Source organism: Legionella erythra (assembly GCF_001467615.1).
Classification (GTDB): domain Bacteria; phylum Pseudomonadota; class Gammaproteobacteria; order Legionellales; family Legionellaceae; genus Legionella_C; species Legionella_C erythra.
The window spans coordinates 423,909-481,579 of the sequence record NZ_LNYA01000034.1 but is presented as its reverse complement, the minus strand read 5'-3'; the positions used below and the strand labels follow the sequence as shown (position 1 = coordinate 481,579).

Below are 57,671 nucleotides of genomic sequence, written 5' to 3'. Positions count from 1 at the left end.
TTGTGCTTGATTTTCATGGTGATATCAAGGCTTCTCAAACCGAGTCACTGCGCGAGGTTGTCAATGCGATATTAAGTGTTGCCGGTGAAGACGATGAAGTACTCGTTCGTCTTGAAAGCCCCGGCGGCGTCGTCAATGGCTACGGGCTTGCGGCGTCACAATTGCAACGCATTCGTGATAAAAACATCAACCTGACAGTCGCCATCGATAAAATTGCAGCCAGCGGCGGGTATTTAATGGCCTGTGTCGCCCACCGCATCATTGCAGCGCCTTTCGCCATCATTGGCTCCATTGGCGTCGTTGGCCAATTACCCAATTTTAACCGCTGGTTGAAAAAGCATAATATTGATTTTGAAATGATAACCGCGGGCGAATATAAGCGCACCTTGACGATGTTTGGCGAAAACACGGAGAAAGGCCGGCAGAAATTTCAGGAGGATCTGGAGGAAATTCATCAAGCCTTCCGTCATTATGTCCTGCAGAACCGTCAGCAACTCGACATTGATAAAGTCGCAACTGGAGAACACTGGCTCGCGAAAGATGCTTTTGACCTGCGTCTGGTCGATAGCCTTAAAACCAGTGATGAATATTTGATGGATAAAATGACCGATTACAAGGTCTTTAAACTGGTTTCGCATCAGAAGCCATCGTTGGCCGATCGGATTTTACGTCCTGCCGCCCAACTATTTCACCCCTTTGCATGAGAAACAAACCGGTCTTTTCAAATGGGTATATAATTAACTAATAACAGGCATGCACGGAGCAGATTATGAGCGATTTCAAATCAAAATTACCTGATTTTAAAGAAATGACGTCAATTGCTTCCAAATTATTTAAAGATGTGAAACAAAGCGTCAGCGAAATTATTGACGATTACAAGAAAAAACGTGAAGAAGGCGAGCCAGAAGACCAACAGTCCAAACCGGCCGCCGACAATGGGATCGTGGTGGGTAAAGCGAAAACAGCTGAATCCGTCACGGACGAACCAGCCACACCACCCCCTGCGCCCAAAAAGCCTAAGGCACCGGTGCAAGCTGCTGACTCCGTCGAACCACCCAAGGGGGAATGACTAAGCGATGCAGCCATGCTCCTCCCTGAGGAGCAATCAGGATGACGAAGCCCGTTCGGGTCGAATTAACCCGTATTTGCGCATTTTTTCTACCAAGGTCGTTCGACGCATGTTCAAATAACTGGCGGCGTGAGCGACCACCCAGTCGGATTCATCCAGAGCCTGGCTGATAATGGCCAATTCTGTTTTCACCAAATGTTCTTTTAAATCAATGCCGTCGTTGCCTGATTGGTCAGGCGACGCTATTCCCAGCAGGGTTTCACGCTCGGTTCCAAGGATACCGTGTTCGGTCTGTTCATCCATTCTGAAACGACGCGGCAAGTCGTCACGATCCACGATGCCGTTGGGATACAGAATGGTCAGACGCTCCACCAGATTGGCGAGTTCACGGACATTACCCGGCCAGTGGTAGTGGCTTAGCGTATCCAGCGCTGCCGGTAAAAGACGCACACCAGGACGATTTTCCCCTTCTACACGTGAAATCAATTCATTGAGCAACAATGGAATGTCCTCTTTTCGGGCACGTAAGGGCGGCATATCAATGGGGAATACGTTCAGGCGGTAATAGAGATCTTCACGGAATTTCCCTTCATGAATGGCCGTATCGAGGTTACGGTGAGTAGCTGCGATGATTCTGACATTGACATCAATACTGCGGTTGCTGCCAACCCGCTCAAAGCAGCGTTCCTGCAGAACCCTCAATAATTTCACCTGCATGGCCAGGGGCATGTCGCCTATTTCATCGAGAAATAACGTACCGCCATTGGCCAACTCAAAGCGCCCTTGTCTGGACGTGATTGCGCCGGTAAAGGCCCCTTTTTCATGGCCAAACAGTTCACTTTCCAGTAATTCGCTGGGGATTGCGCCACAATTAATGGGAATAAATGGCTTCCCAGCCCGGGATGATAAAGCATGAATGTTTCGCGCAACCACTTCTTTCCCCGTGCCAGACTCACCCAGTACAAGAACGCTGGCCTCGGTGCCAGCAACCTGTTCAATAAGTTTTCGTACCTGCCGGATTGATTCGCTGTTACCGACAAGACTTCGAAACAAAGGTGAATGCGTACTTTTAGACAAAGAATCCTCAGTGGCCCGATCACGAATAATTTGACACTTGTGCAAGGCTTCAAGCATCTGCGCATACGTGAATGGGAAATGCAGCATCGCAGTAATGTTTCTTGGCAGGGGCTCCCCGGTTTCTTGCGGATAATCAATGAGAATCAAAGGAAGATGAGGACAAGCTTTGGTTAGATCCTGAACAATGGCGAGACAAGTGCTAACGGTATTGCCCGCGGCAATAATAACAGCTAATACATTATCCAATGCCAGGGTTTTGGCATCATGATATCCTGCCACCACGACCTTCTTACCAATAAACTCAACAATAACACTGAGTTTATTGCGGCGTTCCGGGTGATCATCAATGACCAGGACAGTCTCATTTTCACTCATACACTTATCCTTAAGTCTAAGCTGTTATAGTTGAGTATCGGTTAGCAAGCCTCAGCCTGTCAAATAAATGACGAATATTTTTCATTGTGTCATAAATTAAACAAAACACCCTCTTTACCGCGAACACGTTATTTCATGAAAGGCATTGCATTGCGGGCCAAAGCATAATTTTTGATTGCCGAGCGCCTTTGTCGCAGGCACACAGCGCTCGATGGTAAATTTTTTCGTCTGTAAAAATCCCATACGTCGGCAAAACGATTGCGCGACGCGGCGGCCACAGCCTTTTTCACCATCATAACACCAGTCAATGCGGAAATTATCGTAACGGGGATAAACAAAACGCCTCATGGAGTAATGGTAAAATTTGGGTGGCTTTTTCGAGACGGTTCCCACACAACGGATAGTCTTAAAGCCGTTGCATTGCCATCCCTGACAACGGCCGCGACTGTCGATGTATTTGGTGACGCCAAGATTATTGGCCTTTATCGCCTGATTGGCGCGAAGATAACCCATGGTTTTGCAATAACGGTTCGCTACCGCCATGCCGCATTGGCTGCCATCCATGGTGCAGTAATCCAGACGGGCACCACGGTAATCCGGATGCCAAAAATTGCGATAATACAATTGATCGTTACCATTGGCCGACAATGCACCGGCAAACGACAGTAAAAACGCAAAAAGAATCATTTTTCGGCAAAAATTGCTCATAATCCCAATCCCTTAACAAGATAGGATCATGTTAGCCTATGCTTTCCCGCAAAAAAAGAAAAATTTCCACTCGCAGTCAAGGTCCGTGCTTTATGGTAAACTAAATGGAGAACAGAAGGTAAACCGCATGACTCACCAGCCAGCCATTGAACTTGAGGCCCTGCTCGTCAGAGCAGAGGATAATCTTCGTGCATCGCTTGGCATGCTGCAGCAGTTACCGTATGAAGACATCGCGTTACTCTCTGAGGAGCCTCTTGAGCACCGGGGACGCCTGCTCGAATTAACCTTACAATATCGTCTCGACCTGCAAAATGCCCTGTCCAGACTCATGGGCTTTGAGCCCGTTTTATTGCAGTTACTCGGTTTAGGCCCCCACTATTCTGAAAAAATTAATCTCGAACGCCTGACCTTGGCTTTAGGGCATGAGGACTTAAACCAACTGCTTTATTTACTCAGCGAGTTACTGCATTCCCTGCTTCGTATCGCCAGCCGCTATCAACAGCAGGAGAAGAATTATCGTGATGCCCACTCGCCTAAAAAAACCCATTACAAGTCATTTTACCTGGGATTACAAAAAGCCTGCGAACTGCAAAAATCAATGTTGTTGATGGTTGACGCCTTTGAGCAAACCCTTAAAAAACTGGTCAAACATGCGGCGATAGGACCCGTTCTCGATCATATAGCCGCATTACGGGGTCCCATTTCACAATTCCATCAAGCCCTGTTAAACGGTCTGGATTATTCATCAGCGCTTTATAAAAAAATTTACCCACATCTAAAACTTGAAGACGAATTGGGTAGTGTATTGATTCAGGCAGAACGTTTTTTCAAGCCGACATCCTATTCAGCGAACCTAAATAAACGGGGTGCCCCTTCTGCACACCGGCTTGAACAGCGCGCAGCCGCCAAACGGTTGGGGAATTTTTTTAACCACTAGTACACAGCAGACGTCAATAATTCATCCATACTCTGTTTTCACCTAATAGGTCTCTTAAGGATTTCAACAACTCATCATGGGGCGTTGCCTGCCACTGCGGGGCCAGACTTAAGGTCGCTGTTGCCTTATCATTTTGGTAGTGAATCTGAACAGCGCAATGCCCCTGATGAGCCCTAAGCAGGGATTGCAGGGAGGGAACAAGCGGCTTATCCTTCGGGGTAATGGACAGGATAAGGCTTCGTGCAAAGCGGGTGCGCGCCTCATCAATCGATAAAACCTGGCTTGCGGTCATTTTCACCCCGCCGCTGTAGTCATCATGGCTGATTTCTCCCTCAACCACCACAATCTGTCCAGTTTGCACATCGTTGGGCAATGCCTCATACACCTCAGAAAAGACAACAACATCCAGTTTTTTCAAGGCATCTTCCAACGCAAGAATTGTCAGTTTTTTGCCACGTTTGGTTAAAATCCGGCGAATACCGGTTACCAAGCCGCTGATCCAGGCTTTTTTACTGGTGGACGGGTTTAACTGCACGATGGGCGTGACCACGCCTTTAAACTCACGGGCATATTGATCCACCGGGTGGCCGGTCAGATAAAAGCCCAGGGTTTCCTTTTCCCCTTCAAGCCGGGTCAGTTCCGGCCAGGGATTGAACTGGACGTAATCCTCTTCCACATCATCATTATCCAGCAACGAAAATAAATCGGTTTGCCCGCTGTTTAAATTATGCTGTTTCTTTTCTGCGATTTTCAGGGCTTTTTCAAGTGAGGCAAACAGCACAGCGCGTTCCACCCCAAAATCATCGAGTGCACCGCTTTTAATCAGGGCTTCGAGCACCCGCCGGTTAACTTTGCGCAAATCGAGGCGTTGGCAGAAATTAAACAAACCGGTATAAGGACCACCCTGCTTTCGTTCTTCGACGATGACCGTGATGGCCGATTCCCCTACCCCTTTGATCGCCCCCAGACCAAAAAGAATGCATTGATCATCGGTCACGGTAAAGGGATAACTGGATCGGTTAATTGAGGGCGGCAATACCTTAAGATGCATCTCGGCGCATTCATCGATAAAAGTAACCACCTTGTCGGTGTTGTCCATGTCTGAAGACATGACAGCGGCCATAAACGCGGCGGGATAATGCGCTTTCAGCCAGGCCGTTTGATAAGCGACCAATGCATAGGCTGCCGAGTGGGATTTGTTAAACCCGTAGCCGGCAAATTTTTCCATTAAGTCAAAAATATGGGCGGCTGTGTCTTCTGGAACCCCGCGTCCTGTTGCACCCTCAATGAAAATGGCGCGCTGCTTGGCCATTTCTTCCGGCTTTTTCTTCCCCATGGCCCGACGCAGGAGATCGGCGCCGCCCAGTGTATAATTGGCTAATACCTGAGCAATCTGCATGACCTGTTCCTGATAGAGAATGACCCCATAAGTGGGTTTCAGGATGGCTTCCAGATCGGGGTGCGGGTATTCGACTTTGGCACGGCCATGCTTACGATCGATAAAGTCATCCACCATTCCCGATTGCAAGGGACCCGGGCGAAATAACGCCACCAACGCGATGATGTCTTCAAAACAATCCGGTTGCAGCCGATGAATCAACTCTTTCATGCCGCGGGATTCCAGCTGGAATACGGCGGTTGTCTGGCAGGCCTTCAGTAAATCAAAAGTTTTAGCATCATCTGTGGGGATTAGGGCAATATCAACCGGGGTTTTACTCTCACGCTGATATTGGCTATTGACTGTCTCCAGAGCCCAATCAATGATGGTCAGGGTACGAAGGCCAAGAAAGTCAAACTTGACCAAACCCACAGCTTCCACGTCATCCTTATCAAACTGACTGACAATTTGGCTCGAACCTTGTTCACAATAGATCGCAGTAAAATCTGTCAGCTGCGAGGGCGCGATAACCACCCCACCGGCGTGTTTACCTGCATTGCGGGTAATGCCTTCCAGTTTTAAAGCCAAATCAATCAGTTCCCTGACATCTTCCTCATCCTCGTAACGGCGGCGAAGCTCTTCCTCGTCTTCAAGTGCTTTACTCAGGGTGATGCCGATTTCAAACGGAATCAATTTGGCGATTTTATCGACAAAACCATAGGGATGTCCCAATACCCGGCCCACATCCCTGACCACGGCTTTGGCGGCCATGGTTCCAAACGTAATAATCTGTGAAACACTTTGTCGGCCGTATTTCTGAGCGACGTATTCAATGACCCGATCACGGCCTTCCATGCAGAAATCAATATCAAAATCAGGCATGGATACACGTTCGGGATTTAAAAAACGCTCAAACAACAACTCATACAGCAAGGGATCCAAATCGGTAATTTTCAACGCATAAGCAACGAGAGACCCCGCTCCGGAGCCGCGACCGGGGCCCACCGGTACCCCGTTTTGCTTGGCCCACTGAATAAAGTCAGCCACAATGAGAAAATAACCGGGGAAACCCATGCGGTTAATCACGTCCAATTCCACTTCAAGGCGTTTATCATAAGGCGGGCGCGAGGCGGACACGACTTCCGGGGGTTCATCCCTGAAAATTTGCAATAAACGCTCTTCCAATCCCTGGCGCGACAATTGCGACAGGTAATCTTCAATGGTCATACCGGTTGGAATTGGAAAAGAAGGCAGGTAATTATGCCCAAGCTCCAGTTTGACCGTGCAGCGTTGGCTAATAAGCACCGTGTTTTCGACAGCTTGCGGCAGGTCTTTAAAAAGCGCTGCCATTTCATCTGCTGAACGCAGGTATTGGTCCGCATGGTATTCCTGACGGCGTCTGGGATCCGCTAAAGTAAACCCATCATGAATACACACCCGGGCTTCATGGGCTTCAAAATCATCCTGGTTTAAAAAACGGACATCATTCGTGGCAACCAATGGCAAATTAAATTGTTCAGCCAATTTGACTAAACGTTCATTGTACAAAGCTTCATCCGGCCGGCCCGTTCGCTGGATTTCAAGATAAAACCGGTTGGGAAACCATTGTGCGTAGTCTCTGGCCAGTGAAACCGCTGTCTCGTCATCGCCAAGCAACAGGGCTTTCCCTATGGCGCCGGCGCGACCACCAGACAGGGCTATCAATCCATCGGCATACTCGTTTAACCAGTTAATCTGCACACGCGGTTGCCCCTGATACTGCCCCTCCTGATAAGCCTTGGACACTAGACAGGTTAGGTTGCGGTAACCCGTTTCATTCTGACAAAGGAGAACCAGGGAGAATAATTGCTCGGGATTTTCCGGATCATGACAAGGCAAGTCGCTGCCAATGATAGGTTTTACTCCCTGACTGATGGCCGTGGTAAACACTTTTACCGCCGCAAACAAATTGCAGTAATCAGTAACCGCCACGGCGTTCATACCGCGCTCAACCACAGCTTTCATTAACGGTTTGATACGGACCAGGCCATCGATCATGGAAAATTCAGTATGGACGCGCAGATGAACGAATCGCGATTGCATGCTTGTTTTTCTTTTTAAACGGAATCAGGGAACTCTACCGAACTCATGCAGGTAGAGCAAGTCTTCGTCTCTTGGGCGTCACTTCGAAATCGCCTCTAATCATTAGAGACGATTCATTTGCCGTTTGCGATAGAGATTCATCATAAAAAGAATCAGGCCTGCAATCATCATCCAGGACAGCAGCGCGATGGGTAAACCATGCCCCATGAACAGGCTGGCTAATAGACCGCCAATAAGCAATCCACGTAAAAAACCGCGCTGTTTATTGACTATTGCTTTGCTCTTCAAATCCTGCGTGCTTTTTTTAGTAAACAGGGAAGAAAACGATGTTTTAGACCGCCCCATGCCCATAAAGCGTCCGCCAAAGCGTTTAGCCGCAGCATCATTGACAGCCACTCCAAACGACAACATCACCACCAGTATAGCCGTAAACCATTTATTCATTGAAAAGCCTCATATCATGTTAGCAGGCCATTCTATCACATCCTGCCCCAGGCATGACAATGCCATAAAAAAGCACTTTTTTAACAATTTTTGTTAGGAAACACCTCTATATTTACATAATTTTAATGCTTTGCTTAAGGATAAATTAAGACTTCAGCACTACCATGGTGTTTATCGGAAATAAAAAATCAACATCAATAGGCCAACGGATTGCCATAACCAGAGGGCTTATTATGAGTGCTAATCCAAATGATGTGAGTAGCCAGATTAAAAAAGACAGCGGCACCAAGGAAAAATCCCCGTTCAGACTCTTGCCAGCCACGCCACAGGAACTGTTGCGTAATCCGTATGTCGAAGGGGTGATCCGGGTTTTTGGCACCAGTGTTGCCGTCGCCACCATTCTACACCCCATGGATGTGCTAATGACCCGTTTTCGCTCACAAGGCTATGCACCCATGATGGCTAACCACCAGTTTTTTACGAAATTATTTACAGGCTACTTAACGACACAAAAACAGGCAGCGCTTAAAAACATGGTGATTGCCAACAAGGAAAAAGTGAATGAGCATGTCGGGGACATGATGGGTGAACATGAGAACACAGCCTTTAAAAAATACGGCGAGATGTTGGCCACTACCATCATCGTGGGCGGAATTGACACGATTCTGACCCAATATTATGCCAATAAACGCATACTTGATGCCCTGGGCGACAAGATTGAGCTTTCGTTGCGTCAAAAGATGAAATTTGCCAAAGAAGGCATGCTAACGCGGGGAGGACGCAATTTTACAACTACCTTAGCCTGCATCGCGGCTACAACGACACTCAGCGAATTCATTGATCCTTTTATTCCCAAAAACGACCATGTATTCGCCCATACTGCAGCGACCTCCCTGATTTCTGGATTTGCCATTTCGCCATTTGCCAGTGTTTTAGACAATGTCTATCAGGAAAAAATTCGCCAGATCAACAAAGGCACATTGAAAACACCGCCTCTAACGGACATGTTCATCAGTTTGTGGCAGCAAGGCGGCGTCAAACGATTGGTTCGGGGTGCCGGATTGGGGGGCTTATATAACGTCGTCGCCTTTGGTGTAATTAATGGCATAGCGGAGGTCATGAATACTCACCTCTTCCCGCGCCAGAATACAGGCCCTGTCAGTCAACAGGGTCCCTTTTTCGCACCGGACAGGAAGAAAGAACCCAAAGCCATCATGGCTGCAGAAGAAACAGTCGATGCACCGCTGACGCCCCCCACCTCCGGAAAGCCATAACAAGCCCATGCCGGATGAGGCTTAGCGGGGTCGAGAAAGATTCTCTTCTTGAGCAGGGGCGTTATCGCGCCCCGGTGCTTTAGACTGGCCGGTTGAACGACTGGCTACATAACCCAGAATCAGACTTTGCGCACCCAAATTGAGCAGGGCCATGGCCGTTTCAGGCTTTGGTTTAAAAAAACGCAGCATCATGCACCTTTAAGACAATCAAACCAGCGATTATACCCTGTTCCGCTTTTTGGTACATACACCTATCAAAGGTGAGCCTGATGCGGGTCAAATGCATCCCTCACCGCATCGGCAAACAGATTACTTGACAATACCAGAGTGAACATGAAAACAAAGGCAGCGAGCATCGGCCACCACACCACCGGTTCACGGGCCAACTCAAGGCGTGCACCATTAATCATATTTCCCCAGCTAATCGTCATCGGCGACACGCCGACGCCAACATAAGACAAGACGGCTTCTGCCAGCACCAGAAAACTGAAATCGAGCACCAGCGTAATCACCACGATGTGCATGACATTGGGCAGCAGGTGCTTCTGAAGTATACGGAAAGAACTGCTCCCCAACGCCCGGGCGGCCATCACATAATCTATTTCCCGCAATTTCAGGGCTTCGGCCCGTAACAAGCGGCAAAGGCTGGTCCAACTGGTCACCCCAAGGATAAGACACAGCGCAAATAAACGGGCATCGGCACTTTCATGCAGCGTCGCAAACCGTTCGGGATGATTAGCAATGTAGGTTTGCATCGACAGCACGGAGGCGGTAATCAGCAATACGCCGGGGATGGAGCTTAGAGTTGTGTAGATGTACTGAATCACATCATCGATAATCCCGCCAAAATAACCGGCAGCAATGCCTAACAACAGGGCCAGGGGCAACATGAACAAGGTGGTGAGTATGCCAATGACCAAGCCGGTACGTATGCTTTTAATGGTGTAATAAAAAATATCCTGTCCAATTTTGCCCGTACCAAACAAGTGCAGATGCCGCGAAATCCAGTAGCAGGCAAAAGTCACCAAAAGGCATAAAAACAAAACCAGCAGGGGTAAAGCATGGCGCCGTTGAGGCAGCCAGGGCCGTTTGAACCTAAGCCCCGCGATAAAAACAAGCCAGACCAAAACTGTGGCAAGCATGGCCGTGCCTACAGCTTTAAGCAGCACCGTACTTAAGAATCGCTCTTTTTCTTTCTGGTTATGAATGGTTGATGCAGGGTATTGCAAGCGTGGGTAAATCTGTTGGGCTTTACCATCAACCAGCACCGTTTCCGTGCTGTATAAATTTAAGGCGAGCGGTGCGGAATAGGTTTTTTCATAGGTTTGCCCAAGGGGGGCCAATATCCGTTCCAAAAGCGTACTGGCTTTACCGTTTTCACTCAAACCCTGACCGGCGTTATCCCGCAGGTGGATTGAATCGAGTATGCCTATCACTAAAAAAAAGCTTAAAACAATACCCGCACTGACAGATAAAGGTTTCCTGAATAATTGTTTAAAGGCACGGCGGTTGTGCTCCCGGCGCAAGCTGTATAAGGTAAGCAGTGCCCCAATTATCAGCACGCCAAGAAAACATTGATCAGTCCATAATAATGTTATCATCAACCCAACCTCACACGTGGATCAACCAGGGTGTAGGACATATCCGTCAGAATAAGACCAATGATGTATAAAATCGATCCTAAAAATACCATGGCCCTGACAATGGCAAAATCCTGCTGCTGGATTGCGTCAATGATATAACTGCCCAATCCCGGCACGCCAAAAAACGATTCAAGAACAAGGCTTCCCATAAACAGAGAAGGAATAATAACCACTACCCCGGTAAGAATCGGCAGCATGGCGTTTTTTAACACATGGCGGAACAACACTCTGATTTCCGACAGGCCTTTTGCCCGTGCGGTTTTAACATAGTCGCGATTCATTTCTTCCAAAAACAGGGTGCGATACCACCGCGCACCGGCGCCAAGCCCTCCAATGACAGCCACAATCACAGGCAAGGCAATGAATTTAATGCTTTCAACACCGCCATCATAACCTGAGATAGGCACCCATTTTAACAGTTTGCCAAAAAGATATTGGCCGCCGATGATATAAAAAAGACTGGAAATGGACATGAGAATAATACAAAGCACCACGCCGCTGATGTCAAGGTAGGTGGAGCGGAAAAATGCCATGGCCATGGCAAAAACAATGTCGACCAGCATCCCGATTAACAACACCGGCAAGGCAATGGCAAGGCTTGGCCACATGCGGTGGGAAATATCGTAACTGATATCCCTGCCCTCATCGGAAACGCCAAAATCAAAGGAAAAAAGACGCAAGGATTTTTCAAAAAACAAAGTATCCGTAAACTGGCTAAAGCCCTGTTTCTGATCATTATAAAAAAGGGGCAAATCATAACCATGCTGGACTTTCCATTGCTGGATGGCTTCCTGCTTGATGTGTTTCTGGCCGAGGTGCATGCGCGCCATGTCGTCCGGTGAATTGACCATAAAAAACAGGGCGAAGGTAATAAGGTTAATTCCAAGTAAAATGGGGATTGTATAGACAAGACGCCTGAATAAGTAAGCAATCATGCCTGCATTCTCCTCGCCATTTGCTGCTCTTTTTTCTGATAAGCGAAGAGCAGGGGCAAAAAGACCAACACAAAAAAGACCAGGAATACGCCCAAGGGCCAGAACACAGGCTGATTCCACTCCCGTCGATAGTTGTTGCGTTCAGCAACATTCACAGCCAGATACTTCAACAAATCCACATTGAATGCACCAGGCTTGGTGGGGGATATCCACTGATGCGACAGGGTCATGGTCTCACTGTTAATGCCAAAAGCCCAGGGCGCGTCATGCCGGACAATGTTCACCATGCGATCGATGATTTTCATGCGCTCCTCATCACTGGGGCGGTTTTTCATCTCGTCAAACAAACGATCATATTCTTTATCTTCATAGTTTGACGCGTTTTCCCCCCCGTATTTTACTTTGCCGTTACGGCCATACAGCATAAATAAAAAATTTTCAGGGTCCGGATAATCGGCATTCCACCCCCAACTAAAAATCTGGGCATTGCCATCACGCATTTTTTCCTGAAACCGATTGTATTGGGTCCCGCGAATGTTTAAATCAATGCCGATTTTAGCGAATTGTTTAATCATCCAGTCAAGTACAGCCTTATCATCAGGCCCGCCAGCGACTGGCACGTCGTAATGCAAAATTAAATGCCGCCCGGTTTCAGGATTAATCCCGTCGGGATAACCAGCCTGACGCATCAGTGCCCGGGCTTCTTCAAGGGTGCGGCGTTGCGGTGATTTTCCGTCCCAGGTGTACACATAGGGGTTAATGCCTTCCTTGCCCTGACGGTAGCCAAAAATACCCGGGGGGATGGGGCCTTGCGCGGCCTGACCGCGACCATTAAAAAAAATGGCGATATTCTCATCAAAATTAACCGCGATGGAAATCGCCAGCCGCAATTTCCGCGCCCGTTCGCTTGACCCGCCAACCACCGGATCACGCATGTTAAAACCCAGGTAATAAATGGTAGGATCGATGGTCTGGGTAAGCCGAATCTGTTTGGCTTTCATGCTGTCAGTCAGCGACGGCTCGCCGGTGTCACCTATCTGAATGGCCTGATCAAAACTATCTGCAGAAATACCGGATAAATCATAATAGCCTTGCAAAAATTTGTTCCAACGCGGGATGGTTTCTTTTTCAAGAGTATAAATGGCCTTGTCGATCAGCGGCAGGGGTTGACCTGCATGGGCCAAATACCCCGCTTTTTTATCATCATCGGTTCCCTCGCTGTTAAATATTTCCTGCGCATAGTTCGGGTTTTTCTGCAGCACCATTTGCCGATTGGGATTATTTTCGACCAGCATGAATGGCCCCGTACCGATGGGATACCAATCAAAAGTAAGGTTTTTATCATCCATATTGGCTTGACTGTAAAATTGATCCGCCTCCCAGGGGATAGGCGAAAAAAAGGGCATGGCCAACCAGAATAAAAATTGCGGGTATTGCCCCTTTAAAGTTATTTCGAAAGTGTAATCATCGATTTTTTTGACGCCTTCCAGCGGGTAGTTCCGCAAATCAAGAAAAACCCCACGCTTAACCGGAGGCAATGAGGCGGCAAACGCTTTAAACCCGACAATGTGCTCACTCATCAATCCGTAAATGGATGAACTCACTGCAGGCGATGCCAGCCGTTTGATTTCATAAATATAATCATCGGCCACCAATTCCCGCGTTCCAGTTTCAGGGAAATCCGACAGCTTGCTGATGTCGTTGTCGTCAAGAAAATCAGCGGGCAACTCAAGGTACATATACTGACCGTTTTTATCTTTGGCCAGAGCCGGATGCGGTTGATAGAAAATACCGTGCTTGATCTCAATGGTGTACACGCTGTAAGCCGCATCCGCGGCCTCACTCGGCGGTAATGGGTTATGGTTTTTATCGAGGTAGCGGACTATCGGCATGGAGGCCGCGCTTCGCGGGATTAATTCATAAGGGCGTTTCAGGTAGTCGTATTTAAGCGGCGGCTCATAAATCTGCCCGATAAACTGGTATTCATTACTGGAATAGGAACGCGCGGGATCAAGGGTTTTAGGCTGCTCTTCAAACGAAGAATAATAAATTTTTTCCTGGGACTCACTTTCCGGATAAGGGTCATTCAAGACAAGACACCAGACAGGCGGCGTCAACAACAGGAAGATACATGACAAAAGAAGGCGCCGGCTTTTGTATCGTATGTCCAAGTGATTGAATCCTTTCCCTAAAATGACCATGGTCCGGTTACTATGATGGGAGCACCTGCTGCGTTAGTCAAGACAGCAGGTTAAGAAATTCCTGCTCATTCAAGACAGTTACCCCAAGATCCATGGCTTTATCGAGTTTGGACCCCGCCTCAGCCCCGGCAATGACATAATCCGTTTTCGCCGACACGCTGCCTGCCACTTTGGCGCCCAAAGACTGAAGCCTGGCTTTGGCGTCTTCGCGGCCCATGCTGCTTAACGTGCCGGTTAAGACCATGGTTTTACCAAAGAAGGGGTGCGTACTGTCCACCGTTTTGGGGCTGGCAATTGGCCAGTGGATGCCTGCCGTCAACAGTTTGTTAATAACCAGGACATTATGCTCCTGGGCAAAAAACTGCACAACATGGTGGGCGACAACAGGACCAATGTCTTTAAGCGCGAGCAATTGATCCATTGTCGCGGCTTTGAGGTTGTCAATCGTCTGAAATTCATCGGCTAAAACCTGGGCACTGACTTCACCAATTTCACGAATCCCTAAGGCATAAAGGAAACGACGAAACGTGGTGGTTTTACTCTTCTCCAATGATTGTAATAAATTTTCTGCTGATTTAAGCCCCATGCGCGGCAAGGCCGCAACCTGCATGACATCAAGGCTGTAAAGATCGCCCACATCATGAATCAATTTTTCTTCCACCAATTGATCAATGATGACGCGGCCAAGCCCATCAATGCCCATGGCACGCCGTGATGCGAAATGCCAGATCATGCGTTTTAGCTGCGCGGCGCAAAACAAACCACCCGTGCAACGGGCAACAGCCTCCCCCTCCTCCCGGACCACATCCGCTCCGCAAACCGGGCAATGAGGCGGCAATTCAATGGGTTTGATATCCTGAGGACGCTTTTCCATAACCACCGAGACCACCTCCGGAATCACGTCACCGGCGCGACGGATGATGACCGTATCGCCAAGATGAATATCCTTACGCGTGATTTCGTCCATGTTGTGCAGGGTGGCATTGCTGACCGTCACCCCTGAAACCATCACAGGCTTCAGGCGAGCCACCGGGGTCAGGGCCCCGGTTCGCCCAACCTGAAAATCAACCGCAATGATTTGGGTCATTTCTTCCTGCGCGGGGTATTTGTGGGCGCAGGCAAAGCGTGGGGCACGCGCCACAAAGCCCAGTTTTTTCTGCAAGGGAATACTATCCAGTTTATACACCACGCCATCGATCTCATATGGTAATGAATCACGGCGCTTCGCCATGGCATGGTAATAATCCAGACAACCCTCAATACCCTTGAGCCGTTGACTCTCGGCTGACACACGAAAACCCATGGTTTTAAGCCATTGCAATTGCTCGAAATGCGTGTCGGGTAATGACGCGCCCTCGCATTCGCCGATGCCATAGCAATAAATGTCCAGCGGACGGCTTGCGGTAATGGCCGCGTTAAGCTGACGCAGGCTGCCAGCGGCAGCATTACGCGGATTGGCAAAGGTTTTTTCTCCCAACTGTTTCGCTTTTTCGTTCATCGCTTCAAAGCCGGCTTTCGGCATGAAGACTTCCCCGCGTATTTCCACGAGCGCAGGCGGATTGGCGCTATGCAATTTCAAAGGCACCGCCGCAATGGTTTTAATGTTATTGGTGATGTTTTCACCCACCGCGCCATCACCACGGGTTGCGGCAGACACCAGCAGGCCGTTCTCGTAAGTCAGGTTGACCGCCAGGCCATCGAGCTTCAACTCCCCAGTAAAGATAAGGCTCGCCGGATCACAGGCGAGGCGGTCGGCGACCCGTTTGAAAAAAGCATGCAACTCCTCATCCGTAAACACGTTGCCTAAGGATAACATCGGCACGCGATGAGCAACCGGTTCAAAAGCAACAGCGGCATGACCGCCTACCCGCTGCGTGGGTGAATCCGGTGTAACCAGTTGAGGATATTCTTTCTCCAACTGCTGTAAATTTTTAAAACAACGGTCGTATTCACTGTCCGGGACCAATGGATTATCAAGCACATAATAGTGATAATCATACTGTCTGATTTTCTCACGAAGCGCATCAAGGGTTTGAACAATCTCGTCCTGAGTTTTTAGCGTCTCTGTCATTGGATCAATTCATCGAAAATAAAAACCAAAGTCTAGCATAATTATTAGTAAGGCACAGTCAAGCGCCTAGGATTAAAGACCTTAATCCTAACGGAAAAATACGCACATTACGCAAGGGTTCATGCGACTTTTTTTCTTGCCGTCAAACTCCTGAATATGGTATAGATACCGCTTGGCTTTTAAACAGGGCTTTTAAGAAATGGACTTACTACGATTTTTTTTCTGTTTGTTGTTCTTTGCTTTTTCAAGTGTCGTCTTTTCCGCCTCGTCTTCTGATAATCCGGGTATTGCTTTTGTTCATGGAACCAATGATCATCGCACCGATGCCGATGGCGGTTATTGGAAAAAGGACTTCATCGCCTACATGGCCGGATCATTACCGAATCCTGACAATTACTGGGTTGTGGCCTGCGATTACAGCCAGTACATGTGGCACGAGGATGCCGCTGGATGTACAGCTGATCAGCTCCTGGCTTTCATTAAAACCAAAAAAATCAGCAAACTGACAGTCTATACCCACTCCAACGGCGCTAACGTATTGCGCTGGATACTGTCCAATCCCACCTATGATAAACGGTATTACAAACTAAGCCGCCGCATTTCAGACGTCATTGCCATTGCGCCCTCCAGTGGCGGTACACCCTTGGCCGATGAGGTGATGGATGGCAATATTTTTGAATCCTCGCTGGGGTGGCTGCTCGGCTATCGTAATGATTCCGTCCGGCAACAACGGGTGGGGGATATGGCGCTCTTCAATGATGAATTGTTGCTGGGTACGCCGGGACGGTTGTCTCTGCCTGTTTCGTTCCGAACCGTGATTGGTACGGACGTGACGGCCTCACCCTTCTCTTCTGCCAGTTATTGTAATGGCTATTTCCTTAATGCGGGATTAAAAATCACCAAAATTTATCTGGATAAATGTTCAGATGGTTTTTTAAACTGCGTGTCTCAAAAACTGGCCGGCGACCTCTGGTTTGTTGACATCAATAAAACCCAGGACAGCATCCCCTTAAGCCATAATCAAAGTCGCCATTCCTGCTTTGGTCTTGAGCATGTATTACGCGATGATCTCTTGTCACAAGGAGTTAGAAAGTGAGAGCAACCTCTTTATTGATGATGTCTGCCTTATGGGCAGGACAAAGCCTGGCATTCACGTTACCCCAGGAAGCCGTGCATCCCTATGAGTGCGCTCAGTGTGAGTCGCTGTCTCATGATGTCTTAAGCAGCGATTGGCCAACCCGTCACTTACCCCTGGGCCATGAAACCATGCATGCCCAGAAGAGTAATAAATACAGCATCAAAACCACCCTGCATCAATTGAGTCGCGGTGTAGCGCTGCAAACACTGGCCCCGGGAGCAATCATTCGCGTCAGTCCCGCCGCACCTGATGCCCGGCTTAACCTGAATTTTAATTTAGAGACGCCCACTCATCAGGTGTTCGGCCTGAAAGACGCTTCGGCCTTGTTCGCCAAAGACGACGGCCTGAATGATTCCGCCTTTGCCGGTGAAAGCATCATGGCCATGCAATTAAAACCCGAACTCGGTTCCGGTCGATTCATTCTGACCAGCGACCTTGTCAAAGGGCATGAACAGGACGCCTACATCATTCACGTCTTTGATCAGGGCTCAAACGCTTACCTGACGGTCTCCACGGATAAAGCCCGCTATCACTATGGCGATGAGTTGGTTGCCACTTTCAGTCTGCGGGATGATGCCGTCGGTTACCCCATTGATGTTATTACCGCCAATCTGGTCACTCCCGATGGCAATCAGCGGGCCCTGTCGCTGGAAAAAGTATCCTGGGACGTTTATCAGGCCAAAGTGATGCTGCGCTCTGAAAAAGGATTCCATGGCGAAAACTGGTACATCGAAGCGCAAGTGGACACCGATGTGGGCGGCCGCAATGTCAAGCGTCAGGCACACACCGCCTTTTCCTATACCATTCCTTCCGCGGCAGTCAGAAGCATCAAACGAAACAATCCGGCTGAACCGTTTAACTTTACAGCTCAGGTCGAAGTCGCGACCGGCAGCCGCTATGCGCTACAGGCGGTTTTGTTCGCCACGGATGATCAGGGCAAGGTCGTTCCTGTAGACACAGTGCAATCCGCCGCCTGGTTTGCCACAGGCCTTAATGAATTAAATTTTAGCTTTAATCCTGAGGAGAGTACTCAATACAAGGCGCCCTATTTCTTAGGTGCCCTGCAATTGACCGATTATGGGCAATTAAAAGCCGTGTATGAATACAGCCAGTTAATCCCGCTTCAACAAATAGGACAGGAATGAGTTTTTTCCAACAGTTCACTGTTCTGCAGGGTGTGGCCATTGCCGCAGCCCTGCACTTTCTTTTAATCCTCTGGCTGTTTAAAAAAATAGCCGGGCTCAGGCACCAGCATCAATACACTCTGGAAAAAAACCAGCAACTGATGATTGATGCCTTGCACAAGCTGCATCTGTCCCTTAATGAACAATTACACGCCAGCCAGACCCCTCTCGCTGAACGAATAACACAAGGCCAATTAAACAGCCAGCGCCTCATCAGTGAAACAGTACAACGCCACATGACAGACGTGCGCGAGCAGATAGGTCACAGCTTTAAACAGCATGCCGGTTCTCTGACCTCGCATCTGCAAACACTGACTGAAGAAATACGCAATCACCTGCATAGCTTAACCCAACAGGTTCACCATAAACTGACAGAAGGCTTTGAAAAAACCTCAACCACGTTTACTGATGTTGTTCGGCGTCTGACCATCATCGACGAAGCACAGAAAAAAATCACTGAATTGTCTTCCCATGTTGTTAGTTTGCAGGATGTTCTGGTGGATAAGCGGGCACGCGGCGCGTTTGGCGAAGTGCAATTAGCCACCTTGATAGCCAATATGATCCCTGCCAACCATTACCGCATGCAGCACACCTTGTCTAATCAAAAGCGGGCCGATTGCATTTTATTTTTGCCAGAACCGACAGGCCACCTCGTCATTGATGCGAAATTTCCGCTCGAAACCTATCAAAAACTGATGAATAACGCGTTATCTTCGACAGAACGCAAGCCGTTACAGCAACAGTTTCGCCAGGATTTGCAAAAACACATTAAGGATATTGCCGAGAAATACATTATTCCCGGCGAAACCACCGACAGTGCAGTGATGTTCATCCCGGCTGAAGCCATTTTTGCTGAAATCCACGCCAATTATCCTGAGGTCATTGCCCTCTCGCAGCGTCTGAAAGTCTGGCTGGTATCCCCGAGTACCTTAATGGCCGTGTTAACCACGGCGCGCGCCGTGTTGAAAGATGATGCCACACGGACTCAGGTTCATATTATTCAAAAACACCTGCATGCCCTGGCTGATGATTTTCAGCGCTTCGAAAAACGCATGGATAAACTGTCCAAACACATTGATCTTGCCCATCATGACGTTGGCGAAGTCACCACATCGGCCCGTAAAATAGCCCAGCGTTTCCAAAAAATTGAGGCGGTTGATTTGAATTCAGACCATCTTGTCTTGTCACAGGCCCTAGACGAGATAGAGTCCCAGTGATTCATCGGTATTTTCCATTCTGACCGTATCCAATATTGAATCGCCCTTGCTGGTTTTGGATCGTAGAGGCCGAATAAACCCCGCCCAATAACTTCTTTTTCATCAGAAACTTATGGTATGCTCGACAGAAGATAACTTGGGGAATGCAATGCGCTTATTCAGTTCAATACTCTTTTTTTGTTTATGCACCGCAAGCTTTTCACCTGTTTTTGCCGGCTCATGCGCGCCCAACGCCAGCGCGGCATGTCAGGATCAATGCCCGCGCAATTGCAACGTCGATGTCTGCTGTGCACAAATGGGTGGTATCAGTTATTGCGACTCCTCAGCCGGCCGCTATGTGTGCAATAATGGTTATTATTCCTCCTGCTATTGTACTCGCCATGCGGTGATGGATTTGCAATTGCTTCCCGGCTGCTGCCTCTGGCAGGGCGGTGTGTTTACCGTCAATGAACTGGGCGTGGTACTCTGCAATGACGGTACTATTTCAGAACTCTGCTCGTTACAACCCAATACGACACCGACTGTTTCTGTGACACCCTGGTAAAAGGCCGTCTCTGCCGCCCTGTCTAAAACCCTGGACAACGGCGGCACGAGCACTCATAATTGCCGATTTTATCCGACATTATTCATGACCATATCGCTGATAGAAATCAAGGATGTAAGCAAATCATATGGCAGTACCCTCATCCTTGATCGCTTAAACCTGACTGTTTATAACGGAGAATTCCTCACCCTGCTCGGCCCGTCCGGCTGCGGGAAAACCACATTATTGCGTTTAATTTCCGGTTTTGATCAACCTAGCGCCGGTGAAATTTATATCAATGGTCAATGCGTCAACGCCTTACCCCCGCAAAAACGGGATGTCCACACCGTTTTTCAGAGTTACGCGCTGTTTCCCCATTTATCGGTGTTTGAAAACGTGGCGTTCGCCCTCCGCTGCAAGCGCATTGCCGAGGATGAAATAGAAACACGTGTCCTTGAAGCCCTGCGCCTGGTGCAGCTTGAATCGTTTTCCAATCGCAATATCAAACAGTTAAGCGGCGGCCAGCAGCAGCGCGTGGCCATCGCCCGGGCTATTATTAACCGGCCGCAAGTGCTGTTACTGGATGAGCCGTTAAGCTCTCTCGACTATCGCCTGCGCAAAGCCATGCAATACGAATTGAAGCAAATTCAGAAAGCATTAAACATGACCTTCATTTTTGTTACTCACGATCAGGAAGAAGCCTTGTCCATGTCAGACCGCATTGTGGTCTTTAATTTAGGCCATATCGAGCAGGTCGGCACCCCGCGGGAAGTGTATGAAACCCCGGCTAACCTGCACGTGGCGAGCTTTATCGGCGAAGCCAATATTTTTAATGCAACAGTCATCGCGGCGGATACCCATGAATTGACAACCACTCTCGAAGGTGTGCACATTGAATGCAAGAATACCGGCCATTATCAGGTCGGGGATAAAGTCCATCTGATTGTACGCCCCGAAGATATCCGCGTCTGGAGCCTCTCTGAGGTCACGGAATCACGTGGCATGCTGCCGGGTAAAATCCTCGACATCATCTACAAAGGCTCCACCGTGGATCTGAAAGTCGCCCTGCCATCTGGCGCCGTCATCAATGCCTCGGAATTTTTTGATGAGGATGACGATAAACTGGAATACGCTCTCCATGAAACCGTATGGGTGGAATGGCTTCCAGGCTGGGAGGTTTTATTGCCTTATGAAAACTAAATCCCTCTCATTGACGCTTTTTTATGGTTGGCTTTTGCTATTTAGCTTCCTGCCGCTTTCCCTGGTAGTGGCCGCGAGCTTCTTATCCAGAGACAGTCTTCATCTGGTGACGCTGCCATTTACTCTGGATAATTATACAGCCCTCATTGATCCGGTATTTGCAAAAATTTTCCTGCGCTCTGTGGGTATCGCTCTCATGACCACCCTGTGTTGTCTGTTGATCGCTTACCCCTTCAGTTATTTGATGATTAAATCCAGGCATCAATCCCTGTTGTTGCTGCTTATTATTATTCCATTCTGGACCAGTTCACTGGTACGCACCTATTCCCTGATAGCCATTCTCAAATTCAAGGGCGTATTGAATGCCATCCTGCTTAAGCTGTATCTAATCGATGCCCCTCTGTCGCTGCTTTATTCTAATTTTGCTGTGATATCGGGATTGGTGTATAACCTCTTCCCCTTTATGGTCTTGCCCCTGTTTACCAACATGGAGCGCTTTGATTTTCGTCTCATTGAGGCCGCAAAAGACCTCGGCGCCAGCAAGTGGGATATTTTTTGGCGCGTCTTTTTGCCGAATACTGCAAGCGGCATCGTGTCAGGCAGCCTCCTGGTCTTTTTACCGGCGATGACTTTGTTTTATATCCCCAACGTCCTGGGTGGTGCTCGCTCTATCCTGCTCGGCAATTTAATCCAGAATCAATTTCTGGTGGTAGAAAATTGGCCGCAAGGTTCTGCAACCAGTGTGGTATTAACCTTGCTTTTGGTATTACTCCTTGTCTTCTACCGTGGGCTCAACAAGGAGATTACCCATTGAAATCACTCGCTCGGCAGGTTTTTTTATTTTGCGTTTATGCCATGCTTTATATTCCCATTCTGGTGCTGGTGATTTATTCATTCAATAACGCCAAATTTTCCCTGCAATGGCATGGGTTTTCCTTACGTTGGTACACCGAACTCTTTCATGATCGCGGTTTATGGGCTGCGTTCAGTAACTCGGTGATTCTAGGCTTGTGCGCTGCGGCCACTGCGACGACCATTAGCCTTTTAGCCTGCGTGCAGTTGTTTCTCTTTAGAACCCGCCATCGCACTTTTCTTTATACCTTGCTTCTGTTGTTAATTATCATACCCGATCTGGTGTTGGGTGTTGCTTTGCTGATTTTCTTTAATGTATCCCGAATCCCCCTTGGTTTTACCAGCCTGTTAATTGCCCATATTACTTTCTGTATTCCTTTTGTCATGATTACCATCAATACCCGCATCAATACACTTAACCCCAATATCTATTTCAGCGCCCTGGATTTGGGGGCCAGCCGCTACGTGGCCTTGACTAAAATTCTTCTACCCTTGTTATGGCCGGGGATATTGAGCGGTTTTCTCTTGTGTTTTACCTTGTCGTTTGACGATGTCATGATCAGTTATTTTGTCGCAGGCCCCGATTTCAATATCTTGCCTTTGACCATTTATTCCCTGGTGCGTGCTGGCGTTACCCCGGAGTTAAATGCCTTGTGTTCCTTTACGTTCGCATTGTCCATGATTTTAGTCATTGTGGCTCACCGACTGGCGAGTAAGAAAATATGAAGCGATTAGTCCTCCTTCTCACTGTTTTTTTCACCCCTATCGCCTTTGCCGAGCGGGTCGTTAATGTCTATGTCTGGGGGGGTGAGATCCCCAAAAAGGTCATTCAGCAGTTTGAGTATGAAACTGGCATTAAAGTTAATTTTTCAACTTACGATAGCAATGAGACGCTCTTCGCCAAATTAAAGGCCAGCAACAGCAGCATTTATGATGTCATCCTACCCTCTGCCTATTACGTTGAGCGCATGCGCAAGCTCAACATGCTGACCCGGCTTGACCATGAACGCTTGCCCAATTTAAGGCATGTGGATGAACAATTTTCTCATAATGACTACGATAACGGCAATCAATTCAGCGTGCCGCTGGTTTGGGGAGCGACAGGGATTTTCTTTAATCAACAACGCGTCACGCAGCCGCCCCGTCACTGGCGAGAACTGTGGCAGCCGCAATGGCGCAATCAGTTAATGCTGCTTGATGATTCCCGCGAAGTCTTTGCCATTGCACTAATGAGCCTCGGATATAATCCGAACGACCGCGATCCCCGGCATATTGAAGCGGCTTACCAGCATTTGCTGCAATTGGTACCTAATATTAAATTGTTTGCCAGCGACAGCATCCAGGCCATCATGATTGATGAAGACGCGTCCTTAGGTTCTGCCTGGAATGGCGATGCCTTTAAAGCCCATGCAGAAAATCCAGCCATTGGCTTTTTCTACCCCCTGGATGGCTTTGTGGTTTGGGTGGATTGCCTGGCTATCCCTGCCAATCCACCCCACCCCAGCGAAGCCTATGCCTTTATTAATTACATGCTGAAACCTGACGTGGGTGAACAAATCGCCTTGAAAGAAGGTCATGCCATCAGCAATCGGGAGGCCTGGCTTCAGTTACCCGCGGCCATTCGTAATAATCGAATGGTTTATCCTGATGCCGAAACCATGAAAAGAGCCCATTTTCAGCGCGATGTAGGCGAGGAAACACTGGCTTTGTACAATAGCTATTGGGAGCAATTGAAGCTGGCTTTCTGAGCTGTACTATTTTCCAATCAAACGGAGCTCTATCCATTTGCCATCTTATTGACGGTGAGCATGGATGCTGTGCATGAGGCACAGCATGTAGTCAAACAGGAGAATATATTTTTCTGCGACAGTAGCGCGCTATTCTTGCTCTTCTTTTTTAGCCTCTTTAACATCGGGTAAATCACTGATGCGCCGATCGGGGTAGAGTTGTTTGATGCCGCGGTAAAACGATCCTTCCGCATTGAGGACGGCCAGAATATAACCCTCCTTTCCGTCCAGAAATCCGCGCTGTAGAATCAGGCAACGAAAAAACATCCAGCCTGCAGAAAACAGGATACTGATAAATGAAGGGGGTTTGCTTTCCTTGCGGCGAGTCCTGGCCGTATAAGAAGAATACCGGTTCATTTTTGCAATTGCATGGCTTAAGTCCTGATACGAATGATGAAGGATGCTTTGCTTTAATTTTTCCACTTTCGCCTCAGGCGGCAATATCACCTTTTCGTGAACGATGTCATCGCTGTAACGGGCGCCTTCACGTTTAAACAGGCGAATGTGGCGTTTAGGACTTGAGGAGTAGCGCATGGGCTTACCATAAAAATTCATATATATGGGAATACGGTAGGCATCCGCTTCATTTAAATCCATGACTTGCTGAATGGCAAATTTTAATCCTTCACTGACTGACTCGTCCGCATCGAGGTTAAGTACCCAATCCCCCGTGGCGACTGACAGGGCGCGTTGCTTCTGAATGCCATATCCTTGCCAATCGGTCAAGTAGATGTTCTCGGTATACCGTTTGGCAATTTCCACTGTTTGATCCGTACTGCCTGAATCGAGAACAATGATTTCATCAGCCCATTTCACCGACTCCAGGCATCGCTGGATATTGGCTGCCTCATTTTTTGCAATAATAATGACACTTAACATAAAATCCAATTACTCCAATTCAACTGAGTTGTTGCGGTAACCATTAGCATAAAAAAATATCCACAATGCTGTGGATATTGAATAGTTGTCTTAAGATAAGGGGCTTACTTTAGCACACACCCTCACGATAATCATGGCTGTCAAAATGCAGTTTACCGTCCTTCACTTGCAAGGTGACATGGCCACCATTGGATAATTTTCCAAACAGTAACTCATCAGCCAGCGGTTTCTTGATGTTTTCCTGGATGAGACGAGCCATTGGCCTTGCACCCATGGCTTTATCGTAACCATGCTCAATCAACCATTCTCTTGCCGCTTTATCGACTTTAAAGGTCACGCCTTTATTGCTCAACTGTTCATCAAGCTCCATGATGAACTTATCAACCACCAGACCAATCGTCACGTTGTCCAAGGGGGCGAAATTGATAATGGCATCCAGTCTGTTTCTGAACTCCGGGCTGAATTGGCGCTTAATCACTTCCAATCCGTCATTGCTGTTATCCTGGAGAGAGAAACCAATCGAATTTCGACTGATTTCACTGGCGCCGGCATTGCTGGTCATCACTAAAATCACATGGCGGAAATCGGCCTGACGACCATTGGTATCAGTTAACGTACCATGATCCATGATTTGCAGGAGCAGATTAAAGACGTCGGGATGCGCTTTTTCAATTTCATCAAGCAGCAGGACGGAATGAGGATTTTTGGTGACTGCTTCGGTTAACAAACCACCCTGATCATAACCCACATAACCCGGAGGGGCACCGATCAAACGGGAAACCGTATGCTTCTCCATGTACTCTGACATATCAAAACGCAGCAACTCAATACCCAACACATTCGCCAACTGACGTGTCACTTCGGTTTTACCAACCCCGGTAGGACCCGCAAACAGGAAACACCCAACCGGTTTTTGCGGTTCACGCAAGCCAGAACGGGCCAGTTTGATGGCAGAAGCCAGGGCGGTGATGGCATTGTCCTGACCATAAACCAGTAATTTAAGGTCGCGCTCAAGATTACGCAGCGTGTCTTTATCCCGAGCAGATACTTTTTTAACCGGGATTCGGGCTATTTTTGCCACCACGCTTTCAATTTCCGTCACGCTGATGATTTTACGGCGCTTATTGGCTGTCAACAGATTTTGATAAGCGCCCGCTTCGTCAACGACGTCGATGGCTTTATCGGGTAAAAAGCGATCATTGATGTATTTGGCAGACAGTTCTGCCGCGGCCTTTAAGGCAGGAATGGAGAATTTAACCCCATGGTGTTCTTCAAGACGGCCTTTTAAGCCCTTAAGAATTTCAAAGGTTTCTTCCACAGATGGTTCAGTGATGTCAATTTTTTGAAAACGGCGGGCTAAGGCTCTATCTTTTTCAAAGATGCCGCGGTATTCCTGATAGGTCGTCGAACCAATGCATTTCAACTCCCCATTGGCCAGCAGAGGCTTGATGAGATTGGAGGCATCCATGACGCCGCCTGAAGCGGCACCCGCACCAATAATGGTGTGAATTTCATCGATAAACAGCACAGCGCCTTCCTGATGCCCTAATTGTTTCAAGACCGCTTTTAGGCGTTTTTCAAAATCACCGCGGTATTTGGTACCGGCCAGCAAAGCCCCCAAATCAAGGGAGTAAACGATGCAATTCTGAATGGCCTCGGGTACTTCCCCATCGACAATACGCCGTGCCAGACCTTCGGCAATGGCGGTTTTTCCAACACCAGCCTCACCCACCAGCAGCGGGTTATTTTTACGGCGGCGGCAAAGCACCTGAATGGTGCGTTGAATTTCTTCATGTCGGCCAATCAATGGGTCGATTTTGCCCATTCTGGCGCGCTTGTTTAAATTGGTGCAATAGCTTTCCAATGGTGATTCACTGCCCTCACCCGACATCATTTCCTCGTCCATTGAGGCGTTCATGCCCTCATTGAGGTCATTATTATGGTATTTGGACACGCCATGCGAAATATAATTAATGACATCTAAACGGGTGATGTTTTCACGGCGCAGGAAATAAACCGCCTGGCTTTCCTGTTCGCTGAAAATGGCAGCAAGGACATTAGCGCCGGTAACCTCAGTCTTTCCAGCCGATTGGACATGGAAGACGGCGCGTTGCAAGACCCGTTGGAAACCCAGAGTGGGTTGTGTTTCCCTATCCAGTTCATCATCCGGGATTCTGGGGGTGGTTTCATCAATGAATTCAATCAGATCGCGGCGCAGGGCATCAATGTTGGCATCGCAAGCCTGCAACACATTGCCTGCAGCAGGATTATCGAGTAAAGAAAGGAGTAAGTGTTCAACGGTCATGAATTCATGACGTTTCTCTTTCGCTTCCTTAAAAGCAAGGTTTAAGGTGAATTCAAGTTCTTTGTTTAACATTTCTTTGCTCCTCTCAACCCCACCGCCAATTATTCGGGCTCCATGGTACATAATAAGGGATGTTCATTCGCTCTGGCAAAATCGTTAACCTGAGCTACCTTTGTTTCCGCAATATCTCTCGTAAACACCCCACATACACCCTTACCAACAAAATGAACCTGCAACATCACCTGTGTAGCCAATTGCTCGCTTAACTGAAAAAAACGTTTTAATACACTCACTACAAATTCCATGGGTGTGTAGTCATCATTGAGCATGATTACCCTGAATTTCTTAGGTTGTTTGAGTGCAGGCAGTACTTCTGCTTCCGCTGGCCTGCGCTCGACAATTTCCTCTAAAAATTGCCCGCTCATTTTCTTACACCCTTTACTAATTTTATAGACTTACAACGTTCATTTGGCCAGTAAAAAATGGAATTAATCAATGAAAAAATTAAACCCTGCGATATTCAATTACATCCTGTCCATATAACACTCAGCATGAATAGGGGCACATAAAATGCCTCCCTTTCAATTATAGCTTTTCTGTGGGTATTCGGGACCTTCCATTGTTAAAAACAGGGATGCTTTCAATGACTGGCGCAATCGACCGTCTGGTTAAGCCTTAGAATAATCATCGGCCCGAAAAATGCTTTCTTAAGCTATTCGGGCCGATTTATTTTACATGTGCCTAATCATGGCTTCTGCAAAACCGGAACTGCTGACACAGGTTGCCCCATCCATCAGACGCTCAAAGTCATACGTGACCGTTTTGGCTTCGATAGCGCCATCGACCCCTTTAATGATCAGATCAGCCGCTTCAGTCCAGCCCATATGACGAAGCATCATTTCAGCTGACAAAATCAGAGAACCGGGGTTTACTTTATCCTGACCGGCATACTTGGGCGCCGTACCGTGAGTTGCCTCGAACACCGCCACTTCTTCACTCATGTTGGCACCGGGAGCAATACCAATGCCGCCGACCTGAGCTGCCAGAGCATCGGAAATGTAGTCGCCATTTAAGTTTAAGGTAGCAATCACACTGTAATCTTCCGGCCTTAATAGAATTTGCTGCAGGAAAGCATCGGCAATCACGTCTTTAATGACGATCTGTTTGCCGGTTTTAGGATTTTTAAACGCCATCCACGGACCACCCTGGTATTCCATGGCACCAAAGCTATCGCGGGCAACCTGATACCCCCAATCCTTGAAAGCACCTTCGGTGAATTTCATGATATTGCCTTTGTGAACCAGGGTAACGGAATCGCGATCATTATCGATGGCATATTGGATAGCCGCTTTAACCAGACGACGCGTTCCCTGTTCAGAAACCGGTTTAATCCCTATACCGCAATGATCAGGGAAGCGAATTTTTTTCACACCCATTTCATTTTGCAGGAAATGAATGATTTTTTTCGCTTCAGGCGAGTCGGCTTGCCACTCAATACCGGCATAAATGTCTTCGGAGTTTTCACGGAAAATAACCATATCGGTTTTCCATGGCTCTTTAACGGGGCTGGGTACACCGGTGAAATAACGAATAGGGCGCAGGCAGGTGTACAAATCCAAATCCTGACGAATAGCAACGTTTAACGAACGGATACCGCCACCAACAGGCGTTGTTAAAGGCCCTTTGATTGAAACGACGTATTTTTTCAGGGCATCCAGGGTTTCTTTAGGCAGCCATTGATCAGCACCATAGACTTTAGTCGCTTTTTCGCCGGCATAGACTTCCATCCAGGCAATTTTGCGCTTGCCGCCGTAAGCCTTTTTAACTGCTTCATCGACCACACGGATCATGGGGGGAGTCACATCAACGCCGATACCGTCTCCTTCAATAAAGGGAATAATCGGTTGGTCAGGAACCTGCAGAGAACCATTAGCGGCAACGGTGATCGCTTGCCCTTCTGTTGGGATACGAATTTTTTCAAATGTCATTGGCAACTCCGTCTTAATAAGAGGCAATTATCATAGCATGCCAAAATGCTTTGTCCCAACTCCCATTCACGGCATAATAGGATTTATTCTTCATCTATTGCAGTTTGATTCATTTGAGTACGTTATTACTTTTTAATAAGCCATATGGCGTGGTTTGCCAATTCAGCGGCACCGAGCATGAACAGACCCTGGCCAACTACATTAAACGACCCGGATTCTATGCGGCTGGCCGTTTGGATAAAAACAGTGAAGGCTTGCTAATTTTAACCAACGATGGAAAATTACAGCATCAATTAACCCATCCCCGCTTTAATAAGCAAAAATATTATTGGGTCCAGGTAGAGGGCCAACCGCAGGAAAAGGATTTATTGCCTTTAAGGCAGGGGCTTGTTATCGGTGGGGTACGCTACTTGCCTGCCACGGTTCGCCTTATTGAGGAGCCGGATTTATGGCCAAGGAATCCACCCATTCGTTTTCGCAAAAGCATCCCCACCTCCTGGCTGGAAATTGTCTTAAACGAGGGTAAAAACCATCAGGTACGAAAAATGACAGCGGCCATTCATTTTCCAACGCTAAGGCTTGTTCGCCATCGCATCGCCCAATGGTCATTGGGGGATCTGAAGCCTGGGGAGTATAAGCTGGTCGAAATGGATACTTTTTTAGAATAAAATGCCAAATAGTCTATAATTTGATCACCCCGGCCTTTTGGTTTTCATCATGAAGATACGTTTGTATTTCGGAACTTCAAACAAGGATATTGATATCAATCAAAAGTCTTCTCCCTCTGAACAGGTTAAAAAAGCACTTGAGGAAAACAATATCCATCCCTCCGATTTAAAACAAATTCGCTTTGAAAATCATGTCTTAGAGGATATTGATGCACTTGATTCCTGGTATCGGCACATGGAAGAATTAGCCGCTTATAATCAGACCCGCAATAAACGCCTCCTGCCACATGAGAATGTTAATATAACACCAACATCCAGACATGAGGTGCTTGAGAACTTTAAAAAAAATTATCCCAAAAACCGCCTCTGGCAACTGGCAGTCGATGGGCAGCTCTACTCAAGCATGACAGGCCACTCGCTGGTAAAGGCTGATCCTGAGCCAGGATGGGTAAGATATTGTGAGCGCGAAACCAATTCACTCGATGCGTTTTTCGCCACGTTAAATGTTTCCCTGGACAATATTGAGGACTTAACCCTTTCTGAAGAATTGATTCTAGCGCTCCATGAAGGCGTTACACGCGACGTCCATTTAGGCATGAATCAACGCATTCAACGAGGCGCCTACAGAGATAGTTCCCCTCATTTTAGTTTTTCTCCCAAGCATGGGCGTATAACTCCCACAGGATTAGCTGATTTACTCAATAAAATAGAAAACAACGAATTGAATAGCCCGGATGAGGAAGACGGGTACGGGATATTGTTATGGCCAAAATTTCATGATGGAAGCCGCTTTTTTATTACCCCGGAAAAAATTAAAGAAGAACGCACAAAATATGTCGGTGATGGCGACAACCTGGCTTTTGCCGAATTTTTAATCGATCAATGTGTGGAAATTTATTATCAAGCCCCCGCTAATCCAGAAGCTCTGGTGCAAGAGACCATTGCTCACTACAACGAGACTATTGGAACCTTAAGCGATCCCGATGACATTTTAGAACTGATCGGTAAAACGACAGAAGCCTTTGAACGCATCCATCCCTTTGGTGATGCAAATGGTCGCACTTTCGTCAATTTATTGCAGAATCGATTGCTCATTCAGAATGGTTTCCCGCCAGCTACCCTTTTCGAACCTAATCTTTATGATGTTTATGGCCATCATGTCGATGTATTAAAGCGGGGCATTTTAAATACGCTAGCAATCTATAATGGAGAAAATGTTTTTGGTTACCCTATGCACAAACACCATCCTTTATACCCCGAGCACCCCGATCCAATCCATTCCAATTCTTTTTTGCTGAATTCCCAAGCTTATTTTGATTGGAACGAGAATTTGAAATCTTTTTCCATGCAATATCATTACAATCCCTTATTCGAGTTTTTTGAGTCAGGCCATTTTTCTTCAAAAACGATACAGGACGCCATAGCCCATGTCCAAAATCCACTTGATAAACTGGATTACGTGAGCGAGGCCATTAAACACCAGGCACAAAATGGGAAGGCCATGATCCTGCTTGATCAGGTATTTAATGAAATCGTCAGCTCCATTCCGGCTCCCAACTATACACAAACACCAGAGGATTTTGAGGCGCAGGAACTTTATTACCAGGCGCAGCTCCGATTAAGAGCACATCAACAGAACGAGGCAGTAGTGAAATTATCACTACCGGCTGAACAGGATGTCAATCCATCAGGTAAGGATGAAGCAGGGAAGACGGACGAAAAAGAGAAGGAAAAAGAGAAAGAACTCCAACCAGAAGGATTAAGGCAGCGTCCCCCTGGAACGAAAACAATCAAAGATAAAATACCCGAGGTCAAACCTGATACAAAAGAACAGGCGCTGCTGGAGGTTTTACACCATTATATTACAATGCGCCAGGTTGAAGCAGACTCTGAAAAAAAATCCAAACATTATAAAACCCGGGTTATTGGTATTAAGTTAGGGCATTCAGCAAAAGATAAAATCAGAGCAGCTAAAAAGCTGATGGCTCTTGTACAAAATAAACCGTTTCGCGGCGAAAGAATTCAGTCCCTGGATGCCACCGACTACAGCGCCCTGACCCATTCACGTTTAGGGCAATTAATGCAACCCTACATGGACATCATTCAGCGTTACCATAAGACTGGCCTCGAATTTAATCAAGCCAGCGGCGGCTAATGGCTTCAGGCTTTAAATCGTGCTCTGATCAATAAGGTTTCTTCTGCAGCAAGCCTTATCCAGGGCCAGACCAGTATACTGAGCAAAGTGCTGCCAATAACGGTTATCCAATTCATGGGATATCCAAGAAATGCATCAATAAAAAAAACAGTCAACTGATACCAGGCGCAGAAAAATCCAATCAAAGCCATCTGTTGCCCGATAGGAAAGAAATAAAACCGTCTGGCTTTGCTGCTTGCCAGCCACGCGGTCAGACACAGGGCAAAGGCATGCTCGCCAATCACAGTAGCCAGTAAGGCATCCAAAATTAAACCCAACATTACCAACAGGCTGACTCTAAAATAATCCGGCATATAAAACTGCAAATAAAGCACCAGCAAAAGTGTCCAGGGTGGGCGTATATTTACCAGAAACGCTGGTAATGGCATGATGGTTAGAATTAGCGCGATTAAAAAGGCTACGGGTAAACGCCATTTCAGGGCATTCATGTGGCGGCTCCCAACGCATTCATGCGTTCGTTAATTTGTGCCGTTAAAATTTCCTGTTCCTTATCAGGCCAAATCAATAATACCAACCGGTTGCGATTTAAGAGTGCGACGGGGCTTACTTCCACTTTAATGAAATCATCGCCCGGAACACTGGTAACGCTTTCGACCCGTCCGACCGGATATCCCTCAGGGTAAAGACGCCCCAGGCCTGAAGTCACTAACAAATCGCCTTTATTGGTTGACGAGGTCCGCGGGAGATTAATCAGGGACAATTGACCTAAATTATTGGTACCCACTAAAATGGCCCTCTCTCCTGTTCGGGTATTTCTAACGGGCACGGCGCACTTGGCATCGGAGATTAATAATACTGTGCTGGTCATGTAGCCCACATCAATAATTTGTCCCATTACACCCTTGGCATCCAAAACGGGTTGCCCGGTATAAACGCCATCCCGCTTACCTTTGTTTAAGATCACCAATTGTCGCGAGGTGCTGGTATCAACGGCCAAAATCTGGGCAGCCATGGCTTTCATTTTGGCTTTGGACGATGTCAGTAACAGCTCCCTCAGCTGCGAATTTTCTTCCTTGATCGCCATGAGTTTCTGAAGTTCGGCTTCCAGCAAGGTCTGTTGGTAACGTAACTCCATATTTTCACTGATCAAGGAGGTTTTGGCGCTGACTAAAGCCTGAGCCCATCCCATAATCCGTACAGGATAATCCACCGCATATTGCAGTGGCGAGACCACAAACGAAAAACCACTGCGCACATGACCAAGGTATTGGTAATGATAATCAGAAAACATCAGACAAATAGAAAACATCAAGGCAAACACAAAGCTGAATGACCTGTGCTTGCCCTTAGTAAAGAGTTTATTATTTGAATTATTCGGTTGAGAGGAAATCACCGCCGCGCAAATCCATTGTTTCCAACGCCTTACCACCACCACGTGCTACGCAGGTTAACGGATCTTCTGCGACTAATACGGGCAGGCCAGTTTCTTCCATCAGCAAGGTATCCATGTTTTTCAACAAAGCACCACCGCCAGTAAGAACCATGCCGCGCTCGGCAATATCGGCAGCCAATTCGGGCGGCGCCAATTCCAGGGCGGCTCGAACTGCTCCCACGATACCGGACAGCGGTTCTTGCAATGCTTCAAGGATTTCTGCACTGGTCAATGTGAAACTGCGCGGCACGCCTTCAGCCAGGTTGCGGCCTCTGACTTCAATCTCGAACAGGTCACGGCTTGGGAAAGCAGAACCAATTTCATGTTTGATACGTTCTGCTGTGGTTTCACCAATCAAGGTGCCATAATTACGGCGAACATAAGACACAATGGCATCATCAAATTTATCGCCGCCAATACGGACAGACTGATGGTAAACAATACCACTCAAGGAAATAATAGCCACCTCGGTTGTACCGCCGCCAATATCTACCACCATTGAACCGCTGGCCTCTTCGACCGGCATACCTGAACCCAAAGCAGCCGCCATCGGTTCTTCAATGAGGAAAACTTCACGTGCACCGGCACCCATGGCTGATTCGCGAATGGCACGACGCTCAACTTGAGTAGAACCGCAAGGCACACAAACCAATACACGCGGACTGGGCCTTAAGAAACGGTTCTCATGCACTTTATGGATGAAATGCTGCAGCATTCTTTCCGTGACAAAAAAGTCGGCGATGACACCGTCTTTCATCGGGCGAATGGCATTAATATTGCCGGGAGTTCGTCCCAACATGCGCTTGGCTTCTATCCCGACAGCAGCCACACGCTTTTGTCCTGATTCATTTCTTAATGCCACAACAGACGGTTCATTAAGAACAATTCCTCTATCCCTTACATAAATCAATGTGTTAGCTGTTCCCAAATCGATGGATAAATCGTTTGAAAAAACGCCCCTTAATTTCCTGAACATGAGCCCCACTACCTCGTTCTTTTTTTGGCCTGTACTTTACCCTATATTTGCGTAAAAATCGACAGGTCTTTATCAAGATTCTTTCTACAGGGTAAAATAAGTCACACCGGCAACTCCTGGTCAAAGCAAAACTGCACTTCGATAAACACTGCATGTCCATTAAATTGGCAACTGCTTTCGGTTTTTTTCACGAATTTTAACCACTCAATGGATGCCCGCCTTCGCGGGCAAGACACGGGTTTGGCTGTCACCCCCGCGCAGGCGGTGGACCCCCATCCTTTCGGTGTTACATAGCCATGGTTGCCCGCCCTCGCGGGCAAGACAAGGGTTTGGCTGTCATCCCGGCGCAGGCGGGGACCCATCTCTTCGGTGGTACATAGCCATGGTTGCCCGCCTTCGCGGGCAAGACACGGGTTTGGCTGTCACCCCCGCGCAGGCGGTGGACCCCCATCCTTTCGGTGGTACATAGCCATGGTTGCCCGCCCTCGCGGGCAAGACAAGGGTTTGGCTGTCATCCCGGCGCAGGCGGGCATCCATCAATCAAACCAAACCTATACTCAAATCAAGCCACTGAGGATTTTTTTCTTCAATTAAATTTATTTTCCATTGCCTGTTCCATTTCTTAATGCGTTTTTCCCTTGTGATGGCTTCATAAATATCAGCATGGATTTCGTAATAAACTAAACGGTGAACACAGTATTTTTTGGTAAACCCGTCGACCCAACCGTTCTTGTGCTGGTTTATTCGTTGAGTCAGGTTACTCGTGACACCGATATAAAGCGTTCCATAACTCTTGCTGGATAATATATACACAAAATAATGTCTTTCTCCCATCCCCTTAAATCCACGGATTACCTGCTTAGTAGGAAAATGTTGTGGTAGGAACCAGGCGGTCAAGCCGCCTGGTTTGAACTTTATTCCACGCTGTATGTTTGTTTGAGTTCGGCAAGATTCTTATTGACGAATTGCTGTCCCAAACCGGAGACTTCTGCTAACTCTTCCACCGATTTAAAGCCATCATGGCTCTCGCGGTATTTGATGATCGCCTCAGCCCGCTTTTCACCGATCCCCTTAAACGAATGAACCAGGGTGTTTAGTTCAGCGGTATTTAAGTTGATTTTAGGCGTGGCGGCATCGGCTTCCTGGGTGATCGTGCTTGCGCTCGGCGTGGGTGCTGCATACAAAGGGGATGACATTGATAAAAATGATAAAACCATAGCAATTAGATTGGTTTTCATAAATTTCTCCTTATTGTGATTGGACTTAGCGGCTTTTTGCCGTTATCAACCTCTTGTTGTTTTCCATAACAAGAGCTTGCGAATTATGACAGTAACTTATTGTTTTGTCTAGTTATTATTTGCAAATTGCAAGTAATGGCGATAGAGGACATAAGAAACACAGGAAGTTAATTTTTTTACCATATCCAAATGCAGAAACTCATTCGGCCCATGCGCGTTCGAATGGGGACCCAATACGCCGGTAATCATAAATTGGGCTTGCGGGAATTTCTCACCCAACATGCCCATAAAGGGTATCGTCCCCCCTTCGCCAATATAAGCCGCAGGCTTGTTGTAGAACGCCATGGAAGCCTCATCAGCCGCCTTGGCCAGCCATTCGGGCATTAACGGTGCATGCCAACCCTGCGCGCCGTCATCGATACGAAAAGCGACCCTGGCCTGGTAAGGCGGCGCCTCGGTCAATGTCTTTTGCATAGCCATGGAAGCCTTTTGCGGGCAAACAAGCGGCGGCAGGCGCATGGATAATTTAAACGCTGTTTTGGGGCGCATGACATTGCCGGCATTAGCAATGCTCGGCAAGCCTTCAGCACCAGTCACCGTCAAGGCAGGACGCCAGGTCCGGTTTAGAATTAATTCGGTTTTGTCACCCGTTACTGGTTTCACATTCGGATGGAAAGGAAAAGCGCGATAGACTTCCTCACCCAGAATTTCCCCGCATTGTCGCGCCTGACTTATCCTTTCTTCAGGGATGTCGCAATACAATTCAGGCAATTTCACCTGCCCTGTGGCATCGTCTTCTATACGACTGATTAATTGCCGGGCCACGCGGAAACTGTCGGCAACGATGCCGCTGGCGCTGCCGGAATGAACGCCTTCTTCAATCAGCTCCACCGAAAGTTCACCCACCACGTTGCCGCGCAAGGACGTGGTCATCCACAGTTGTTCGTAATTCCCTGCACCCGAATCAAGACAGATGACTAAAGAGGGCTCGCCGATTCGGGTGGCCAGTGCGTCGATGTAATAGGGAAGATCATAACTGCCGCTTTCTTCGCATGCCTCAATGATCAATACGCAACGGGCATGGGGTAATCCTTGCTTCTGCAGCTGGTCAATGGCTGTTAACGAGGCATAGGCAGCATAACCATCATCCGCCCCACCCCGGCCATACAGTTTGCCATCGCGAATCACCGGTTGCCAGGGGCCAAGCCCTTCCTGCCAGCCCGTCATTTCCGGCTGCTTGTCCAGATGACCATACAGCAGGACGGTTTCCTCGATTTGCCCCGGAATTTCCATAAACAACAGCGGTGTGCGTCCTTCCAGGCGAATAACTTCCATGGTCATCCCCCTGGGTGCATGGGCTTCGCACCAATGGGCAACATGAGTAACCGCTTGCTCCATGAAGCCATGGGCCTGCCAGTCTTTATCAAAATGAGGTGATTTATTCGGAATTTTAATGTAGTCAACAAGACTGGGAAGGATCTCGTTTTGCCAGGTCTGTTCAATTCCTTCAAACAGTTTCTGGGGATTCAACATGCAACTGCTCCTTAATAAGATTCATAATTTTAACGGTGGCGGACTCAATTTTCAGCGATTTAATGCGCTGAATGATGTCCTGTTGATTTTCTTCCGCCTCATCAATGGCCATCAGCAACCGTTCGGTGGTTAACTCGTTCTCAGGAATGACAATGCTAATCCCCTGCTCTTTAAAGTAGCGGGCATTCTGAATTTGATCGCCACGGCTAACCCTGGCTGAAAGCGGAATTAATACATGCGGCTTCTGCAAGGCAAGAATTTCATAGAGAGCATTCGCGCCGGCACGCGAAACCACCACATCGGCGGCAGCAAACAGGTCGGCCAGCTCTTCACTGGCATATTCCAGTTGAAAATAACCAGGCACCTTTTGCAGGGTTTCATCCACCTTGCCTTTGCCGCATAGATGAATAATCTGATAATTACTGCTCAACGCCGGTAATGCCTCTCTCACGGCCTGATTAATTGCCTGAGCACCCTGGCTCCCGCCTATCACCAGTAAAATAGCCTGTTTGTCATTAAAACCGCAAAGCGCAAGGCCACGCTGCCGCGAACCGTTAAATAACTGCCGGCGAATGGGCGTACCCGTTATTACCACCTTGCCCTGCTGTTTAAAATGGGCTTTTGCAGGAGCGAACGTCACACAGATTTTATTCACAAAAGGAAGGCACAGGCGGTTAGCAAGCCCAGGCGACATGTCCGACTCATGAGCGATAACCGGGATGCGGTTCAGCCAGGCCGCCATAACCACAGGGAACGCGACAAATCCGCCTTTGGAAAAAACAATGTCTGTATCCAAACGCCGCAGCAACCGAAACGACTGAAATAAACCATAGAGAATCTTGAAAGGATCTAAAAAATTCTGCCAACTGAAATAACGGCGTAATTTACCGGATTGAATCGGATGAAAAGGGACATTCGTCTTGCCAATAATCTGTTTTTCAACCCCATCGGCGGAGCCGATATAATCTACCTGCCAGCCGTCTTCCACCAGGTTTTCAATCATGGCCAGATTCGGCGTGACATGGCCGGCGGTACCGCCGCCAGTTAATACAATTTTTGCATTCATTTGATTTCCCTGATTAAAAGACTCAAGTCAATAGCCTGTAATGACTTGGTTATTGAACCGACAGAAATAAAGTCGACACCGGTGAGCGCGATAGAGCGAATAGTATCCAGTGTCACTCCTCCGGACGCTTCCAGTTGGCATTGGTACGGTTGATTTAAAATCACAGCCTCAGCCAGCATGGCGTGGCTGAAATTATCCAGCAAAATACGGTCAGGGCCAGCATTTAAGGCCTCCAGCAACTCCTCCAGCGTTTCAACTTCTACTTCAATCAGCAGGTCCGGCCTTTTCTCGCGTGCCATCAAAATAGCCTGAGTAATGGAGCGGCAGGATTTAATGTGGTTTTCTTTGATAAGGTAAGCATCGTATAAACCCACCCGATGGTTTATACCGCCCGCACAGGAAACAGCGTATTTTTGCGCCAACCTTAACCCAGGAATGGTTTTACGCGTATCCAGCAGCCGGGCCTTTGTTCCTTTAATTTCCTGCAAATAATGCCAGGTTTGGGTTGCCGTTGCGCCCAAGGTTTGCAAAAAATTCAATGCGGTTCTTTCTGCGGTTAAGAGATCACGCGCCCGGCCATTGATTTGACACAGGGTAGTGGGCTCGGGCAGCCACTCCCCCTCGTTAACCAGCCATTGAATGTCAATAGCGGGGTTAACTTGCGCAAAAACCTCATTGACCCAGGGTTGGCCGCAAATAAGCATCGGCTCACGCGAAAAGATTTCAGCCGTTGCCTCCAATTCCTCAGGCAACAGTGCCGCACTGACATCGCCAGAGCCAATATCTTCAGCCAGCGCCCGTTTTACATTGTCTTTGATTTCATCGAAGGGAACATTCATGCCTGACTAACCTTTATTTTTTGCCGTGCATATTGTGCCTTCAGCCAGGGCGGAGCAATTAAGGTAGTGAGAATAACCATTAAAATGATGGCTGAAAACAGATTATCGGAAATCACCCCCAATGTCCTGCCAATGGAGGCAAAAACCAAACCCACTTCACCGCGGGGTAGCATCCCAATGCCTATAAGCAACCGATCATCCTTTTTATTGCCGCCTATGCCGCTGACCAGTTTGCCGATGATGGCAGCCAGAGTTAACGCACCGGCCATCACCAATACCCGCCAATCATAAAAAGACTCCAGTTTGACCTGAATGCCGATTAACATAAAAAACAAAGGAGCCAGAATGGCTTCAAACGGCGCAATCAGTTGCTTGATATCCAAACGGTATTGACGCTCATTGTCACCGGCTTCAAAGAAGCCGTCATGAATAACCAGACCAGCCGCAAATGCGCCAATGATGGCGGCCAACTGCATGACTGTGGCAAGCCAGGCGAGCGTCATTAAAAAGAAAAAAGAGGCAAAGAGTTTGGCTTCCCACAAATCAAGAAAACTTAAAAAACGAATAACCTGCCGCAAAGCCCAAGGCCCAAACAAAACGGCCACGGTAAAGAAGACAACCGCTGAACCCAAGACCCATAGAATCTGCAACACATCCACTTCCCCCTGCACAACAATGCTGCTGACAATGGCTAGAATCATAAGGCCCAAGACATCGTCGAGCATGGCAGCACCCATGATGGTTCTCGCTTCGCGGGTTTTAAGTTTTTTCATTTCCGATAATACACGGGCAGTAATACCTATGCTGGTGGCGGACAGGGTGGCGGCTACAAACAGGTGGGCTTTATAGGATGCTTCTGGCAATACAAGATGAGCGGCTAAAAAGCCAAGAATAATCGGTGCCACAACCCCGATGATGGCCACCTGCACAGACTCTCTTCCTGTTTTTTTTAAATCTTGGAGTGAACTTTCAAGGCCCACCATGAACAGCAGGAAGAGAACGCCAAAACGCGACAAAATATCGAGTACATATCCGGCCTTGATCAATTCGATGCCATCATCACTGGTTAAGGCTTTAAGCATTTGCTTGGCATAGACCGGATCCGGAATGCTGGTTTTGACGGCCAGAGTCAGGGAGACACCATCCAGCATGCTGCGCATGATGTGAAAGATGGCTGATCCCTCTCGCAGCACCACGAAGATCTGCAGGCCAAAAAAATAGCAAATATTGCCCAGGAGCACGCCCATGATAAGCTCGCCCAGGACGCCGGCCTGATTAAACCGCTTGGCGAGATATCGCCCCAGCAAGGCAAAGATAAAAATAAAACTAACCCAAAAAATGACTGACGCAACCGGATCCTGTTCATGGGTGGTGCTTCCAGCAAAGACCAACACAGGAAAACAAATCGCGGTTATCAGAAAAAGTCTGGACAGACACCTCATGCTTTCTGTCCGGCCAAAAACAGGCAGGTATCTAAAACCGAGTCCGGATTTAAGGAAACACTGTCAATGCCTTCTTTCATAAGCCATTCGGCGAAATCCTGATGATCAGAGGGACCTTGACCGCAAATGCCAATGTATTTGCCAGCCTCTTTACAGGTTGATATGGCCATATGCAGTAAAGCTTTCACGGCATCATTGCGCTCGTCAAACTGCGAAGCAATCAAACCGGAGTCACGATCAAGGCCCAAGGTCAACTGGGTCAAATCATTGGATCCGATGGAAAATCCATCAAAATACTCCAGGAATTCACTGGCTAATAAGGCATTGGAGGGTAATTCGCACATCATAATAATCCGAAGCCCATGCTGGCCGCGCGACAAACCATGCTCCTTTAACACATCAATCACCTGCGAGGCTTCGCTGACCGTTCGCACAAAAGGAATCATCACTTCCACGTTTTGAAGCCCCATATCTTCACGTACACGCCGCACGGCCTTGCATTCCAGCGCAAAGCAATCGGCAAAATCGGCCGAGACATAACGTGAAGCGCCGCGAAATCCCAACATGGGATTTTCCTCATGTGGCTCGTAATATTGGCCGCCAGCCAAATTCGCGTATTCATTTGATTTAAAGTCGGAGAGACGAACAATCACCGGTTTCGGGTAAAACGCAGCGGCAATGGTCGCGATGCCTTCTTTCAGGCGCTCGATATAAAATTCGACCGGCGAGTCATACGCCGCTGTTTTTTCATCAATAAATTGCTTAAGCTTTTTATCCTCCAGGGCGGCGTAATTTAACAGGGCTTTCGGGTGTATGCCGATGGTATTGGAAATTAAAAACTCAAGGCGTGCGAGCCCCACACCGGCATTAGGCACCGCCTGAAAAGCAAAAGCCCGCTCGGGATTACCCACATTCAGCATCACTTTGATGGGCAGCTCCGGCATGGTATCCACATCCAGATTGATGCGCTCAAAGGGCAATAATCCCTCGTAGATATAACCGGTATCGCCCTCAGCACAACTGACAGTGACCTCGTCTCCGTCCCGGATTGCTTTCGTGGCATCGCCACATCCGACCACGGCAGGAATTCCAAGCTCACGGGCAATGATGGCGGCATGGCAGGTGCGGCCGCCGCGGTTGGTGACAATGGCTGCCGCCCGTTTCATAACAGGCTCCCAGTCCGGGTCCGTCATGTCGGAAATCAGGACGTCACCAGGCTTCACCCGGTCCATTTCGCTGATGTCTTTGATAATGCGGGCGCGACCCTGGCCAATACGCTGGCCAATGCTGCGTCCTTCGCTCAATACGTCCCCTTTGGCTTTGAGCGTGTAGCGTTCCAGCACCTGAGTATTGGCCCGGCTTTTTACCGTTTCCGGCCTTGCCTGCAAAATATACAATTTGCCATCTTTACCATCTTTCGCCCACTCAATATCCATGGGGCGGCCATAATGTTTCTCAATGATGAGCGCTTGTCTAGCAAGCTGTTCTATTTCGTCGGTAGTGAGCGAAAATTTTAAACGATCGGCTTCCTTCACGTCTTCTGTTTTGACATTGCGGCCGCTGCCGGGTTCATCGCAATAAACCATTTTAATCGCTTTGCTGCCCAGATTGCGGCGGATGACCGCTGGCTTGCCTGCATTTAAGCCCGGTTTGTGGACATAAAATTCATCAGGGTTCACCGCACCCTGCACCACCATTTCCCCAAGCCCATAAGATGATGTAATAAAAACCACGTCGTTGAAGCCTGATTCCGTATCCAGCGTAAACATCACACCGCTTACCGCGATGTCGCTCCGGATCATCTGTTGAATGCCAGCCGAAAGCGCAACATCATGATGGGCAAAGCCATGGTGCACACGATAGGAAATGGCTCGGTCATTGAATAAGGAAGCAAACACGTGTTTGATGGCAGTCAACACAGCATCAATATCGCGGACATTCAGGAACGTTTCCTGTTGGCCGGCAAATGACGCGTCGGGCAAATCTTCGGCTGTGGCGGATGATCGGACTGCTACACTGAAATCCTTATGGCCGATATGTTTAGCCAGTTGCTCATAGGATTGTCTGACGGCCGCTTCAAATTCACTGGAAAAAGGGGTGTTCACCACCTTCTCACGAATGGTTTTCCCGACTTGCGTCAGCTGGTTAATATCATCCGGATTCAGCCTGGACAACATTTCATAAATTTGTTGATCAAGGCCGTTTTGCGACAAAAAAGCGCGAAAGGAATCGGCTGTGGTGGCAAAGCCTGAAGGCACCCGTACATCGGCAGCTGATAAATGACTAATCATTTCTCCTAACGACGCATTTTTGCCGCCCACTTGTTCCAAATCCTGCATACCCAAGTGTTTAAAATCAATCGTATGGATGCTGACAGACATAAACCACCCCCAAATCCTTAAAAATGTGAATCATTCTACTGAAATTGCCTCTTGATGTGAATGATTACGCGAAGTATTAATTACTCCGTGGTCAGGCAGGCTCGCCGGTGCCCCGATTGAAGTGAGCGAGGAAATATAGGCAGGGGAGGACTACCAGCGTCAGCAGGGTAGACGAAAGAATGCCACCAATGACGACTGTCGCCAGCGGACGTTGCACCTCAGCCCCTGTCCCTGTGGCCAAGGCCATGGGAATAAAGCCAAGCGAGGCGACCAGGGCCGTCATTAATACTGGCCTTAAGCGGGCGGTGGAGCCCTGGATAATAGCCCGGCGAAGTGGAACACGCTGATCGTAATACAATTTATTAATAAAGCTTATCATCACCAGACCATTCAAGACGGCCACGCCTGACAAGGCGATAAAACCTACCCCGGCTGAAATGGACAAGGGAATTCCCCGCAGCCATAAGGCCACTATCCCGCCTGTTAAGGCCAATGGGATGCCGGTAAACACCAGAAACGCATCGCCTACATGACCTAAGGCCACGAAAAGCAATAAAAAGATAATAAACAAAACAGCTGGCACCACCCATTGCAGACGGCTGGCCGCCGATTCCAGCTGTTCAAATTGGCCGCCCCAACTCATCCAATAACCGCTGGGCAGGGTTAAATTCTGTTCAATTTTTATCATGGCGGCACTGACGAAGGAATTCAGGTCAGTCCCCCGGACATTGGCGGTTACGACAATACGCCGCTTGCCATTTTCACGGCTGATTTGATTGGGGCTTTCACTGCGCTCAATGATGGCTACTTCCGTTAAGGGAATAAAGTGGCGCTCACCGTCTTCGGCTATAGGCAACGGAATTAAAATATGCCGCAAGACATCGGGATCATTGCGTAATTTCTCCGGCAAACGCACCACCAGATCAAAGCGCTGATCGCCTACAAACAATTCGCCCCCCTTTTTACCGCCCAAGGCAATTTCCACTGCATTCTGCACCTCGCTGACCTGTAAGCCATAGCGTGCCAGGGATACCCTATCGATAACGACCGTATATAACGGCAGACCGGTCACCTGCTCAACCTTGACATCAGCCGCACCGGGAATGGCTGCCAAAATGCCGCTCACGGTATTTGCAGACGCAGTCAGGGTGTTTATGTCATCGCCAAAAATTTTCACCGCCACATCGCTGCGCACCCCTGAAATCAGTTCATTAAACCGCATCTGGATCGGTTGGGTAAATTCGTAGTTATTGCCTGGAATGCGGGTAATTTTTTTCTCAATGTCATGCACCAGCTGCTGTTTGGATTTGCGTGGGTCAGGCCACTGGCTGCGCGGCTTAATCATGATAAAGGTATCGGCCACGTTAGGGGGCATGGGGTCGGTAGCGATTTCTGCCGTCCCTATCTTTGAAAACACGCGGGCGACTTCAGGCACCTGCTTAATCTGTTCTTCCAACAGATGTTGCATGGTTAGCGCTTCCGTTAGACTGGTCCCGGGAATGCGAATTGCATGCAGTGCGATATCCCCTTCATCCAGGCTAGGAATAAACTCAGCTCCAAGGCGCCAGGCAATGAACAGACTCAGTACAGTAACCAGGATAGCACAGCCGGTAATGAGTTGCCGATAACGAAAGCAGTACCCTAATAACCACTCATACGCATGTGTCATGCGTATCAGCACCGTATTCGGTTTTTCCTTGACACGGCCGCGTAAAAAAACAGCCACGGCCGCCGGCACAAACGTCACCACAAAAAAAAGAGCCGCCAGCAAGGCCATGATAACCGTTTCCGCCATAGGCAGAAACATTTTACCCTCGACGCCACTTAAAGTCAGAATAGGCAGGTAAACAATGGTAATGATTAAAACACCAAAAACGCTGGGACGGATAACTTCCACGGTGGCTGACGCAATCTCCTCCAGCCGCTCCTCTTCCGTCAACAGACGCTTCAAGTGATGCTGCCTTAATCCCAAGCGCTTTAAACAGTTTTCAACAATAATGACCGCGCCATCAACAATTAAACCAAAATCGAGCGCGCCGAGGCTCATCAGGTTGGCACTGATCTGATTAACCACCATACCGCTGATGGTCAACAGCATGGACAAAGGAATAACCAGGGCCGTAATCAATGCGGCGCGCAGGTTGCCGAGAAAGACAAAGAGCACAACGCACACCAGCAAGGCCCCTTCGAACAGGTTGTTTTTAACTGTATCAATGGTGGCATTGACAAGAATAGTCCGATCATAAACCGCCCTGGCCTCTACGCCCTTAGGCAACGTCTTGTTAATTTCCTTTAATTTCGCCGCTACCCGCTCAGAAATTGTACGGCTGTTCTCGCCCATCAACATAAAGACCGTGCCAAGCACAACTTCCTGGCCATTTTCTGTAGCCGCCCCCGTGCGCAATTCATTCCCGAGGCTTACTTCGGCCACATCGCCAATGTGAACAGGGATCCCTTTGTAACTGGCAATCACGATATTTTTAATATCAGCGATGCGTTTAACCTGCCCTGGCACACGAATGAGGTATTGTTCGCCATTGCGTTCGAGGTAACCTGCCCCGACATTGGCATTGTTGCGCTGCAACGCGTCAAGGACATTTTCAAGACTTAAACCATAACGGAACAACTGTGTGGGCTCTGGGGTAATATGATACTGCTTTTCAAAACCGCCAATGGTATTTACTTCTGCTACCCCACTGACCTGGCGCAATTGCGGTTTGATAATCCAATCCTGGATGGTTCGCAGTTCAGTCGAATCATAGGGCTTTTTCACCCCGGCCTTGTTGTTAACGGTATACATAAAAATTTCGCCCAAACCGGTGGACACAGGGCCTAATTCAGGCGTAATCTCAGCCGGCAGCTTATTCTTGACCTGCTGCAGGCGTTCACTTATCAATTGCCGGGCAAAGTAAATGTTGGTGCTGTCTTTAAATACCACCGTGACCTGCGACAACCCATATCGGGACAGGGACCGGGTATAATCAAGATACGGTAAACCGCTCATCGCCGTTTCAATAGGAAATGTGACGCGTTGTTCCACTTCAAAAGGAGAGAAACCCGGCGCTTCGGTATTAATCTGCACCTGGACATTGGTAATATCCGGGACGGCATCAATAGGTAAAAATTGATAGCTGTACAGGCCGATGCCCGCAATAATCAAGGTGAACAACAGCACAAACCACCGCTGTGCGAGTGAGAAATGAATGATCTTTTCAAGCATCCCCTTTCCTTAGTGTTCGTGCCCAAGCCCGGATTTATCCAAATCGGCTTTTAGAAAAAAGCTGTTCTTAACGACATATTCATCCCCGGGCTCAAGCCCGTCAAGAATTTCCACCCACTGATTATTCTTGTGGCCGAGCTTAACAGGCGTGGCTTCAAATTGATTACCCCGTTTAACGAACACAACAGATTGATGATGCCAGCGTTGAAGCGCTTTAAGCGGGACAGCCACCGCGGCTTGATGCGTGCTGATGGTGATTTGGGCATTCACATACATCCCCGGCAACCATTTCCTGTCTGGATTGGCTAATACCGCCCGAGCCAATACAGTCTGACTGTCTTCAATGCCCAAGGGTGAAATATAACTGATGGTACTCATCATTCGCGGCATGCCGCCATCACTGCTGACAATGACCTTCATACCTTTTTTTACCTGAGGCGCTTCTTTGCGATAAAGGGTCAGATCAGCCCAGACCGAGTCGAGGTCAGCAATCTCGTAAATGGGGTTATCGATTTTGACCATTTCCCCCATAGTCACCGCCTTTCTCACAATAGTGCCGTTGATAGGAGCAGTAATCGTGTAGCGTTGCAGGCTTTCATTGCTTTCTACGACAGCGAGCACTTCTCCTTTTTTAACCTCATCGCCTAAATTTTTATGCACCGACTGGACAATACCGGCATAACGGGGATAGATGGGGGCCATGGCATCGCGATTAGCCATAATTTTGCCCACCACAGCCAGTTGCCTGTCGATGAGATGGCTTTTAGCGATCGCTGTTTTAATGCCCACCGCTTTCATCATCTCGTCTGACAAGGTTAATCGCCCCTCGTAATCAGCATACTGCCAGCGATACGGTTGTCCCTGATAAATCAGACTGATCTGGACATCAAACGAATGCGGTTCGCCAATCATTTGCCGGCTTTGCAAAAAATCCTCCATGGGAATAAAATCGATGTTTTCCTGCTTGCCGTTAAAGCGCTTTAACGTCATGTTAAGTTGTACCTGCTGTGGTTTAACTGCCTCATCTGAGTGAGTGACATACACGCGCCAATGCGGGGGGCTGTTTTTTTCAAACATCGTGACTTCGACGCTTAACTGGCCGTCCTGGAGTTGCTTACCGCCATGAGGGCCTGTTTTTGCCGTCTCATGCCCATGGGCATCCATGCCGCCCTGCGCAGCCCCGGGATACCCAGCCAACAAGGCCAACATCACAAGGCTTAATTTTAAGCAGAATGTCAACATGTGTTCCCCTGGTTGCCGAAATGCCCCAATACGCCTGTCATTTGCATCAAGGCTTTGTGATAGTTTGCATGTGCCCGTTGGAAATGCTTCTCCTCCTGGTATAGCATGGTCATCGCCTGCGATAGTTCCAGGTAGGTATAACGCCCCTGCTTATACCCTTCCTCAGCCAGTTTCACCGCTTTTCTTGCCAGTGGCAACAAGACGCGCGTCACCTGCTCTGCTTCATAAACATTCTGCTCCCAGTCCAGCAGGTATTGATACAGTTGTTGCCTAAGCTGCAAGCGCACCACCTTTATTTCCTGCAGAACCTGAGTGTACTGAGCCTCGGCTGCGGCAACATTTCCCTGGTTCCGGTCAAATACCGGTAATTGCGCACTGGTGGAAACCACAGCCGCATTGTTGCCGTCATCCGAAAAATGGCGGCCGCCCAACTGCACCACCAGATTAGGCCATACGTTCTTTTTCGCCGCGGTAATCTCGGTACGCCTGGCATTGAGTAACAGTGTTTTTTCTTTAAGCGCAGGGCTCTGGGGCATTTTTTCAACAAGACGGTGCCATTGCACCGTCTGGTGCGACAAGCCCTTGTCAGTCAATTGCCGATGACCCTTCATCTCAACCCCCATCACCCGCGCCAGCACAGCCTCTGCCAAACGCTGTTCGCGACCAGCGCGGTTTTGACGGATTCTGGCCTCATAAAGTCTTAACTCAGCTAATCGTAAATCAAGTTCCGTGCCGGCTCCGGCGACGTTTCGCCGTTTGATTTCAGAGACAATCCGCTGATGAAGGCGGGTCAGTTTTTGGGTGACGGCATACCATTGACCTGCATAGAGTGCATCGACATAAGCCAGCCCCACCCGTGTGTAAATGTCCATTTTTTTCACTTGCAAACGAGCGATGCCAACACCATAGTTGGCGTAGGCAGCGCTTTGCAAATAACGCAGTCGATGGCCGAGCGGAATGGGCTGGGTCACGGATAACGTGGTCTCCGCAGATTCATAACCCTGATATTGCCCCGAACCGCCTATGTTTTCCGCTTCCAGTGAAACGGCGGGATTCGGAAGTAAACCGCTTTGAATCACGGCTCCCTTCAAGCGCTCGATGTCGGCCATGGCGACTCGCAGTTCCGGATTGTGCTGATAGGCTAGCTGCAGGGCTTCGGGAAAGGTAAGCGTCTTGCTGGTGGCAGCGCTGCAGCCATAGGCAATCATCATGATATAAATGAGAAACAGGCGCATCCCGTCGTCCTTGCATCAGTAGTCAAGCGGTTTTATTCGACTTCACGCTTCTATTTAATCGCTAAATCAATCACATATCCACTAAAAAAGCAGGATGATTGTTAATTTGCAGTGAATAAAGGGTTTTTAATTCACATCTTGGCCTGCATCTAATATCATATGTGCTTTATAAATTGGCGGTTAAAAACATGACTCTTTCCTCATTGAATGCCATTTCACCAATTGATGGCCGTTATTTGAAAAAAACCACGAGCTTAAGCCCTTATTTCAGTGAGTACGCGCTTATCTATTTTCGCCTCATGGTCGAAATCCGCTGGCTTCAATCCTTAACCGGCAATGAGGATATCAAAGAATTGCCGCCGCTGAATGCCCGCGGCAAAGCTTATCTTGACGCCATTTTATCCGGGTTTAATGAAGAAGAAGCGGAAAAAGTCAAAGCCTTTGAAAAGCAAACCAACCATGATGTCAAAGCCATTGAGTATTACCTGCGGGACAAACTGAACGAACAGGCGGATTTAAAAGCTTATTGCGGTTTTATTCATTTTGCCTGCACCTCGGAAGACATCAATAATCTCGCCTACGCCTTGATGATGAAATCCGCTATTGCCCAGATTATTCAGCCGACCCTGGCTGAAATCATCGGGGGCATCATGCTGCTTGGTAAACAACATGGCGATGTCGCGATGCTGGCAAGAACCCATGGGCAACCGGCGACACCAACCACCATCGGCAAAGAACTGGTCAATTTTGTCGCCCGTTTGAAGCGCCCACAGCAGCAGTTAGCGGAGGTTTTAATCCCGGCCAAATGCAATGGGGCCGTAGGCAACTACAACGCCCACATCGTGGCTTACCCGGAAATTGACTGGCGCAAGCATTGTGCGGCTTTCGTCAGTTCGCTTGGCCTGTCCTTCAGTGCCTATACCACCCAGATCGAGCCCCATGACGGCATTGCTGAAGTCTGCCACATTATGATTCGTATCAATAATATCCTGCTGGATTACACACGCGACATCTGGACTTATATTTCTCTCAATTACTTCACGCAGAAAACCGTGGCCGAAGAGGTAGGTTCCTCTACCATGCCGCATAAAGTCAACCCCATCGATTTTGAGAACGCGGAAGGTAATCTCGGCATGGCTAATGCGTTGTTTGATCATTTCGCCAACAAATTAACCCAGTCCAGAATGCAGCGCGATTTATCGGACTCCACCGTCCTGCGTAATCTGGGCGTGGCCTTTGCTTACAGCCTGATTGCCTATCAAGCCATCGCCAAGGGCAATGACAAGCTGCAAATCAACAAACAGGCCTTACTCGATGATCTGGAAGGAAATTGGGAGATTTTATCCGAGGCCATTCAAACCGTTATGCGCCGTTATCAAATTCCCAATGCCTATGAGCAATTGAAGGCTTTAACCCGTGGCCAGGGCATCGACAAGGATAGCTTGAAAAAATTCATTCAAACACTGGATATTCCGACAGCCGCCAAAGAAACCTTGATTAACCTGAGGCCAGAAACATATACGGGACTTGCGGCACAGCTGGTCAAGGCTTTCTCATGAGCAGCATGCTTTCACAACAGGGGAGCACCAAGGAATTTGATGTCGTGGTTTTGGGCACAGGACTTGCCGGCCTGCATTATTGCCTGCAATTGCTGAAACTGGAACCTCGCATCCGCATTGCAGTTATCAGCAAAGCTGAATTGAATGAGTGCAATAGCCGTTACGCACAGGGCGGGATAGCCGCGGCGGTATCGAGCGAGGATTCGCTGGAAGCCCACATCGCCGATACCCTTCACGCCGGCGATGGTCTCTGTTATGCGCCGGCGGTAGAATTTATTATCCGTCAGGGGCCTCAGGCTATTGAGGAGTTATTAAACTACCCGGTACAGTTTACCAAAGATACCGAGGGCCATTTTGTCCTGGCACAGGAAGGCGGCCATTCCCATCGCCGTATTTTTAATTGCGGCGACCAGACGGGTTTGTCCATCACCCAGGCCCTTCTTAAAACCGCCCAACAGCATCCGCAAATTCAGTTTTTTGAGCATCACGTCGCGGTGAACCTGATTACCCATTACCATCCGCACCGCACCGATATTCAGGGCGAGGTGTTAGGGGCCTATGTTCTCGATTGCAGTCAAAATCTTATCCATACCTTTGCCGCACGCTGCATTGTTTTAGCAACAGGCGGCGCTGGGAAAACCTATCGCTACACCACCAATCCCATGGTGGCTACCGGCGATGGCGTTGCCATGGCCTATCGAGCCGGGGCACGGGTCGGCAATATGGAATTTTATCAGTTCCACCCTACCCTGCTCCATCACCATTCGCTCAATAATTTCTTAATCTCGGAGGCCGTACGCGGGGAAGGCGCGCTATTGAAAAACGCGGATAATGGTGAGCGCTTCATGCGCCGTTATGCCCCGGAACATCTGGAACTGGCCACCCGCGATGTGGTCGCACGGGCTATTTTCAGTGAGATTGAGCAAAGCAACAGCGGCTATGTCAATCTGGATATCACCCATCAATCCAGAGCCTTTCTGAAAAAGCGCTTTCCGCAGATTTATTCCACCCTGCAAAGCATTGGCATCGACATGAGCCAGGATATGATTCCTGTTGTTCCGGCCGCCCATTATCAATGCGGCGGCGTCTTGACGGATGTGGATGGACGCACAGATTTAAGACGACTTTATGCCATTGGGGAAGTAGCCTTTACCGGCCTGCATGGCGCTAACCGTTTAGCCAGCAATTCCCTGCTTGAAGCCATTGTCATGGCCAGTAACGCAGCCCGTTGTTCCCTGAAGGACATAACCTCTTTCAGCAAAGACGTGGAGCGCATTCCCAATTGGAACTCACCCGGTGAAGTCAATGCGCGGCGGGCAAGCCAGATTAATGCCCACTGGCGTGGTCTTCGCGGCGAAATGACCTCTTATGCCGGCATCGTCCGTACCGAAGCCGGATTGCAGGATTTACTACAATTAATAATGAAACGAAAAGAGGTTATCGAAGAATATTACTGGAAGCATTGCATCACCCGGGATTTTATCGAATTACGCAACATTGTGTTAAATGCGGAACTGATTGTCCGCGCGGCCTTGTCTCGCCGGGAGTCACGCGGCGGCCATTACCGCGAAGATTTTCCACGTAAAAATGCTTATGCTGAAGAAAGTATCCTAAGGCTGACCACCCCCCAAAATTCGTTATTTAGCTGAGATGAGATTATGTTAACCGACGCCAGTAGTTATCAACCCGAGAAGACACTCATGTCAATTACCAACGACATGAATATTTGTCAAAGCGATTATCCTCTCGATTGGTATCAGCAAGAATTCATGCCTTATGCCGAGGAATACCTGGCCTTACCGGACCGAAAACTGACAACGGTTTTAACCTGGATGACGCCTTATTTAAAGAAAGCACAGGATCATTTTGGTGATCAATTGCTGTTGCTGGCTCATTATTACATGGGCGGCGAAATCGTCCGCCTGGTGGAGCAGTTTGGCGGCCAGATTGGCGACTCCTATCAATTGGCTTTAATGGCCGCCAATAACCCGCAAAAGTCAGTGATCATCGAATCGGCGGTGCATTTTATGGCGGAATCCATCAGTATCCTGGCCAACAGCAATCAGCAAGTGTACATCACCAATCCCAAATCGGGTTGTACCATGGAAATGCTGGCCAAAGACTTTATGGTCGAGCCGGCATTTTTGGATTTAAACGAACGCTATGGCGCTGAAAACATCCTGCCGGTTTGTTATATGAATACGTCCGGACGGGTAAAAGCCATGACCGGTGCGCAAGGGGGTGCTATCTGTACCAGTTCGAATGTCAAAAAAATATTCCAATGGGCGCAGAAGCAAAACAAAAAAATCCTGTTTATTCCTGATCAGCACATGGGCGAAAACGTCGCTTACTGGCTGGACATCAACAAGCTGGCTTACTGGCCCGGCGGTACAGCAGGAGCCCAGTATTCGCTGGCCGCTCAGGATCAAAAAACCTTAAAGCAATTTGATGAGGCTGAATTAATCCTCTTTTCCAGCCAGTGCGCAGTTCACACCCATTACCGCGTTGACATGTGCGACTATTGGCACAGCCAGGGTTACACCACCGTAGTCCATCCGGAATGCCGTAATGAAGTTATCCGAGCCGCACAGCAGGCTGGCTCAACGGCCTTTATCTGGGATTATGTGGTACATGATCGCGCAGGCACGAAACGGTATGCGATCGGCACAGAAAATCATATGGTGGAAAACGTCAAACAATATTGCCGCCACTTGGGCATTAGCGTCGTGAACCTCGCCGAAGCCCCTAAACAAGATCATGAAAAAGGCATGGGCTGCGGCTGCGCCACCATGTCCCGTAACGATCCGCCGCATTTGGTTGCTCTGGTTGATCTCCTGCGCCAGGGTAAACCCATGGCTTACAATGAAGTCAAAGCCGGTGATGTAGTGAATGAATTTACCGGTACGCGCCAACGACTGAACGAACAGGATCAGCAATGGGTCATCGACAACGCAAAAAAAGCCCTGGAAATGATGATCAATATTACGGAGGATCGATTATAGGGTAACTGAGCCCCCTTCATGAATCGGATTTACCCTATAATCTATTCTCGCTTCCCCTGTCACGCCCGCGAAGGGGGGGATTTATTCCGAAGCATCTGGTTTCCCGCCTGCGCGGGAAGACTTATCTGTAGTCAATTCGTTTTTATTTTCAATCATCTCACTTTACCGATACCAGGAGAGCAAACAGCTTAACTCGCCGTGCTGAACTCACAATCGCTCAACGATTGCGTGCATACAAACCCGTCCAATGTATCAATCCAGCGGTAATCATTCCGTGAAGGCACTTTGACCAGCACTTGCCACCAGATGGAATACTCACCCAGCGAATTTTTATAGGTGCAGACCACCCCCCGGCCTAAACCGGCAACCAAAATGTTGGCCCTGACAAAAGCTGTACCCGGCTCACCCTGGGGTTTATTGGGTGAGTAAGGATTCACAACCCAGGGAGCCGGCGGCACCCCCCATTGCAAGGACGTTGTATTTGGATCAGGACAGGTGTTAATCGCTGCGTAACCGTTACAAACCATCAGACAGCCCACTGTTAGCCATAGTATTTTTTTCATGGGTCAACTCACAATAAACCTGCCTTCATGATACGCAAGAGGCAAGCAATAAAAAACAGGAATTTACTAAATTATTTTAGCAGGACCATTGTTTCAACAGCTATCTTTGTTATAATGATGACCTGTGTGCCGGGGTGGCGGAATTGGTAGACGCGCCGGATTCAAAATCCGGTGATGGTGACATCGTGTCGGTTCGACTCCGACCCTCGGTACCATTGAGACATTTTGTATCAGTTCTCAATAGTTCAAAACGGCACATCACTTCTGGGCTTTCCCAATTAGAGGGGCACTCAATCAGCAGCATAGTACTCTAATCCTTGTTCTATAATTTTCAAAGTTTTTAAAGCCATAAGCTCTATGTTGAATCAATTTCATCTTACGATGAAAGCCTTCGGTAATACCATTTGATTTACTAAATCGCCACATGCAGACGACTTCTTCTATAGCCTGATTAACTCTGGAACAGATAACGTCCTTAACGGTTTTGAATAGCTGTGGTACCTCTTTGATAACATCAGGCTATGCCAGTCCGAAGATGATATGTTGAATTTACTTCCTCATCGATACTCCCACCCTTGATAACGCTGTCAACCGTGTACTTTGATGATCGCTTAAGATAAAACGTGTCTCGCGATAAGCCCGTTAACTTATATGCCCTCGATACATTGCCTAATTCGTCCGCAAGGTTCAAAAGAGCAACTTTATGTTTAATGATTTTAAAAGTATTATCTACCATCAGAGTTTTCCTATTGATTTGATTAAAAGTTCGCACTTCTATCAAAATCGGAAACCCTCACCTTTTCAAGTGGTTATGTCAGATTAAGTCAAAACTATTTCAAATTAATTTTTTTTCTGCATTTCTCTTCGTAAATCGGCACCCTCAAAACCTAATTGCTGAACAATTTCAGCAATTTTTTCATCATCGTCACTAAATTTTCTTTTAAGAAATTCTAAAGCTGCAGGAGGAATTTCTTGCGCTTCACCATCATTTTCAAATCGGACAATATGCTCAAGTTTTTTTCCGTTTCCACAATCTATCGGGTATTTATCATTTCCACCAAAATAAGTTGTTTTAAATCCCTCTTTGGCAAGTATGGCTTGGAAATCATTAGCATCCTTAGGACTGTCGAAAGCTATTTTAAGTGTTCCATTCATTGCGCCCCGTGCTACTAAAGGAATGCCAGAGTATTCTTTATTCGTTTTTCCCATTCGATAAATTACCTGACTTAGTTCTTGATTTGAGTGAGGTACGTTATTATTTTGATGATTGTATGTCGAATAGGCTCGAGTCCCATCAGGCAGACTTTTGCTGAGGCTGATAAGGTCTGTGTGAGCGTAATTATGCGTCATAATGCCCCTAGCACGTTCAGATAAATCTCTCGGATCTTGAACGTTACTTGAAGAATTTAAAAGGTTACGCTTTTCCATCAATAGGATACCGAGTTTATTTCCAGCACCGTCATGTAGAGCAACTTGCCCTCCTTTTTTCCAACCCCAATTCCCATCTTGATTATTATCACTTCGGCTTCCTGTATCCTCAATCAAGCAGGCATCACCTGTAGCAAGGAGGGCCTTCTGTACCCCTGGGATTTTTAGCTTTGCATCAATTGCTCTCTCCATCGCTCTGTCGGCATCCGAGTAATGATTCCATTTCTTTTTTTGGCCTAAATTTCGTGCATTCTGAGCATCTCCACTTAGGATATTATTCAAGTATGCCTCGTCATTCGGATCTTTCTGATATTGAAAATAGTGTTCGACAGTAGGAAATGTTCTTTCACCATATGGCGTCATCATACGGATAGGCGTTTCAGCGTAATTAGAAAAAATACCCCATTCGTCACTTTCTCTGTCAAATGCGACAATGCTTACACTGTCTGTCTTATTGCTACCTTTCAGCTTTGGATGATCCGAATGGCCAGTTAATCGTTTAATTGGCCCACTGAATGACTTTACTGACAAGGTCATACTATTATCCTCCGACTGAACGCATTATTTTTGAATTAGAGTATCTCTGTCAAATGTTATTATAGAACAATTTGGCACATGTGTTATCTCTGGTTATGCTGCTTTAGCTTCATTAGCACATGGAAGATGAAATTGATTCAGCGAAGTGCTTACGGATTTTGAAAATTAGCAACTCCCCAGCTACTCCGGCATTGGTATAGGTAAATCCTGAAGAAAAATTGCTTCACAGCGGCTTTTTTCGCCATGGACAGGGCGGCTACCCCTTCAAATCGGGACAAGCTTTCAAAGGCAGTCCTGTTGAAATTGGCAAGCGTTGCTGTTGCCAAGGATACTCCATATATTAACAAACAGCTGTTGCAGGCTGTCTTCAGGAATAAAGTACTGATTTTGATAGTATACTGCCCAGCTTCGTATTACCGGCCATATTGGGCAGGGGAGCTTACCGCTTCCGGAAACAGGCCGCTGACCATTTTGTTACAACATAACGGTGCTTTCTTTCTGTCTGATGTTCAGTGACTTCTATCCTGGGGATAGGAATATCAAAAACCTGTCGTTTAGCAATATCCAGAACCGGCTGATTGCTCAGAGCCAGGCCACAGGAAGGACAACGTTGCAAAGCATGCCGAATTGTTTTATCAGGAGGAGCGGCCTGCTTCAGCGTTTCACCTTTATGGCCTTTTGACCTCCACTTTGATTTTTACCATTTTCTCGCAGGGATGTTGTGCGAGGTCGTTTACTTAGACCGTCTCTTGATGGAGGTTTTGAGTTGTTGCGGCTGTTTTTTAGGCGTTTTTCAAGCTCGTTTATCTTTTCGGGCTGTAATTCAATAATAGCCGCCTGCGTTTTGCACAAGCTGCTCAGGTTCATCAATTCTTGCCAGTAACCTGGCTATTAAGTGGTCTGTATCGGTCATACCCACATTTGATAATATCCATATAATTTTTCAAGCTTTTTTTAATTTAATTGAGTGTAGGCTCGGGAGTTACTATTTTTCAATTTTTGTCCTGTGCAAAGCAGCAAAATGCTTATGTTGAGCGATATAACCGAACCGTAAGGTATGACTGGTTAAATCAATATTTGTTTAGTACGATTGACGAAGTACAAGAGGTTGCCACCCGATGGCTCTGTCTGGGGGAGAGGATCATAGCTGCTTAAACCTCTATTTTTGATGGCAGTTAAAAATGGGGGGATGACCGTTAAACATGCGTTCAATGAGACTGCGCTCTTTATAAATTTCTTTGCCATACTCCCTGAGTATTTTTCGATGGGATTTTTGGTATGACCGCAGCAGCATTGATTTTCAGGACGGCGTTGAGAATATAATCCGCATCATAACATTTTATAAATGCTGCTTTCTGGATCCTTGGAACTAGGGTGACTTACCTCACGATTATGGCGATTGGAAGACCACGTCAGCTGGAAAGGGGATGGTATTCATCTTTCGCAGTGGCGAAGGAGTATGGACTGAATACGCAGCAACTGTATAAAGCCGCTCAGGCCAGGCAGGCTGAGAAGGAGAAAATGGTTTTTTATGAGCTTAAGCGGGAATATCCGGTTTTGGACGAGTATGAAAAACTTAATCGACCTATTGTGGCTTTCCCCTTTTTCAGATTGGTGAATCTGAGTTCGTCTTTATAAGTGGTCAACAATCTAATCATAGCAGAAAGATATATCAATGCAAAATTTGATTGAAATTTAATCAATATGCGTATATATTACTATTGAGAATTTTTATTGCACGGCTCGCTGGAGAAAAAATGCAAACTAAACTTGAAACGGCACAGGTAAGATCTCAATTATCGTCAATACAATTGGCAAGGTTAGTGTTATCCAGTTACGATGGAAAATTGCCATTCGAAATTCCTGACTCAAAGAGCTTGTTGACCCG

The 57,671-nt window shown here is 47.9% G+C and carries 48 protein-coding genes, 1 tRNA gene and 2 pseudogenes (1 of these 51 only partly in view); 20 read left to right on the top strand and 31 right to left on the bottom strand.

Annotated features, from left to right (window positions below; all coding sequences use genetic code 11):
• Both sohB and Lery_RS13450 read left to right on the top strand, forming a co-directional pair.
• Positions 1-704, top strand: the 3' portion of a protein-coding gene (gene sohB, locus Lery_RS13455; protein ID WP_058527743.1) for a protease SohB. 250 nt of this gene lie to the left of the window's left edge; only the last 704 of its 954 coding nucleotides appear in the window; the start codon falls outside the window, past its left edge; it ends in the stop codon at positions 702-704.
• A gap of 65 nt (positions 705-769) precedes the next feature.
• Entirely contained in the window at positions 770-1,069 is a 300-nt protein-coding gene (locus Lery_RS13450) for a hypothetical protein (protein ID WP_058527742.1), read from the top strand.
• Positions 1,070-1,105: 36 nt separating this feature from the next.
• On the opposite strand, the gene Lery_RS13445 is transcribed toward Lery_RS13450, so the two are convergent.
• Entirely contained in the window at positions 1,106-2,521 is a 1,416-nt protein-coding gene (locus tag Lery_RS13445; RefSeq protein ID WP_058527741.1) for a sigma-54 dependent transcriptional regulator, read from the bottom strand.
• 114 nt (positions 2,522-2,635) lie between these two features.
• Positions 2,636-3,229: a hypothetical protein gene (locus Lery_RS13440; RefSeq protein WP_058527740.1), complete on the bottom strand. Its 594-nt coding sequence runs from the start codon at positions 3,227-3,229 to the stop codon at positions 2,636-2,638.
• Positions 3,230-3,356: 127 nt separating this feature from the next.
• Here Lery_RS13440 and Lery_RS13435 point away from each other — a divergent pair, with 127 nt between their 5' ends.
• On the top strand, positions 3,357-4,166 hold the full coding sequence (locus Lery_RS13435) for a hypothetical protein (protein WP_131751083.1): 810 nt from the start codon (positions 3,357-3,359) through the stop codon (positions 4,164-4,166).
• Positions 4,167-4,179: 13 nt separating this feature from the next.
• On the opposite strand, the gene dnaE is transcribed toward Lery_RS13435, so the two are convergent.
• Both dnaE and Lery_RS13425 read right to left on the bottom strand, forming a co-directional pair.
• Positions 4,180-7,626, bottom strand: a complete 3,447-nt coding sequence (dnaE, locus tag Lery_RS13430; RefSeq protein WP_058527738.1) for a DNA polymerase III subunit alpha — start codon at positions 7,624-7,626, stop codon at positions 4,180-4,182.
• Between the two features lie 102 nt (positions 7,627-7,728).
• Positions 7,729-8,070, bottom strand: a complete 342-nt coding sequence (locus Lery_RS13425; protein WP_058527737.1) for a hypothetical protein — start codon at positions 8,068-8,070, stop codon at positions 7,729-7,731.
• 233 nt (positions 8,071-8,303) lie between these two features.
• Between Lery_RS13425 and Lery_RS13420 the strand changes: the two genes are divergently transcribed.
• Positions 8,304-9,344 (top strand): hypothetical protein, encoded by a 1,041-nt coding sequence (locus tag Lery_RS13420; RefSeq protein WP_131751085.1) that lies wholly within the window; start codon positions 8,304-8,306, stop codon positions 9,342-9,344.
• Between the two features lie 21 nt (positions 9,345-9,365).
• Here the strand turns inward: Lery_RS13420 and Lery_RS15380 are convergent, their stop codons facing one another.
• From Lery_RS15380 to ligA, 5 genes are all read right to left on the bottom strand, one after another.
• Positions 9,366-9,536, bottom strand: coding sequence for a hypothetical protein (locus Lery_RS15380; protein WP_162262971.1), 171 nt, complete (start codon positions 9,534-9,536; stop codon positions 9,366-9,368).
• A gap of 62 nt (positions 9,537-9,598) precedes the next feature.
• Positions 9,599-10,948 carry an ABC transporter permease gene (locus Lery_RS13415; protein ID WP_058527735.1) on the bottom strand — a complete coding sequence of 450 codons (1,350 nt, stop codon included), beginning with the start codon at positions 10,946-10,948 and terminating at the stop codon, positions 9,599-9,601.
• Positions 10,945-11,922: an ABC transporter permease gene (locus Lery_RS13410; protein WP_058527734.1), complete on the bottom strand. Its 978-nt coding sequence runs from the start codon at positions 11,920-11,922 to the stop codon at positions 10,945-10,947. The genes Lery_RS13415 and Lery_RS13410 overlap by 4 nt, the downstream gene beginning before the upstream one ends.
• Positions 11,919-14,093, bottom strand: coding sequence for an ABC transporter substrate-binding protein (locus tag Lery_RS13405; RefSeq protein ID WP_420324170.1), 2,175 nt, complete (start codon positions 14,091-14,093; stop codon positions 11,919-11,921). Before Lery_RS13405 ends, Lery_RS13410 begins: the two co-directional genes overlap by 4 nt.
• 67 nt (positions 14,094-14,160) lie before the next feature.
• Entirely contained in the window at positions 14,161-16,194 is a 2,034-nt protein-coding gene (gene ligA, locus Lery_RS13400) for an NAD-dependent DNA ligase LigA (RefSeq protein ID WP_058527732.1), read from the bottom strand.
• A 199-nt stretch (positions 16,195-16,393) separates the two neighbouring features.
• On the opposite strand from ligA, the gene Lery_RS13395 reads away from it, so the two are divergent.
• From Lery_RS13395 to Lery_RS13360, 8 genes are all read left to right on the top strand, one after another.
• Positions 16,394-17,290 (top strand): hypothetical protein, encoded by an 897-nt coding sequence (locus tag Lery_RS13395; RefSeq protein WP_058527731.1) that lies wholly within the window; start codon positions 16,394-16,396, stop codon positions 17,288-17,290.
• Positions 17,287-18,477 (top strand): DUF4785 domain-containing protein, encoded by a 1,191-nt coding sequence (locus Lery_RS13390; RefSeq protein ID WP_065230304.1) that lies wholly within the window; start codon positions 17,287-17,289, stop codon positions 18,475-18,477. The genes Lery_RS13395 and Lery_RS13390 overlap by 4 nt, the downstream gene beginning before the upstream one ends.
• The gene (locus Lery_RS13385; RefSeq protein WP_058527729.1) at positions 18,474-19,733 is read left to right on the top strand and encodes a DNA recombination protein RmuC; all 1,260 of its coding nucleotides are present in this window, start codon (positions 18,474-18,476) and stop codon (positions 19,731-19,733) included. Before Lery_RS13390 ends, Lery_RS13385 begins: the two co-directional genes overlap by 4 nt.
• A gap of 148 nt (positions 19,734-19,881) precedes the next feature.
• A complete protein-coding gene (locus Lery_RS13380) occupies positions 19,882-20,277 on the top strand; it encodes a hypothetical protein (protein ID WP_082657213.1) in 396 nt (131 codons plus the stop codon).
• Between the two features lie 84 nt (positions 20,278-20,361).
• A complete protein-coding gene (gene potA, locus Lery_RS13375; protein WP_058527728.1) occupies positions 20,362-21,456 on the top strand; it encodes a spermidine/putrescine ABC transporter ATP-binding protein PotA in 1,095 nt (364 codons plus the stop codon).
• Positions 21,446-22,270 carry an ABC transporter permease gene (locus tag Lery_RS13370; RefSeq protein WP_058527727.1) on the top strand — a complete coding sequence of 275 codons (825 nt, stop codon included), beginning with the start codon at positions 21,446-21,448 and terminating at the stop codon, positions 22,268-22,270. The genes potA and Lery_RS13370 overlap by 11 nt, the downstream gene beginning before the upstream one ends.
• 41 nt (positions 22,271-22,311) lie before the next feature.
• Positions 22,312-23,034 (top strand): ABC transporter permease subunit, encoded by a 723-nt coding sequence (locus tag Lery_RS13365; RefSeq protein ID WP_420324173.1) that lies wholly within the window; start codon positions 22,312-22,314, stop codon positions 23,032-23,034.
• Positions 23,031-24,056 carry an ABC transporter substrate-binding protein gene (locus Lery_RS13360; RefSeq protein ID WP_058527725.1) on the top strand — a complete coding sequence of 342 codons (1,026 nt, stop codon included), beginning with the start codon at positions 23,031-23,033 and terminating at the stop codon, positions 24,054-24,056. Before Lery_RS13365 ends, Lery_RS13360 begins: the two co-directional genes overlap by 4 nt.
• Positions 24,057-24,185: 129 nt before the next feature.
• Here Lery_RS13360 and Lery_RS13355 read toward each other — a convergent pair whose 3' ends face one another.
• The 4 genes from Lery_RS13355 to icd all read right to left on the bottom strand — a co-directional run bounded on the left by Lery_RS13355 (position 24,186) and on the right by icd (position 29,267).
• Positions 24,186-24,974 carry a glycosyltransferase family 2 protein gene (locus Lery_RS13355; RefSeq protein ID WP_058527724.1) on the bottom strand — a complete coding sequence of 263 codons (789 nt, stop codon included), beginning with the start codon at positions 24,972-24,974 and terminating at the stop codon, positions 24,186-24,188.
• Between the two features lie 109 nt (positions 24,975-25,083).
• Complete coding sequence (gene clpA, locus Lery_RS13350) at positions 25,084-27,351, bottom strand: ATP-dependent Clp protease ATP-binding subunit ClpA (protein ID WP_058527723.1); 2,268 nt, start codon at positions 27,349-27,351, stop codon at positions 25,084-25,086.
• Between the two features lie 29 nt (positions 27,352-27,380).
• Positions 27,381-27,704 carry an ATP-dependent Clp protease adapter ClpS gene (clpS, locus tag Lery_RS13345; RefSeq protein WP_058527722.1) on the bottom strand — a complete coding sequence of 108 codons (324 nt, stop codon included), beginning with the start codon at positions 27,702-27,704 and terminating at the stop codon, positions 27,381-27,383.
• 306 nt (positions 27,705-28,010) lie between these two features.
• Positions 28,011-29,267, bottom strand: coding sequence for an NADP-dependent isocitrate dehydrogenase (gene icd / locus Lery_RS13340; RefSeq protein ID WP_058527721.1), 1,257 nt, complete (start codon positions 29,265-29,267; stop codon positions 28,011-28,013).
• A gap of 113 nt (positions 29,268-29,380) precedes the next feature.
• On the opposite strand from icd, the gene Lery_RS13335 reads away from it, so the two are divergent.
• Both Lery_RS13335 and Lery_RS13330 read left to right on the top strand, forming a co-directional pair.
• On the top strand, positions 29,381-29,935 hold the full coding sequence (locus Lery_RS13335) for a pseudouridine synthase (RefSeq protein WP_058527981.1): 555 nt from the start codon (positions 29,381-29,383) through the stop codon (positions 29,933-29,935).
• A gap of 49 nt (positions 29,936-29,984) precedes the next feature.
• Entirely contained in the window at positions 29,985-32,090 is a 2,106-nt protein-coding gene (locus Lery_RS13330; RefSeq protein WP_082657212.1) for a Fic family protein, read from the top strand.
• 5 nt (positions 32,091-32,095) lie between these two features.
• Here Lery_RS13330 and mreD read toward each other — a convergent pair whose 3' ends face one another.
• The 13 genes from mreD to Lery_RS13260 form a co-directional block, all read right to left on the bottom strand.
• Positions 32,096-32,578, bottom strand: a complete 483-nt coding sequence (gene mreD / locus Lery_RS13325) for a rod shape-determining protein MreD (protein ID WP_058527719.1) — start codon at positions 32,576-32,578, stop codon at positions 32,096-32,098.
• A complete protein-coding gene (mreC, locus tag Lery_RS13320) occupies positions 32,575-33,483 on the bottom strand; it encodes a rod shape-determining protein MreC (RefSeq protein ID WP_058527718.1) in 909 nt (302 codons plus the stop codon). Before mreC ends, mreD begins: the two co-directional genes overlap by 4 nt.
• The gene (locus Lery_RS13315; RefSeq protein ID WP_058527717.1) at positions 33,461-34,498 is read right to left on the bottom strand and encodes a rod shape-determining protein; all 1,038 of its coding nucleotides are present in this window, start codon (positions 34,496-34,498) and stop codon (positions 33,461-33,463) included. Before Lery_RS13315 ends, mreC begins: the two co-directional genes overlap by 23 nt.
• 540 nt (positions 34,499-35,038) lie before the next feature.
• Complete coding sequence (locus tag Lery_RS13305; protein ID WP_058527715.1) at positions 35,039-35,332, bottom strand: GIY-YIG nuclease family protein; 294 nt, start codon at positions 35,330-35,332, stop codon at positions 35,039-35,041.
• Between the two features lie 80 nt (positions 35,333-35,412).
• Complete coding sequence (locus tag Lery_RS13300; RefSeq protein ID WP_058527714.1) at positions 35,413-35,736, bottom strand: ComEA family DNA-binding protein; 324 nt, start codon at positions 35,734-35,736, stop codon at positions 35,413-35,415.
• A gap of 108 nt (positions 35,737-35,844) precedes the next feature.
• Complete coding sequence (locus Lery_RS13295; protein WP_058527713.1) at positions 35,845-37,269, bottom strand: M20 family metallopeptidase; 1,425 nt, start codon at positions 37,267-37,269, stop codon at positions 35,845-35,847.
• On the bottom strand, positions 37,244-38,335 hold the full coding sequence (locus tag Lery_RS13290) for an undecaprenyldiphospho-muramoylpentapeptide beta-N-acetylglucosaminyltransferase (RefSeq protein ID WP_058527712.1): 1,092 nt from the start codon (positions 38,333-38,335) through the stop codon (positions 37,244-37,246). The genes Lery_RS13295 and Lery_RS13290 overlap by 26 nt, the downstream gene beginning before the upstream one ends.
• Positions 38,332-39,174 carry a carboxylating nicotinate-nucleotide diphosphorylase gene (nadC, locus tag Lery_RS13285; protein ID WP_058527711.1) on the bottom strand — a complete coding sequence of 281 codons (843 nt, stop codon included), beginning with the start codon at positions 39,172-39,174 and terminating at the stop codon, positions 38,332-38,334. Before nadC ends, Lery_RS13290 begins: the two co-directional genes overlap by 4 nt.
• Positions 39,171-40,616, bottom strand: coding sequence for a cation:proton antiporter (locus tag Lery_RS13280; RefSeq protein ID WP_058527710.1), 1,446 nt, complete (start codon positions 40,614-40,616; stop codon positions 39,171-39,173). The genes nadC and Lery_RS13280 overlap by 4 nt, the downstream gene beginning before the upstream one ends.
• On the bottom strand, positions 40,613-42,997 hold the full coding sequence (gene ppsA, locus Lery_RS13275) for a phosphoenolpyruvate synthase (RefSeq protein ID WP_058527709.1): 2,385 nt from the start codon (positions 42,995-42,997) through the stop codon (positions 40,613-40,615). Before ppsA ends, Lery_RS13280 begins: the two co-directional genes overlap by 4 nt.
• 91 nt (positions 42,998-43,088) lie before the next feature.
• Entirely contained in the window at positions 43,089-46,217 is a 3,129-nt protein-coding gene (locus Lery_RS13270) for an efflux RND transporter permease subunit (RefSeq protein ID WP_058527708.1), read from the bottom strand.
• Between the two features lie 9 nt (positions 46,218-46,226).
• Positions 46,227-47,459, bottom strand: a complete 1,233-nt coding sequence (locus tag Lery_RS13265) for an efflux RND transporter periplasmic adaptor subunit (protein ID WP_131751170.1) — start codon at positions 47,457-47,459, stop codon at positions 46,227-46,229.
• A complete protein-coding gene (locus tag Lery_RS13260; protein ID WP_058527707.1) occupies positions 47,453-48,694 on the bottom strand; it encodes a TolC family protein in 1,242 nt (413 codons plus the stop codon). The genes Lery_RS13265 and Lery_RS13260 overlap by 7 nt, the downstream gene beginning before the upstream one ends.
• Before the next feature lie 188 nt (positions 48,695-48,882).
• Between Lery_RS13260 and purB the strand changes: the two genes are divergently transcribed.
• From purB to nadA, 3 genes are read left to right on the top strand one after another with little or no spacing between them, the layout of a single operon-like run.
• Complete coding sequence (gene purB / locus Lery_RS13255; protein ID WP_058527979.1) at positions 48,883-50,253, top strand: adenylosuccinate lyase; 1,371 nt, start codon at positions 48,883-48,885, stop codon at positions 50,251-50,253.
• Positions 50,250-51,902, top strand: a complete 1,653-nt coding sequence (nadB, locus tag Lery_RS13250; RefSeq protein ID WP_058527706.1) for an L-aspartate oxidase — start codon at positions 50,250-50,252, stop codon at positions 51,900-51,902. Before purB ends, nadB begins: the two co-directional genes overlap by 4 nt.
• 9 nt (positions 51,903-51,911) lie before the next feature.
• Entirely contained in the window at positions 51,912-53,255 is a 1,344-nt protein-coding gene (gene nadA / locus Lery_RS13245) for a quinolinate synthase NadA (protein WP_058527705.1), read from the top strand.
• Positions 53,256-53,443: 188 nt separating this feature from the next.
• Here nadA and Lery_RS13240 read toward each other — a convergent pair whose 3' ends face one another.
• Positions 53,444-53,782, bottom strand: a complete 339-nt coding sequence (locus tag Lery_RS13240) for a DUF3757 domain-containing protein (protein ID WP_058527704.1) — start codon at positions 53,780-53,782, stop codon at positions 53,444-53,446.
• A 164-nt stretch (positions 53,783-53,946) separates the two neighbouring features.
• Between Lery_RS13240 and Lery_RS13235 the strand changes: the two genes are divergently transcribed.
• A tRNA-Leu gene (locus Lery_RS13235) sits at positions 53,947-54,033 on the top strand.
• A gap of 79 nt (positions 54,034-54,112) precedes the next feature.
• Here the strand turns inward: Lery_RS13235 and Lery_RS15125 are convergent.
• From Lery_RS15125 to Lery_RS15895, 4 genes and pseudogenes are all read right to left on the bottom strand, one after another.
• The gene (locus Lery_RS15125) at positions 54,113-54,328 is read right to left on the bottom strand and encodes a transposase (RefSeq protein ID WP_420324172.1); all 216 of its coding nucleotides are present in this window, start codon (positions 54,326-54,328) and stop codon (positions 54,113-54,115) included.
• Positions 54,329-54,437: 109 nt separating this feature from the next.
• Positions 54,438-54,554 (bottom strand): annotated as a pseudogene (locus Lery_RS15375) (helix-turn-helix domain-containing protein); the annotation flags it as partial.
• A 104-nt stretch (positions 54,555-54,658) separates the two neighbouring features.
• Positions 54,659-55,783, bottom strand: coding sequence for an NADAR family protein (locus tag Lery_RS13225; protein ID WP_058527702.1), 1,125 nt, complete (start codon positions 55,781-55,783; stop codon positions 54,659-54,661).
• A 654-nt stretch (positions 55,784-56,437) separates the two neighbouring features.
• A complete protein-coding gene (locus Lery_RS15895; protein ID WP_058527700.1) occupies positions 56,438-56,650 on the bottom strand; it encodes a DUF6444 domain-containing protein in 213 nt (70 codons plus the stop codon).
• Between the two features lie 147 nt (positions 56,651-56,797).
• On the opposite strand from Lery_RS15895, the pseudogene Lery_RS15120 reads away from it, so the two are divergent.
• Positions 56,798-56,908: pseudogene (locus Lery_RS15120) on the top strand (integrase core domain-containing protein); the annotation flags it as partial.
• A 249-nt stretch (positions 56,909-57,157) separates the two neighbouring features.
• A complete protein-coding gene (locus tag Lery_RS13210; RefSeq protein ID WP_131751214.1) occupies positions 57,158-57,421 on the top strand; it encodes a hypothetical protein in 264 nt (87 codons plus the stop codon).
• Positions 57,422-57,671 lie beyond the last annotated feature (250 nt).

Coding starts and splice junctions, on each gene's coding strand:
- Lery_RS13290 (WP_058527712.1), bottom strand. CDS start 38,335: ATGAATGCAAAAATTGTATTAACTGGCGGCGGTACCGCCGGCCATGTC.
- ppsA (WP_058527709.1), bottom strand. CDS start 42,997: ATGTCTGTCAGCATCCATACGATTGATTTTAAACACTTGGGTATGCAG.
- clpA (WP_058527723.1), bottom strand. CDS start 27,351: ATGTTAAACAAAGAACTTGAATTCACCTTAAACCTTGCTTTTAAGGAA.
- dnaE (WP_058527738.1), bottom strand. CDS start 7,626: ATGCAATCGCGATTCGTTCATCTGCGCGTCCATACTGAATTTTCCATG.
- Lery_RS13385 (WP_058527729.1), top strand. CDS start 18,474: ATGAGTTTTTTCCAACAGTTCACTGTTCTGCAGGGTGTGGCCATTGCC.
- Lery_RS13330 (WP_082657212.1), top strand. CDS start 29,985: ATGAAGATACGTTTGTATTTCGGAACTTCAAACAAGGATATTGATATC.
- Lery_RS13365 (WP_420324173.1), top strand. CDS start 22,312: ATGCTTTATATTCCCATTCTGGTGCTGGTGATTTATTCATTCAATAAC.
- ligA (WP_058527732.1), bottom strand. CDS start 16,194: ATGACAGAGACGCTAAAAACTCAGGACGAGATTGTTCAAACCCTTGAT.
- Lery_RS13410 (WP_058527734.1), bottom strand. CDS start 11,922: ATGATTGCTTACTTATTCAGGCGTCTTGTCTATACAATCCCCATTTTA.
- Lery_RS15380 (WP_162262971.1), bottom strand. CDS start 9,536: ATGATGCTGCGTTTTTTTAAACCAAAGCCTGAAACGGCCATGGCCCTG.
- Lery_RS13305 (WP_058527715.1), bottom strand. CDS start 35,332: ATGGGAGAAAGACATTATTTTGTGTATATATTATCCAGCAAGAGTTAT.
- Lery_RS13420 (WP_131751085.1), top strand. CDS start 8,304: ATGAGTGCTAATCCAAATGATGTGAGTAGCCAGATTAAAAAAGACAGC.
- Lery_RS13360 (WP_058527725.1), top strand. CDS start 23,031: ATGAAGCGATTAGTCCTCCTTCTCACTGTTTTTTTCACCCCTATCGCC.
- Lery_RS13355 (WP_058527724.1), bottom strand. CDS start 24,974: ATGTTAAGTGTCATTATTATTGCAAAAAATGAGGCAGCCAATATCCAG.
- Lery_RS13260 (WP_058527707.1), bottom strand. CDS start 48,694: ATGCGCCTGTTTCTCATTTATATCATGATGATTGCCTATGGCTGCAGC.
- Lery_RS13445 (WP_058527741.1), bottom strand. CDS start 2,521: ATGAGTGAAAATGAGACTGTCCTGGTCATTGATGATCACCCGGAACGC.
- potA (WP_058527728.1), top strand. CDS start 20,362: ATGACCATATCGCTGATAGAAATCAAGGATGTAAGCAAATCATATGGC.
- nadC (WP_058527711.1), bottom strand. CDS start 39,174: ATGAATGTTCCCTTCGATGAAATCAAAGACAATGTAAAACGGGCGCTG.
- nadA (WP_058527705.1), top strand. CDS start 51,912: ATGTTAACCGACGCCAGTAGTTATCAACCCGAGAAGACACTCATGTCA.
- Lery_RS15895 (WP_058527700.1), bottom strand. CDS start 56,650: ATGAACCTGAGCAGCTTGTGCAAAACGCAGGCGGCTATTATTGAATTA.
- Lery_RS13225 (WP_058527702.1), bottom strand. CDS start 55,783: ATGACCTTGTCAGTAAAGTCATTCAGTGGGCCAATTAAACGATTAACT.
- Lery_RS13435 (WP_131751083.1), top strand. CDS start 3,357: ATGACTCACCAGCCAGCCATTGAACTTGAGGCCCTGCTCGTCAGAGCA.
- Lery_RS13240 (WP_058527704.1), bottom strand. CDS start 53,782: ATGGTTTGTAACGGTTACGCAGCGATTAACACCTGTCCTGATCCAAAT.
- Lery_RS13380 (WP_082657213.1), top strand. CDS start 19,882: ATGCGCTTATTCAGTTCAATACTCTTTTTTTGTTTATGCACCGCAAGC.
- Lery_RS13300 (WP_058527714.1), bottom strand. CDS start 35,736: ATGAAAACCAATCTAATTGCTATGGTTTTATCATTTTTATCAATGTCA.
- purB (WP_058527979.1), top strand. CDS start 48,883: ATGACTCTTTCCTCATTGAATGCCATTTCACCAATTGATGGCCGTTAT.
- Lery_RS13440 (WP_058527740.1), bottom strand. CDS start 3,229: ATGAGCAATTTTTGCCGAAAAATGATTCTTTTTGCGTTTTTACTGTCG.
- Lery_RS13280 (WP_058527710.1), bottom strand. CDS start 40,616: ATGAGGTGTCTGTCCAGACTTTTTCTGATAACCGCGATTTGTTTTCCT.
- Lery_RS13315 (WP_058527717.1), bottom strand. CDS start 34,498: ATGTTCAGGAAATTAAGGGGCGTTTTTTCAAACGATTTATCCATCGAT.
- Lery_RS13395 (WP_058527731.1), top strand. CDS start 16,394: ATGGACTTACTACGATTTTTTTTCTGTTTGTTGTTCTTTGCTTTTTCA.
- nadB (WP_058527706.1), top strand. CDS start 50,250: ATGAGCAGCATGCTTTCACAACAGGGGAGCACCAAGGAATTTGATGTC.
- Lery_RS13265 (WP_131751170.1), bottom strand. CDS start 47,459: ATGTTGACATTCTGCTTAAAATTAAGCCTTGTGATGTTGGCCTTGTTG.
- Lery_RS13295 (WP_058527713.1), bottom strand. CDS start 37,269: ATGTTGAATCCCCAGAAACTGTTTGAAGGAATTGAACAGACCTGGCAA.
- icd (WP_058527721.1), bottom strand. CDS start 29,267: ATGACATTTGAAAAAATTCGTATCCCAACAGAAGGGCAAGCGATCACC.
- Lery_RS13270 (WP_058527708.1), bottom strand. CDS start 46,217: ATGCTTGAAAAGATCATTCATTTCTCACTCGCACAGCGGTGGTTTGTG.
- clpS (WP_058527722.1), bottom strand. CDS start 27,704: ATGAGCGGGCAATTTTTAGAGGAAATTGTCGAGCGCAGGCCAGCGGAA.
- Lery_RS13370 (WP_058527727.1), top strand. CDS start 21,446: ATGAAAACTAAATCCCTCTCATTGACGCTTTTTTATGGTTGGCTTTTG.
- mreD (WP_058527719.1), bottom strand. CDS start 32,578: ATGAATGCCCTGAAATGGCGTTTACCCGTAGCCTTTTTAATCGCGCTA.
- Lery_RS13425 (WP_058527737.1), bottom strand. CDS start 8,070: ATGAATAAATGGTTTACGGCTATACTGGTGGTGATGTTGTCGTTTGGA.
- Lery_RS13450 (WP_058527742.1), top strand. CDS start 770: ATGAGCGATTTCAAATCAAAATTACCTGATTTTAAAGAAATGACGTCA.